This is a genomic window from Gillisella vitis (assembly GCF_021559775.1).
Lineage (GTDB): Bacteria > Pseudomonadota > Alphaproteobacteria > Rhizobiales > Rhizobiaceae > Allorhizobium > Allorhizobium ampelinum.
The window spans coordinates 1-57671 of record NZ_CP056048.1 but is presented as its reverse complement, the minus strand read 5'-3'; the positions used below and the strand labels follow the sequence as shown (position 1 = coordinate 57671).

Sequence of the window (57671 nt, the reverse complement as noted above, 5' to 3'; positions counted from 1 at the left end):
AAACGCACGACGATGTAACGTGCCCCCAGTGAGAAACCAGTGCATCGTGACCAACTGGTAGAAACGATAGGATAGAGGCGTTACGCGGATCGATACACCTTACCGGCGCTTCCCCAATGCTCGGCGAGCTTTCCATTGGAGATGCGAAACGCGTTGAAAACATACCGCAGACACATCTCACCCGGGTGCTCGGGATCGGGCTGAGGCATGACGGCGGAAAGAACCACCATGTCGCCTTCCGCGACGATAAATTCCGGCGGATGTTGGAGTTGTGGGGGCGTCGGTACCGGGCCGTCAGGAAAAATGGTGCGAACAAACGCTTCCAGAGCGGCTAGGCCACTCGGAAGTTGGTCGGTGTGCTGGATATAATCCTCGGTAACGAAATCGCGCGCGGCATCCGGGTTACGCGCCTCGAAGACACAGCGGAAGAAGTCGAGCACCAGGCGTTTGTTGGCAGCGGCGCGATCTTCGCTCATAGCATACCCCAATCGATGTCATTTGAGGGTGGATTGGTAAACAATTTAAATGCGCAGCAGCTCACCAATGCTTGGTGCTGCTGCGCATATGTCACTCGACAGAGAGGCAAACCTTTCAGCCGATGAAACGTCCTTTCATAGCCGACTCCTGGAGCGGACGGCGCCCGTTTGGCTGCTCGCGCTCCTGCAGGGGCGGCGGCAACAAGCTCTTGTCCCCGATCCTCCCGATCGCGATGACGGCTTCAACCCGAAAGCTCTCCGGGACCCCAAGCACTTCGTAGCTGCGTGGAACGTCGAACCCAGCCATGCCATGCGCATACCAGCCGAGGCGCGTTGCTTGCAGTGCAAGATAGGCCCAGGCAGCGCCAGCGTCGAAGGAATGACTATAAGAGGGAACCGGCTCAGTCTGCATCGGCATGATCGCTGTATTTGCCGAAACAATCACCACCAATACCGAAGCACGCGATGCCCACGCCTGGTTCATCGGCGCGAGCAGACCGAAAATATTCTGCCATTCCGGCGTATCGCGCTGCGCGTAAATGAATCTCCAGGGCTGGGCATTGAATGAAGACGGCGCCCAACGAGCCGCCTCCAAAATCGTCATCAGATCTTCCTCTGACATTGCCTGGGGATCAAGCGCCCGAGGAGACCAGCGATCCAGGAAAATCGGATCGATATCGTAATCCGAAGAGCGATTATTTGAAGAAATGGACAACTGAGTATTCTCCTTGGACTGTTGACACAGCACTGCGCCACGATCAGCCGATGCGCAGAGTTCGTCGCTGTTATTTTTGCGGAAGACCGCCCGCGAACATATTAAAGGGTGGCAGGCCCAGCACGTGCCGGCCGGCGATTTCGGCAGCCGGATCCTGGCGGATAGCCCCGTGCGAGATAAGAACCCGTGCGTCACGCGCAAACCGCTGAATAGGATTCTTCAATGTGACCGTCGAGGAACCGAGGCAGATTTGCATCATATCGATAGCATCAGCGCAGAGACGGGCAGCGAATACCAGGTTCATGGTATTCAAAGCCTCTTCACGCGGCTCGAAATCGAGACCGGAAGCTGCACGCCTGTCTACCTCATCGGCCACACCATGGATCAGTGTTTCCGCTGCATTGATCATTGCGTTCACCCGTCCGGCAACAACCTGGGTCGAAGGCGTTTGCGCAACCGTGTCATAAGGAAGATTGAACGGTTTGCGGGCATTAGCCTGTTGGGAAAATTCCTGCAAACACCCTTTTGCCATACCAAGCGTGATCGCCACGTTGGAAATGGTGACTGTCAACATCATTCCAAAGGCACCGGTCTGGTAGCCGACCCCCTCAAACCGGTTGCGGATTTTCGCGAGGCGGATCGGCATTTCGGCCGAAGCCATCGTGCGGCGCGTGGGTACGAAGACTTCATCGAGCGCGGTGATACTATTGCTCGACGTACCCTGAAGACCCATGACGTGCCAATCGTCGACAATTTCATACTGGTCACGGGAAAGCAGGGCGATCCCCCGATGGGGAACGCCCCCCTCTTCCCACTGGATTCCGACAAATGCCCATTTCGCGTGTTTGCACCCGCTGCCGAAGCTCCACTTGCCGCGGACCATAAAACCGCCATCGACCAGTCTTGCATCGCCGACAATCTGCGAGAAGACCGATGCGCCAACCATGAGAGGCCCCACCCAGGAGCCGGCATCCGCCATCAATTCGGAAACAGTTTGCTCATCAAAAACAAATGCGTTTCTGAGGCCAACCGAGACAAAGCCTGACCATGCTGTCGATCCATCACCGGTCGCCGCAGCGCCGACAACCTCGGCAATGTCACGGGCGCCAAATCCATAACCACCATATTCGCGTGGCAAGGTGATTTTGAAAAATCCTACCTCATTCAGCGCATTGACAACCGCAGGCGTCATTGCACCCAATTTCTCACCGGCTTCGGCTTCGCGTCGGATCAAAGGCACCAGCGCCAGCACTTTGTCGCGCATGATCTGTCCTGCCTCGCTTGGGCCAACAGACACAGCTGCGTAGGGTTGCCGGGCGCTTTCCTCATGCCGAGGCGCAGATGCCAAATTCATAGACTCTCTCCCTGCATGACGACATGCGTTCTTCTCAATCCTCACCGAACAACGCTGTCGCCTGTTTTAATGCCTGACTAATGGGCTTTCGCCACCGCCTGCAAAAGTCACGAGAGGTTACAGATGCCATGTAACAATGAGCTGAGGCTTCAAATTTAACGCCTATAGATTGTATATCGTCGCCGCAGACATCAGGGCACTCGGCTCCGGTCAATCAGCGTACAGATCGCGAAATGCAGCAGATTTGAAGCGTTACAGCGCCCTGCGTTTTATAAAACGCAGGGCGCTGTAGAGGCGACGAGGGTATTTTCTCAGGATCGGCAAAAAGGTCAGCGACGACGTCGAGCGCCCAGCCAAGCGTAAAGCACCGTCTGGAGGTTGGCGAAGGACTGAGACGAATGCCGCTTAATCTTCACTTGCGAATATAATCCGGGTATTCCGCGCTGATGAGATCAATGATCGAAAGCGTACCCGACAGGTGTTTTCTGAGCGCCGAGGCCGCTGCCTCGGGATTGCCGGATGCAATGGCTGCGACAATCGCTTCATGGTCCTCGAGTACGGTCTGCATCTTGCCGGGCATTGGCAGGTTGAGACGCCGCAGCCGGTCGAGATGGACGCTTTGTCGCCGCACATTTGCCCATAGCTGTAAAATGCCGCTCTTCTCATAAAGTTTACGGTGAAACTCGCGGTCTATGCCATCAAAAGTGTCATAGGTCTCTTGTGTGGCCACCTCTTTTTGACGGGCCAGAATGGCGCCCAACTCCTTGGCTGTCTCGCCCGGCGCCTCCTCGGTCAGGCGCCGAACCGCTTCGAGTTCGATCGATAGCCGAAGGAACTGCGCCTGTCTGGCGTGATCGATATCGATCTTGGCAACGACCGTTGCATATTGCGGATAGACTTCGACAATGTCCTCCTCCTGCAAGCGCATCAGCGCATCGCGCACCGGTGTCTGGCTCACTCCGAATTCCAGTTGCAAGGAGGCACGCGACAAGATCGTGCCCGGCACCAATTGCACCTTCAGGATCCTGTTGCGCAGGATTTCATGAACCTGCAATGCCACCTGTCGCGAGCGGTCCAACTGTCCGCCCCTGATCGTTCCGTTCATGCATCCATCCATTCATGTCGCCGTTAAAACCATTAGAGCACATATTCGGGGTTGATGCACTGATGTTTTAGTGCTTCAATGCATTTGTCCGCTTTGGGAGAGAGCGGCGACTGTCAAACATCGAATTGAAAAATGGGAACCGGCTTTCGCAATCTGATGCGCAACAAAGGGCGAGTATGATGAAGCGATCCTGTTTCCCGCTGCAAAGCGTTAAATCTGCATCCTTGGGAGGAAAATCATGCGTTTCTTTATCGGCGGAGTGACCGCCATTGCCCTTGCTTTGGGATTGGCCTGTCCAAGTCAGGCAGAGGAGAAGACCACCCTGTCCATCACCCGCCAGCCTGGGATTCTTTACCTCGCAAGCCATGTGATGGAGACGCAGAAACTTATCGAAAAACAAGCGGCAGCCGAGGGTCTTCAAGGCATTACTGTGGAATGGCGCACCTTCAGCGGTGGCGGCGCGCAGACCGATGCGCTGCTGGCTGGCAATGTCGATGTCGTCAATACCGGCACCGGCAATCTTCTGCTTCTATGGGATCGCACCCGCGGCAAGGTGAAGGGGATCATCACCAGTTCGGCCCAGCCGGTGATCATGGTGTCCAACGACCCGCGCATCAAGACGCTGAAGGATATCCAGGATGGCGACAAGATCGCCGTGCCGACTGTCGGCGTCTCGACCCAGGCGATCCTGTTGCAAATGGCGGCAGCCAAGCTCTATGGCGACGATCAGGTCAAGAAATTCGACAAGAACACCGTGCAGCTTGGCCATCCCGATGCGCTGGCGGCGATCGCCAATTCGCAACATGAGGTCAAGAACCACTTTTCCGCGCCGCCCTTCCAATATGTCGAGTTGAAGCAGCCGGGCGTGCATAAAGTCACGGATTCTCGCGAAATCATCGGGGGAGCACTGACCCAGGCGACCTTCTTCACCACCACCAGTTTTGCCGAGGCAAACCCGAAACTGGTCAAGGCATTGCGGGTCGCAACGGAAGAAGCCATCACTTTTATCAAGAAAGATCCGAAGGCTGCACTTGAAGCTTACAAAACCGTGTCCGGTGACAAGACCAGCCTTGATGACCTGATGGTCATGATGAAGGAACCGGGCATGGACGAGTGGCGCACCGATCCGCAAGGCACGATGAAATTTGCCGAACATCTCCATAAAGTCGGTACGCTCAAGACCATGCCGAAGGCCTGGACCGACTATTATCTGCCCGATAGCGCCTATCTCAACGGGAATTGAGCCGCGCCGCGCCATGCAGCGGCATCGCCTGCCGCTGCACTTTCCTTAGGCTTGTGAGGCATTGAGTTTCCCGGGCCTTGGATATGCAGAAAGACGTTGAGTTCAACCTTCCCGAAAGACAACCGACACCACAGAGATCGAGAGCCTGCCCGGTTCAGTAAAGATCTGACAGACTGTAGGGAGTGACTATCATGATGCAGGCAACTGCTGCCGCCGTGCGCCTCGCGCCGGCCCCCGAAAAAGCGCCGCTTCTTTCCGTTGATCGCGTTACGCTGCGTTACAAAACGCCCAATCTGCTGATTACCGCCACCGAGGATGTCAGTTTCGATGTGCGGGAATCCGACCGCTTCGTGCTGCTCGGCCCGTCCGGCTGTGGCAAGTCGACGCTGCTGAAAGCCGTTGGCGGCTATATGACCCCAGTATCCGGCACGATCCATATCAATGGCCGCCAAGTGAAAGCCCCCGGACCGGACAGGATGATGGTGTTCCAGGAGTTCGACCAGCTGATGCCCTGGAAGACCGTGCTGGAAAACGTGATGTTCCCGCTTCTCGTCGCCCGAAAAATGCCCCGGTCCGAAGCGGAGGCGCTGGCCCGCCATTATATCGACAAGGTCAAGCTGACCCGGGCCGTCAATAGCTATCCTCATACGCTGTCCGGCGGCATGAAGCAGCGCGTGGCAATTGCCCGTGGCATGGCCATGCAGCCGGATATCCTGCTGATGGATGAGCCTTTCGCCGCACTGGACGCCCTGACCCGACGGCAGATGCAGGACGAATTGCTTCAGCTTTGGGAAGACACCAAATTCACAGTTATCTTCGTCACCCATTCGATTGCTGAAGCGATCAAGATTTCCAACCGCATCCTGCTGCTGTCACCGCATCCGGGGCGGGTGAAGGCCGAGGTCGTCGATGTCGACAAGGTGAGCCAGGCGGATGGCAGTGCCGCAGCTTTGGAGCGCGATATCCATAACCTGCTGTTCTCCAACGAACCCGGTCACAAGGAATAGAACCATGCTGTCCCCCAACATCATCCTTGCCGCCGATGTCGCAGCGGCCAAGCCCTATGACAATATCAAGCCGGTTGAACAGAAACTGAGCGTCTTTGAAACGCTGTGGGGCATCAGTGCCTTGCGCAAGACGCTGTTGATCGTGGTTCTGGCAATCACCTGGCAGGTCTATGCCTCCTTTCTCGACAATCCGCTGCTGTTTCCCACCTTAAGCGACACATTGGTGACGCTGACCGACCGCTTTGCCGACGGCACCCTGCCCGCTCGCATCTGGACGACGCTGCAAGTCCTGTTCATGGGCTATACTGTCGGCACGGTGCTTGCCGCGCTGCTGACAGTGCTTGCTATTAATACCCGCATCGGCACCGATTTTCTGGAAACCATGACAGCGATGTTCAACCCGCTGCCCGCCATTTCGCTGCTGCCTTTGGCGTTGATCTGGTTCGGGCTCGGTGCCTCCAGCCTGGTCTTCGTGCTGGTTCACTCGGTGCTATGGGCCGTGGCGCTCAACACGCATTCCGGCTTTCTTGGCGTATCGCGCACCTTGCGCATGGTCGGCGCCAATTACGGACTGACGGGTATCTCCTATGTGCTGCGCATCCTGGTTCCGGCAGCCTTTCCTTCGATCCTCACCGGCCTGAAAATCGGTTGGGCCTTTGCCTGGCGCACGTTGATAGCTGCCGAACTGGTGTTCGGCGTTTCCTCGGGACAGGGCGGCCTTGGCTGGTTCATCTTCGAAAACCGCAATCTGCTGGATATTCCCGCAGTGTTTGCAGGCCTGCTGACCGTCATCATTATCGGCCTGATCGTTGAAAACCTAGTCTTCCAGACCATCGAGCGTCACACAATCCAGAAATGGGGCATGAAGGAATAGCACTTGCTGCATTCCGCTTTCGCCCCCGCAGAAGGTCAGTTCCATGACAAGCAAGAAAACCCCTGAAACGCTGCGCAGCGCCCGCTGGTTCGCCCCCGACGATCTGCGCAGTTTCGGTCACCGGTCCCGCATGATGCAGCTTGGCTACGCGGAAGAGGATTTCCGCGACAAGCCGGTGATCGGCATCCTAGATACCTGGTCCGAACTCAACACCTGTCACGCCCATTTCAAGGAGAGGGTGCAGGACGTGAAGCGCGGCGTCACCCAGGCCGGTGGCTTTCCGGTCCAGATGCCCTCGCTGTCCATCGATGAAAGCTTCACCAAGCCGACCTCCATGCTCTACCGCAACATGCTGGCGATGGAGACAGAAGAAATGATCCGCTCCCATCCGCTCGACGGCGTGGTGCTGATGGGCGGTTGCGACAAGACCACGCCCGGTCTGGTGATGGGTGCGATCTCGGCTGGTGTGCCGATGATTTACCTGCCAGCCGGGCCGATGCTGCGCGGCAATTATGCCGGCAAGATCCTGGGGTCCGGTTCGGATGCCTGGAAATATTGGGACGAGCGACGCGCCGGAAATATTTCCGACGCGGAATGGCTCGGCATTCAAGGCGGAATCGCCCGTTCAGCCGGCACCTGCATGACCATGGGTACGGCCTCGACCATGACGGCAATCGCCGACGCCATGGGGCTCACCCTGCCGGGTGCCTCCTCGATCCCCGCGGTCGATGCCAATCACCAGCGCATGTCGGCGTCCTGTGGCCGCCGCATCGTCGAGATGGTCTGGGAAGACCTGACACCGGACCAGATCATCACCGACGCCGCCTGCCGCAACGCCGCTATCGTCGCCATGGCCACCGGCTGTTCCACCAATGCCGTCGTCCACCTGATTGCCATGGCCCGCCGCGCCGGTGTCGATCTCACCCTCGACGACCTCGATGCGCTGGGCCGCGTCACACCGTTGATCGCCAATGTCCGCCCGTCCGGCAAGGATTACCTGATGGAGGATTTCTTCTATGCGGGCGGCCTGCGCGCATTGATGAAACAGCTCGAAGAGCGGCTTGACCTTTCAGCCATGACCGTCACCGGGAAAACCATGGGCGAAAATCTCGAAGGCGCAGAGGTCTATAACGACGACGTCATCCGGCCTCTGTCCAATCCGGTCTATCACCAAGGCTCGCTCGCCGTGTTGCGGGGCAATCTCTGCCCGACCGGCGCGGTCATCAAACCAGCGGCCTGCGACCCGAAATTTCACGTCCACCAAGGGCCAGCACTGGTGTTCGACAGCTATCCCGAGATGAAGAAGGCTATTGACGACGAACATCTCGACGTGACCCCTGATCATGTTCTGGTGTTGCGCAATGCCGGACCTCTGGGCGGACCAGGCTTTCCTGAATGGGGCATGCTGCCGATCCCCAAGGCGCTGATCAAACAGGGCCACCGCGACATGCTGCGGATCTCGGATGCCCGCATGTCCGGCACTTCCTACGGCGCCTGCGTGCTGCATGTTTCGCCCGAAAGCTATATCGGTGGCCCGCTGGCGCTGTTGCGGACCGGCGACATCGTCCGGCTGGATCTTCCCAATCGCAGTCTCGACATGCTGGTCGATGACGCGGAACTGGCCCGCCGCAAGGCCGCTTGGACGGCACCGGAACCGCATTTCCAACGCGGCTATGGCTGGATGTTCTCCCGCCATGTGACGCAGGCCGACAAGGGCTGCGATTTCGATTTCCTTGAAACCGGCTTCGGCAAATCGGCCGGTGAGCCGGATATCTATTAAGCAAAAAAGGAACGACGATGACAGACTATGTGCTGAGCGACGCGACCCGCGCCAAATACAAGAAGATCTCGACCGCATCGATAGCCACCGCGCTGTTCAAACGCGGCTTGCGCAACCAGTTCATTCAAGGCGTCGTGCCGGTAGCGCCAAAGGCCGAGACCATGGTCGGCCAGGCGTTTACGCTTCGCTATATCGTGGCGCGCGAGGACCGCAACCCGATCACCGTGTTCCGAGACCAGAAGCATCCGCAGCGTGTCGCCATGGAAATCTGCCCTCCCGGCCATGTTCTGGTAATGGATGCACGCAAGGACGCTCGTGCAGCGACCGCCGGCTCGATCCTGATCACCCGTCTGGCTCTGCGCGGGGCAGCCGGCGTCGTTTCCGATGGCGGCTTTCGCGATGCGGAAGGGATTGGTGCCCTCGACATGCCCGCCTATTACGCAAAACCATCGGCACCGACCAATCTGACGCTGCATGAAGCCATCGATATCAACGTGCCGATCTCCTGTGGCGATGTCGCGGTATTTCCCGGCGATGTGCTTGTTGGCGACCGTGATGGCGTCATGGTCATTCCCGCCCATCTGGCGGACGAACTGGCCGACGAATGCACCGATATGGAAAGCTACGAGGATTTCGTCCTGGAACAGGTCAAGGCCGGAGCCGTGATTATCGGCCTTTATCCCTGCACGAAGGACGAACATCAGCAGAAATACGAGGCTTGGCGCAAGGAACATGGGCGCTGAAGTTTTTTGAGAGAAAAGTAGAACCCGCTTTCCCGAAAGACAAACGACAACAAGAATATAGAGCATTTCAGCGTTTCCGTTAAACGCTGAAATTCTCTCCAGATGCAGTACAAGCAAGCCGCCCAACAACGCTGAAATCAGGGCCAGTCGTGATAGTCCATATTGGTACCAAGACCGGGATTTACTGATGATTGCCGGACCATGCGCCGGTAGGCTGCCGGGGAAAGACCGGTCTTCCGTTTGAAAAAATGGCTGAAATGCGCCGGATCGCGAAAGCCCAGCGCTTCTGAAATGTCGCGTGCGCTGCCATCGGAGCGCTCCAGCCGGATACGGCCCTCCTGCGCCAACCGCTCATGCAAAAGCTCAATCGGCGCACGGCCGAGATGTTTTCGGCATAGCGCATGCAGACGGTCGGTCGAGATCCCCAGGCGAGCGGCATAATCAGCAACAGGCCGGTGATGACGATAGTCCGCCTCCACCAATTGCCGGAATTGATGCAGGATTGGCGCTGCACCACCGGAAGACAGCGATGCGGCTGGCCCGGCAGGCATGGTGTGGCGCCAGGCCCAATTGATCAGCAGCCGTAAATAGGCTGACACCACCATATGCGAAGGTTGTCCATCCCGGTTCAATTCGTCGATGAGGCCACGCATGTGCGGTTCCAGTCCGCTTACCTGCTGCGGCAACAGTCCCGTCATGATCGTTGTCGTTGTGATGAACAGTCTAATTGGCTGGGATTCAGGATAATCGCCGATGGCATCGCCGATAATATCCATGGCCGCGCCGATAACATGGCCGCATGAGCCAGCAGAAAGGCGCAGCCTTACCAGTTCCGAAGATGGTAGCAGCAGGAGACACGGGCCTTGCAGCACGCCCGCAGTGTCACCCGCACCAAGCCTGACCGTACCCAGCCGAATGAAGACCAGATGGGTAAACCAACGATAGGGATTGTTGCCAATACCGATGATGCGTTGTGAAAGCGTCGGCTCCAGGCTCTGGCCCCAGGCTCGCCGCATCAGCGCGTATTCCTCCACCATAGAGACAGTCTCCAAATTGCGGCAATTGACCAGAAATCGACAATAAGAACCCAGATATCTACATTCTTCTTTCTGTGCAAATCGTTAGAGTTGCCCGCAATACATGTCTGACGGATTTTCTCACCATGAAGAATTCCAGAAAAACAGCCTGAAACAGGCGGTTTCGGATCAATGGTGAAAACGCTGTCGGGGACACGCCTTTGGGAGGAGGCATTGCATATGGCCATGGAACGGTCCGCAACACCTGGAAATTCCAGTCTGGACTGGATGGATATGGCAAGTGGCACTCCCACGCCTTTTGCAGCCTCCCTGCTGATCGGAGGAAAGTCCATCGACGCGCAAGGAGACAGGGTCTTTACAAGAGCCAATCCCCTGACCTCGCACATCGTCACGGTGGCCGCCGCCGCAAGTCTTGCGGATGCAGAAAACGCAGCACTTGCTGCTGCTGCTGCCTTCCCAGGCTGGTCAGCATCGCCTTTCGCCATGCGCCAGACTATTCTGGAACAGGCAGCCATCCTGCTGATCGAAGCGACCGAGGTTTTCACCCGGACAATGATGGCCGAAACGGGAGCCACCCGTGATTGGTGCCGATTCAACATCACCTATGGTGCGAAGATCCTCCAGGACGCCGCTGCCATGGCCGTGCATGTGCCGGGATCGATTTGCCCGGATGATTTGATCGTTGGAACGTCCTTTTCATTGCGCCAACCGGCTGGCGTCTGCCTTGCCATCTCGCCTTGGAATGCGCCAATCCTGCTTGCTGTCCGTTCGATTGCCTTGGCACTGGCCTGCGGCAATTGCGTGATATTGAAAAGCTCGGAATTGGCGCCCGCCACGCAGCGGTTGCTGGGCGATCTGCTTCAGCAAGCCGGTCTGCCCGATGGCGTTTTGAATATCATCTCCAATGCGCCTGCCGATGCAGCGGCGATTGTCGAGACCCTGATTGCCCATCCCGTTGTTCGCCGGGTGAATTTCACCGGCTCGACCCGGGTCGGCCGGATTGTTTCGCAAGTCGCCGCCCGCTATTTAAAACGTTGCCTGTTGGAACTTGGCGGCAAAGCGCCGCTGATCGTGCTTGATGATGCAGACCTCGAACAGGCCGCCCGCGCCGCAGCCTTCGGGGCGTTTTTCAATCAGGGTCAGATCTGCATGTCCACCGAGCGGATCATTCTGATCGATGCCATCGCCGATGATTTTCTGTCGCTGTTCGTCAGCAAAGCGAAAACCGTCAAGGCCGGTGATCCGGCCCTTGGCCTGACACCGCTTGGTTCATTGATCTCGATGGAGTCCGGTCGGAGAATTGCCGGCATGATCGATGATGCCGTTGCCAGGGGCGCGCATGTTCTGACAGGCGGGCGCGTTCACGACACTTTGATGGATGCGACTGTTGTAGATCATGTCCTGCCCGGCATGCGGCTCTATCGTGAAGAAAGTTTCGGACCGGTCGTGTCGATTATTCGCGTCACAGACGCCGACGAGGCCGTGACCGCCGCCAATGATTGCGAGTACGGCTTATCCGGCGCAGTATTCAGCCGCGACCTGCACCGCGCCCTCGACGTCGCACGGCGGGTGGAAACCGGCATTCTCCATATCAACAGCGCCACTGTGGCCGACGATCCGTCCATGCCGTTCGGAGGTGTCAAGGCCTCCGGCTATGGCCGGTTCGGCGGCGTGGCGGCGCTGGACGAATTTACCGAATTGCGGTGGGTGAGCCTTGCCTCAGGCCCGGCGGATTATCCGATCTGAACGCACAACTCCCGCATAATTACCCTGGCATATCAACAAGGACTGCGACAGGGGTCGCACACAAGTGGAGGAAGAAGACATGCACGAAATCCAGCAAATCATTGGTGGCAAGAAAGTTGGAGCCTTGTCGGGCAAGACGTTCGACCGGATCGATCCATTCAATGGCGAGATTGCTTCCCGCGCCCCGGCCTCTAGCCTGGACGATGTCAAGGCAGCAGTTGCCGCAGCCCAGGCGGCCTTTCCCGCCTGGTCACGCACCGGCCCCGGCGAAAGGCGGGCACTGCTGTTGAAAGCAGCCGATATCATGGCCTCAAAAGCAGCAGACTTCACCGCGCTGATGATCACGGAAACGGGTGCGACCGGTCCCTGGGCCGGTTTCAATACCATGCTTGCCGCTGGTGTGCTGCGGGAAGCTGCCAGCATGACCAGCCAGATCCAGGGCGAAGTCATCCCTTCCGACAAGCCCGGTACATTGTCCATGGCGGTGCGCCAGGCAGCAGGCGTCTGCCTTGGCATTGCGCCCTGGAACGCACCAATCATTTTGGGCACACGCGCCATTGCCATGGCAATTGCCTGCGGCAACAGCGTCATCCTGAAGGCATCCGAAGCCTGCCCCGGCGTTCATGTCCTGATCGGCCAGGTGCTTGTGGAAGCAGGCCTGCCGGATGGCGTCATCAATGTCATCACCAATGCACCCGAAGATGCTGCCCAGGTGGTGGAAGCCCTGGTCAGCGCAGCGGAAGTTCGCCGCGTCAATTTCACCGGTTCCACCAAGGTCGGGCGCATTATCGGCGAGTTGTGTGGTCGCCACCTGAAGCCCGCCCTGCTTGAACTGGGTGGAAAAGCACCCTTCCTGGTGCTCGAAGATGCCGATATTGACGCTGCCGTCAATGCGGCGGTGTTTGGCTGCTACATGAACATGGGCCAGATCTGCATGTCCACGGAGCGGTTGATTGTCCATGAAAAGATCGCCGACGAATTCGTAGAAAAGCTGGCCGCCCGGGCAGCCTCGCTTCCCGCCGGCGATCCGCGCGGCCATGTCGTACTGGGCTCGCTGGTCAATCCTCAGGCCGCCATCAAAATGCAGGAATTCATCGATGATGCCGTCGGCAAGGGCGCAACCCTCGCCGCTGGCGGCAAGGTCACGGGCAGCGTGGTGGAAGCAACGCTTCTCGACCACGTCAAGGCTGGAATGCGCAGTTTCGATGAGGAAAGCTTCGGCCCGGTCAAGCCGGTCATCCGGGTCAAGGACGAGGAAGAGGCCATCCGCATCGCCAATGACAGCGAATACGGCCTGTCCTCGGCGATTTTCAGCCGCGATATCCAACGCGCCCTGGCGATTGCGGCCCGTATCGAAGCCGGCATTTGCCATATCAATGGCCCAACTCTCGCAGATGAGGCACAAATGCCGTTTGGTGGGGTGAAAAACTCCGGCTACGGACGGTTTGGCGGCAAGGCGGCGATCAACGAATTCACTGACCTGCGCTGGATCACCATCGAAGATCCGAACCAGCATTATCCGTTCTGATCTGTTGCGTTGAATGACAAGATGGCGTGCATTGTCAAAAATGCATGCCATCAAACCCGCCACTTGGAGTGGACAGATTACGACATCCTTGCATGATCCTGCTCGATGGTGCCAATCATCGCCGCCGCTGCCTCTTCGGTAAGGCCGCGCTCAATGGCGGCGACGAGCACGCGGTGGCTTTGCAACACAGAGCTAAGATCGCAGACTTTCCCGTCGCGCACAGCGGGCAAATAAGCGAGCGCATGCGACAGTTCGATCACGCCCTGCAACGCCCGCAGGAACGGATTGCTGGATGCCTCGGCGATGATCCTGTGCAACTCGAAATCGGCCAGGCTGAAGCTTTGCGGCTCATCCAGGGCAAGCTCCATCTGCCGCAGCCAGTAATGCATCAGGCGGATCTGGTCGCCGGTATGATCGCTGGCAGCATCACTTGCCGCCAGCGGCTCCAGAGAGCGCCGTACCTCGCCAAGCCCGCGCAAAAATTCGCCATCCGGCTGGGTTTCGAGACACCAGGCCAACACCTGTCGATCATAGAGGTTCCAGCGACTTTTCTTGGCAACCTTGGTGCCGACCTTGGGCCGGGCTTCCACCAATCCCTTGGCTTCCAGCGTTTTCAACGCCTCCCGCAAAACGGTACGCGAAACGCTGAATTCATCCATAAGAGCAGCATCGTTGGGCAGGATGGAGCCGACCGCGAAGCGGCCGGAGATGACGCCCGCTCCGATTTCGTTGATCACATGAGAGTGGAAATTGCGCGCCGTGATCCGCCCGGAAAGGGAGCGAAGCAGGCTGCCTGGTTCAATCATGCAGACGCCTTTTTCGTCCTCGTCCGTCCACTTCCGGCATGAAATACCAGCTTCTGCAACAGAATGAACATAAACAGCAAAGCACCGATGGCAATCTTCGTCCACCAACTGGAAAGCGTGCCTTCAAAAACAATATAAGTCTGCACCAGCCCTTGTAGCATGACGCCAATCAAGGTGCCGAAGATGAAACCATATCCTCCAGTCAGCAATGTGCCGCCTATCACTACCGCCGCGATGGCGTCAAGCTCTATGCCAACCGCTGCAAGTGGATAGCCAGCCGAGGTATAAAGCGAATAGACAATGCCTGCCAGACCGGACAGGAAAGCGGAAAGCGCATAGATGCCAATCGTCACCGGCCCGGTGGGCACACCCATCAGCGCTGCCGAAACCGGATTGCCGCCGATAGCATAGACGTAAGAGCCGAACCGGGTGCGGTGGGCGATAAAGCCGCAGACCAGAAACGCCGCCAGCATCAACAAACCGATGGCGCTCAACCGCCCGCCGCCGGGCAGGCGAAAATAGGCCTGCGAAATCGCACGGTAAATCGGATGATCGATAGGAATGCTATCCTGGGTCAAAACCGAGGCGATGCCTCGCGCCAGAAACATCCCCGCCAGGGTGACGATAAAGGGCGGCACCTTCAGGAAATGGATAACCGCCCCCATCACCGCGCCGAAACAGGCCGAAAGCACCAGCACCAGTGGAAAGACCACAATCGGATCGAGCCCCGCATGGCTGATCAGCAGGGCGGTGATAACGCCTGTCAACCCAATGACGGCGCCGACGGACAGATCGATGCCACCCGACAGGATGACGAAGGTCGCCCCAACAGCAGCAATGCCCAGGAAAGCATTGTCCGTCAGGAAATTACCCAGGACACGGGTTGAAAACATGCCGGGATAGCTGATCACACAGAGGGTATAGGCAACGATAAAAATCAGGGTCGTGGCAGCAAGGGGCCGATAGCGCGGGTTCATCCTGTTTTCTCCGGGGCCTGGATTGTCGTCTGAGTGTTTTTGGGCAAGACGGCGGGCCGGTGTTTCCAGAAACTGACCAACTCGCTGACGCGATCCGATTGCAGGACCAGGATGATGATGATCACGCTGGCCTTGACGATGAGGTTGAATTCCGGCGGCAGGCCGGACACCAGAATGCCGGTATTCATCGCCTGAATGATCACTGCGCCCAGAACCGACATCGGAATGGAAAATCGGCCACCCAGAAGCGAGGTGCCCCCGATAACGACGGCAAGAATGGCATCCAGCTCTAGCCACAGCCCGGCATTGTTGGCATCGGCGCCGCGAATATCGGCAGCGGCGATGGTGCCGGCGATGCCCGCGCAGAGACCGCCAAAGGCATAAACCGCAAGAATCAGCGCACGGCTACGAAGACCTGTGTAATTTGCCGCCGAAAGATTGGTGCCGATAGCCTCGATGAACAATCCAATGGCGGTGCGGCGCATGAAAATATGGGCTGACAGCATCAGCACCAGGGCAATCACCACCGGCATCGGGAAACCAAGCAGTGATCCTGTCCCCACGAAAATAAGCGCCGGATCGCTGAAAGTGACAATCGACCCGGATGTAACCAATTGCGCCAGCCCCCTGCCCGCCACCATCAGCACCAGCGTCGCCACAAAAGGCTGAATGCCGAGATAGGCAACCAGCAGGCCATTCCAGATGCCGCAGGCGAGCGCCACGGCAAGCGCTGCGGCCAAGATCACCACCAGCGGCTGGCCTGCGACGGCGCAAGTCGCGGCAACGGCACCCGCCACCGCCATGACCGCGCCGACGGAAAGATCGACACCGCGTGTTGCAATGATGGCTGTCATGCCGATGGCGAGAATGGCAACCGGTGCGCCACGATTGAGCACATCGATCAGGCTGCCGAACAACCGGCCATCGCGCCAGGTGATATCGAAGAAACCGGGAAACACCATCCAGTTCAACAGCAGGACGGCGATAAGCGCTGCAAATTGCGGCTTCAAGAAAGACGACATGGAGCGAATTTTCATGAGAATGCGCCTTCGGACTGGGCAGGCGTGTTGGATTGAGCGGCAATTGTCTGAACGATAACGTCAGGGGCAATATCAGCGCCATGCAGTTCGGCCACCATCGCCCTGTCGCGCATGACGACGATCCGCGATGAATAACTCACGACCTCGTCCAGTTCTGAAGAAATGACGATCAGCGCCAGACCATCCTCGCGCAGGCGGCTGATCATCCGGACGATTTCCGCATGGGCTCCGACATCGATACCGCGGGTCGGCTCATCAAGGATCAGGAAGCGAGGATCGGTTGCCAGCCAGCGCGCCAGAATAGCCTTTTGTTGGTTGCCGCCAGACAGAAGCTTGATCGGCAATTCGGCAGACGCGGTGCGAATGTCCAGCGCCTCGATGAATTGCCCGGCGATTTCCATCTGCTCGTCATAGCTCAATGTGCGCAACCAGCCGAGTTTGGCCTGCATGGCGATGATAATGTTTTCCCGAACCGAGAGATCCCCGAAAATACCGTCAGCCTTGCGATCCTCCGGGCAGAAGCCAAATCCCAGATCGATGGCCTGGCGCGGCGAGCGGATCTTAAAAGACGCTCCATTCAAGGTAAGTTCACCCTTGTCGGCGGAGTCGATGCCAAACATCAGCCGAGCCATTTCGGTGCGCCCAGACCCGAGCAATCCGGCCACGCCGATTACCTCACCCTTGTGAATGGTAAGCGTGAAAGGCTGCACCTTGCCGTCAAGCCCGTAGCCGGTAAATTGCATGAGGCTTTCCCCAACCTCCGCCTCGATCCCGGCAACGGCATCGTGGTGCAGGGACAAGTCCTTGCCCAGCATCATCCGCACCAGGGTCGTCCGGTTGAGGGTGTCGATCAGTTGGCTGCCGACCAGCTTTCCGTTTCGCAATACGGTGGCGTGGTCGCATAGCTCGAAAACCTGATCCAGAAAATGGGTGATGAAGACGATGGCAAGCCCCCTCGCCTTCAGGCCTCGGACAATTTCGAAGAGTTTCAACACTTCGGAACGGTCGAGACTTGCCGTCGGTTCATCCAGGATCAGCACCTTGCCGGAAAGCTCCACTGCGCGGGCAATGGCAATGATCTGCTGTACAGCAACGGAAAATGTTGACAATTCAGCGCGCACGTCAATATCCAATCCGTAGCCGGAAAGGATACGACGCGCTTCACGCTCCATGGTGCGATGATCGACCAGACCGAAACGGCGCGGCTGGCGCCCAATGAACAGGTTGTCGGCCACGGTCATATTCGTCAGGAGATTGACCTCCTGATAGACTGTACCAATGCCTGCGGCTTGGGCCTGCTGCGGAGTGGAAAAACTCATAGGCACGCCATCGACAAGCACTGTCCCGGCATCAGGCGTATAAGCGCCGGTCAGGATCTTGATCAGTGTCGATTTGCCCGCGCCATTTTCGCCCAGCAACGCATGGACTTCACCCGGGCGGAAGGCAATATCGATAGTGTGCAAGGCGACATGGGCGCCGAATGTCTTGGTAATGGCCGTTGCGGCCAGCACCGCCTGTTGGCTGATCGTCATCGTTTCACCCGGCTATGTCTGTCGATAAAATGGCAATCCGCGCCCGGCGCATATCTGCAACCGGACGCGGTCTGGTTTGGATATCAGTAGCCCAAGCCCTTGCGGCGTTCATATTCGCCCTTCGGATCATCCGAGGGAGTGTAGAGCTTGGACTCGGTGATGATGAATTTTTCCGGCTGCTTGCCGTCCTTCAGATAGGCAGCGAGAACATCAAATGCCGGACCGGCCATGTTCGGGGTCAGTTCGACGGAAGCGTTGGCCTCACCAGCCACCATGGCCTGGAAAATATCCGGAACGCCATCGATAGAGACGACCTTGATATCCTTGCCCGGCTTCAATCCGGCATCCTTGATCGCCTGGATACCACCGACTGCCATGTCGTCATTATGCGCATACATGGCGCAAATGTCCTTGCCGCCATTTTCCGCCTTCAGGAAACCTTCCATCACTTCCTTGCCCTTGGCGCGGGTGAAATCGCCAGTCTGGCTGCGGATGATGGAGATATTGGAATGGCCCTTGATCGCGTCTTCAAAGCCCTTCTTGCGGTTGATGGCCGGTGTGGAGCCAACGGTGCCTTGAAGTTCGACGACCTTGCAGGGCTTGTCGCCGACTGACTTCACCAGCCAATCGCCGGCAACCTTGCCCTCCTTGACCTGATCGGAGGCGACGGATGTCAGATAGAGATCCTTCGGTGCATCAATACCGCGGTCCAGCAGGATCACCGGGATCTTGGCTTCCTTGGCTTCGCTCAGCACGTCTTCCCAACCCGTCGCAACAACCGGTGCGATGAGAATGGCATCGACGCCTTGGGCAATGAAGCCACGGATAGCCTTGATCTGGTTTTCCTGCTTCTGCTGGGCATCGGCGAATTTCAAAGTAATCTTGCGCTTTTCGGCTTCCATCTTGGTGACCGATGTTTCCGCCGCCCGCCAACCGGATTCCGAACCGATCTGCGAGAAACCAACCGTCAGATTGGCCGCGACAGCTGACGAGCAGGCAAGCGCCGTCATGCTCACGCCAAGCGCGAGTTTGCAAAGCTTATTCATGGATGTCCTCCCAAAAAAAACGTCACCTCCATGACGTCTGCTTAAATTCATAAGCAGAAATATGAGAGCTGTAAAGCTGATTAGTAGTATTATATATGCTGCATTGCAGCATATACTTTCCACTGCACAATTACAGAATACCCCAGGCACGGTAGCGCCCTCGTCCGGTCAATTCTCGCAGCGGCAATTGCCGGATCAGGCCAAGCGCTCCTTGCGGCGTAATCTCCAGATACTTGGCGACAAGGCCCGCCGATACGAGCGGACGCGACAAGACGAGATCAATCAGGTCGGGTAGCTTTGACGAACCGCGCTTGCCAATAGTCCGCCGCTCCAGATTGCCCCGGGCCAATATCAGCCGGTCATGTTCCTTCAAGCCCAATTGCGCGCCTTTTTCGAATGCCTCAAGAATGGCGAGCAGACGCTGGGTGCGGTTGGGAGATTGGCGCTGTTCACGCGGTACAGCCCGCAATCCGACCGATAGTGCCGGAAGATGAAATTGCGCCACGCCGGCCTTTTGCAGATAGGCTGCCGCCAAAAGACGGCCAAGCCAGGGACTATGCTCACTGACCTCCTGGCTCTGCCAGGCATCAAGCAGGCAGGCTGCGGCAAGCACTGGAGGAAGCGCCTGAACGTCGCCTAGCAGTGTCTGCCATTCTGCAAGCCGCGCCTCTTCATTCCAGTCCGGATCATATACCACAGCTTGCGGATCTTTGGCCCGCGGTCGCAACCGCATCTTGCCGACATCGTCGAGTACGGTTTCACTTCGCTTCAAAACCGCATCGAAGCGATCCAATTCTGCCTGAAAGGCATCGTCGACGCTGCCTTCGGCAGCAGGTTCCTCAGGCTCGGATATGGCCTGCGGCATAGGCAGCGTCATCTCCTGCGAAAGCCAATTGCCACGACCGCGTAGTCGCAGCAAACCCAACGCGCTGAACGCCCAGGAAGGCTCATGCTGAACAAGCTCTCGACGGCTTCGCAAAATTAGATGGGCAATGGTCAGTTCGTGGGTGGGCGTGCGCGTGTCCATTCGGGCATCATGAAAGACCAAATCTTCCATATGAACCAATTCTCCATCCACCCATAAGGAGGCAATGGCATCGGCATAATGCAGCCGTTCACGCAAGCCGCTTCCGACCCCTGAACGAGCAGCGCGCTCATCCAAACGCACAAGTGCTTCACCTGCCGCTGCGAGCGGCAGAACAAGCTTTTGCCAAGGCAATGAATCGATCACGTAACGCATTGAATTTACGTTACACGAATGAGACAACGAAAAGGAAGGGGGCTTTAGCTTTCGTCAGTGATATTGCCAAAATCTACGAAAATTAGCGCCCTGACGTTTTATAAAACTATTATGCCACGGTTGGCACCGGATGGAAAGCCCATTTTCGCTTTTCACCAGGCAATGGCTAAAAACATATGCCTACACCTTTTCATGTAGGTTACGGCAAAGGTAGAAAAACTCCTACCTTTCCGTAATAGATTTAGCCTCATGGGAACGAGTAAAAACGCAGAACCTTGAGTGATGCAGCATGTCGTTTATATCGCTCCGCGAACATGAGCCACTTTAAGGTATCAATTATCCGCGCACTGGAAGCCTATGAATGGCATTGGGCGATTCTAGTCCCTTGGGGTTAAAATGAACCCTCCGTCACGCATGCAGAATGCTGTGATATCACCCTACCCTGATCGGCTCCCGTTGCCGGTACCACAGCAGCAAGATCTTAGAGGCCAGGATAAGGGACAAAGAAAATCGATCGCGCGGGTACAGGTCAGCTATCAGTTATAAGAGTGAATAAGGGCTTCTTCGCAGACCGAATGCGCTTACAGCATGATGCGGTTTTCACACGCACCATCCTGTTGCATCTTGAATCACGTGGAACTGGAAGCGGATTGTAATGATATGGCTTGAGATGGCTGGGCCCAAGCGGATTCTTTCAGCGAATCTGGATTACTCTTTAGTCCCGAGATTTTCATCGTCCTGTGAAAAAAGCGATCCAATCATCACGTTTTGCTCGTCGTCATTCTCCGGTGACGACGGACCCGTGACTTTCCTTTCGGCAGCCTCAAGAAGGTTAGCCTGACTTTGGCGCAAATCGAGATGACGGAGAATATCTGCGGCATAGACCGGATTGCTGCGGGGATCATAAAACGCGGCGACCGACACACCCATCTCTCGCCGCTGGGTTTCCAGACGAATCCTTAAGGCACGCGCTGCATCACGCACTTCGAAAAATTGCCGCATAATATCGGCCAGTTGGTCTTCATGATCGAAACGAGCCATGGACCCACTCCTGTTTTTTTATTGGAGCAGTGCGCTGACACGATTCGCATGGCAAAGTCGAGGCAGACCTTAAAAAACTAGGGATGTTTTATCGTGGAGGGCAGGAGCATCTTGTTGGATGCGTAAAAGCCAATTGCTTCTGCTCAGAAGAAAACCGCGCGTACGCACTACATTTCGCGCTTGGCTGAGTTATGCACTGGCAGGAGTAAAGAAGTGGTGAATTTTGCGCGCGCTCACCATTTTTTAGTTTGCGCACGCACCCAGGCCATACACCCAAAACGATGCGGAACACTTAGAGTGAATGGCGGTTTTTGACGTTGCATGCTTTCGAGTAGAACTCTCCAAGAGTACCCTCTTCTTTACAGCGTCGAAGCCCGCTTACTGACGTTACGGCAGACAGAAAGTCACTGTTGACAGCTGTCAACGCCGCGCGTTTTCTGACGTTGACAGCTGTCAACAGCGCAAGATGCGCCTTCCGCAAAACAAAAACGATTGACCTTCTCTGATTTCCAGACGATCGAAATCTCAGCTCGGGTCAATAAAAACACGCGCCGTACGCGCATCCATAGCAGCACATTCGTTTACGCGAACCATTGAGCCACAGGATCAAGCCTCCGCATAGAAGCCTGCTTAAAAGGAAACGTTCAACTCTACGAATTTAGACACCCGACAAGCAAACGAGCAAGAACCAGACAAATTAAAGGCCGCAAAATCACGAGCACCCAACCATGGCAATCCAACGCATGCCCAACAAGACCACGGGGAAGGGCAGCGCAGCGCAGGGCAGGGCAGGGCAGGGAGGAACCCATCCGTTACGTCGCGTCCGATGAACCAACAACAAGATCGAAACATCTCACGCTTTAAACACAAACGTCATCGTGAGAAGTACGTTAAAGTCGCTATAATAAAAACTAGCGCGCTGAGTTCGGCCCAAACGATTAAGACGACAATAATCAAGAGAGGCACGACCCATGCCTATTTAGATCATCGATGAACACCAAAATTGCTCATCAATGTTCAACACGCGAACACTCCCCCGCCCACAGCGACGACACGCTGGAAACCAACTGACAACATCACCTTCATGTCAAAGCTCACCTACATCAAGGCGCCTTTTTCTCCCCATAGCACCGTTGAAAACGAACCGCGCAAGACCGAAAGCTCTTACAAAGCCCATCGGCTCGACCCCACTTATAGCGGCACCTCCTAGCCCAGTGCACAATCTGTACAAGCAAAGCACGACGGAAAAACAGCCACAAAGGTTCGTGACGAAGAGAGACCGAAGCTTTCATGGCTGTTAAATTAAAGCATCGCCTCCCAAGGGCCACTTGCTTCAACTTGCCCTTCGGAAAACAGGTCTCGACTTCTCCTAGCCCATGACCCCTATATCTAGCGTAAAGGTTGTGAATATATTTTTGCTACTTAAAGTAATTCCCACTCGTAATCTACCTTTACGTGCTTCTTAGAAGGACACTTGACGACATGTTATCGATAACATACGCTAAGTTTCTGTGACTTTGGGAGGAGTAACAATGGTCGACGAAAAACTACTGGAATTTTGTGCGATCACAAAAACCTTCGGCGGAACGCGCGCCCTGTCAAATGTCTCGCTTGACCTGCGACCCGGTGAAATCCTGGCACTGCTAGGCGAAAACGGTGCTGGAAAATCAACCCTGATCAAGACCCTCGCAGGTATTTACAAGCCAGACACCGGTGAAATCAGATTTCGTGGACAAACCTATAATCACCGGCCACCAAAGCCAAACCAGCGCCAGCCCGTTGCCTTCATTCATCAAGATCTCGGCCTGATCGAATGGATGACCGTTGCCGAAAATGTCGGCCTTGCCCAAGGCTACTCACTACGCAACCGCCTTATCAATTGGAAACAAACCGAACAGCGGACCGCCGAAGCCCTTGCTCTCGTCGGCTGCAACTTCGATCCCTCCACACGTATCCAGAGCCTGACACGGACAGAAAAATCACTGGTCGCCATTGCCCGTGCGCTCGCCGTCGAAGCCGACGTGCTGGTATTGGACGAGCCGACTGCGAGCTTACCGGCTGATGAAGTCGAAAAACTCTTTGCGGCGATCCGCCCTTTAAAAGAACGTGGCGTGGCGATGATCTATGTCTCACATCGCCTCGATGAAATCTTCCGCATCGCCGACCGCGTCGCCGTCCTGCGAGATGGACAGCTGGTTGGTGAAAAGCCCGTAACCCAAACAACGCCTGATGAATTGATCAGGATGATCGTCGGGCGCAAGGCCGACCAGCTCTTCACCAAGAGCACAAGTCCAGCAGGACCCGCCATCGTCACCGTCAGAAATCTAGCCTGCCACGGCGCAGGGCCGGTATCTTTCGACATCCGCCAAGGTGAATTGCTCGGACTTGTCGGACTGCGCGGCGCGGGTCATGAATTGGTCGGTCGCGCACTATTCGGCGCAGAGCCCGCCTCCGGCTCCGTTACGATTTCCGACCGCCCAGTCGATCTCACCAACCCCTCAACAGCCATGGCAAGCGGAGTCGGATTGATCGCCCGCGACCGAACAGAAGAATCGGTCGCCATGTCCTTGAGCCTGCGGGAAAACACCTTCATCAATCCTGCCGCTTCGGGACGCCGTCTCCTTTCCTTTCTGACCCCTGCCAAGGAAGCCGCGCAAGCCTATGCGATTGGCGCGCGCGTCGGCTTGCGGCCCAACGACCAGAGCCTTGCCATAGAAGCGCTTTCCGGTGGCAACCAGCAAAAAGTCGTTGTGGGTCGCTGGCTGGCAACAGGACGCCGCCTGCTGGTGGCCGAAGATCCGACCGCCGGTGTCGATGTTGGCGCCAAGGCCGATATCTATCGCCTGATCGCCGAGGCCGTTGAAGGCGGATTGGCTGTCCTGGTGGTTTCAACCGATTTTGAAGAAATCGCCCATATCTGCCAGCGGGCGCTGGTATTTTCTCGCGGCCAGATCCTGCGAGAGTTGAGCGGGCCGGACCTGACAACAGAAGCGGTGATCGCCGCAGCCTCCGCCTCGGACGCGGCCTGAACCTGGGAGAGAACCAATGCAATCCATCGAATCCAACGCGCTGGAGCCGACGCGAGCCGAGCTTTCCGGCATGAGCACAGCGCAGAAAATCCAACGTCTGCTGCCAGTTTACGGTCTCGTCATATTGACCGTGGGGCTGATCCTGTTGTTTTCCATTCTTTTGCCACAGACCTTTCCGACCGTTCTGAACCTGCGCTCAATCATCTCTGACAAGACGATCATTGCCATCCTGTCACTGGCGGCGATGATCCCCATGGCAGCGGGACGGATCGACCTCACCATTGGCTATGGCATCGTGCTCTGGCACGTGCTGGCCATCAGCCTGCAAACCATGTTCGGCCTGCCTTGGCCAGTGGCCGTGCTGATCGTCATTGCACTCGGTGCCTTTACTGGCTTTCTCAATGGCCTTCTGGTCGAAGTCGCCAAGATCGATAGTTTCATTGCCACACTTGGCACCGGCACAGTGCTTTACGCCATCGCGCTGTGGCATACCGGCGGGCGACAGGTGGTCGGCATGTTGCCGCAGGGCTTTTACAGCCTGAACGGCACCATGGTTTTCGGCCTGCCGATTACCGGCTTCTATGTTCTGGTGCTGGCGGTGATCATGTGGCTGGTCCTCGAATACACACCGCTTGGCCGCTATGTCTACGCCATCGGCGCCAATCCGAAGGCCGCCGCTCTGAACGGCATTCCCGTTCGCCGCTTCGTTATCGGTGCCTTTGTCACGTCAGGCACGCTCGCTGCGGTGGCGGGCGTGCTGCTCGCCTCCAAGCTGCGGATCGGCCAGGCCAGCGTCGGTTTGGAATATCTGCTCCCAGCTCTGGTTGGTGCTTTTCTTGGCTCCACCACCATCAAGCCCGGTCGGGTCAATGTCTGGGGTACGATGATCGGCGTGATTATTCTGGCCGTCGGCATTGCGGGCATTCAGCAGATCGGTGGCTCCTTCTATGTCGAGCCATTGTTTAACGGCGTCACTCTGCTGGTCGCCATCGGCATTGCTGGCTACGCACAACGGCGGCGCAGCCTGTCCGGTCGCATGGCTCCCGTCACCAAGCCGCAAACCACACAACAATAACAGCATCCAATTCAGTAATTTCCAGAGGGAGGAATGGACATGAAACGCAGACATATCCTGCAAGCAACCGGTGCCTTGATCCTGCTTACGACGGGCAACGCCTGGGCCGATCCGATGGCTGAAGCCAAGGCCGTGGTCGATAAATATGCCAGCAAGGTCACGACTTGGGACGGACCGAAAAGCGCCCCAAAACCACAGCCGGGAAAAACCATTGTTGTTCTGGCTGGTGACCTGAAAAATGGTGGCATTCTGGGTGTCAGCAATGGTGTCGAGGAAGCCGCCAAGGCCATCGGCTGGCAGGTCAAAGTGCTGGATGGCGCAGGCTCGATCGGTGGGCGTACCGCCGCCTTCGGTCAGGCCATGGCCTTGAAGCCTGATGCCATCATCATCGACGGTTTCGATGCAGTAGAACAGGCCCCGGCGCTGGAACAGGCGAAGGCCGCCAAAATACCGCTGGTCGCCTGGCACGCTGGTCCCACCATAGGCCCCGACGAAAAGAACGGCCTGTTCGCCAATATCAGCACGGACGCTATGGAAGTCTCCAAGTCCGCTGCCAACTGGGCCTATGTCGATGCCAAGGGCAAGCCGGGCGTCATCATCTTTACCGACTCCACCTATGCTATCGCCATCGCCAAGGCTGACAAGATGAAGGCCGAAATCGAGCGGTTGGGCGGCAAGGTTCTGGCCTATGTCGATACGCCGATTGCCGAAACCTCGCAGCGCATGCCGCAGCTGACCACCTCGCTGTTGCAGAAATACGGCGACAGCTGGACCCATACATTGGCCATCAACGACCTCTACTTCGATTTCATGGGACCATCGCTGGCCTCGGCAGGGAAGGGGGGAACCGATGCACCGATCAATGTCGCTGCAGGGGATGGTTCCGAATCCGCCTATCAGCGCATCCGCGCTGGCCAGTACCAGAAGGTGACGGTGGCCGAACCCTTGAACCTGCAAGGCTGGCAATTGGTGGATGAGTTGAACCGCGCCCTCAATGGCGAAAAATGGTCCGGCTATATGTCGCCGCTGCATGTGGTGACAGCCGACAATGTCGAATTCGATGGCGGACCGAAAAACAGCTTCGATCCCGACAATGGCTATCGGGATGCCTATAAGAAAATCTGGGGCAAATGAGCTGATAACCCTGCCATGCGCCTTCACCGGCGCATGGCTTTACCATTATAGACTGCTGTCACGCAGGATCAGTTCAGGCGTGATGGTGATGTTTCCGGCCAATGGCCGCCCGTCCAGCAGATCCAGGATCAGCCGCGCTGCTTTTTCGCCGATGTCGCGGGAAAAGGCATTGATGGTGGTAATCGTCGGCACGGAAATTGCGCCGATTTCATAATTGCCGAACCCGGCAATGGCGATCCCCTCTGGCACGGCGATGCCGCGCCGCTGACATTCCGTCAAAGCGCCGAACGCCGACAGGTCAGATACGCAAATCACCGCTTCGGTATCGGGCAGGGTTTCCAGCAGCCGCGTCATCGCATTCGCGCCTTCGCGCATCGAGATCGGTGGCGGACCGGCGGCGATCAACCGGGATGCATCCAGCCCGTGTCGGGTCATTGCGGCAATAAACCCGTTGCGGCGATCGCTACCGCGTGTGTCTCGACCGACATCCCCGCCAATGAACGCCAGTCGCCGATAACCGACAGCAACGAAATGATCAACCATGGCGCAAACTGCACCGGCATTGGAAAAGCCGACATAGTGGCCAATCGGCTCGGACGGCACATCCCAGGTCTCGATCACCGGAATATGGGCATTGGCCAGCAATTTGCGGGCGCGGGGCGTATGCTTGCCGCCGGTCACGACGATGGCCTGCGGCTTGCGACGCAACAATTGCTCGATCAGCCGTTCTTCCTCTTGCATATCGTAATTGGTGTAACCAAGCAGGATTTGCATCTTCCGGGTGGCAAGCGTTTCCGAGAGACCACCGACCGTATCGGCGAAATTGGCATTATTGATCGATGGAATAGTGACCGCAACAAAATCGGAGCGCTGCGATCTCAGATTGGAGGCAGTGGAATCGAATACATAGCCAAGATCTTCTGCCGCTTGCAGAATGGCATCGCGGGTTTCCTTGCTGATCAGACTATCGGTCTTGAAGGCCCGCGACACCGTCATCGGCGACACACCCGTGACGCGGGCAATATCGGCCATGGTTGGCGGTTTGCGGAAATCAGTCACCCAATGGCCCCCGTTATGGTTATCAGCGCGTTACACTGCGTTTATAAGGTGCGTAAAAGCCAGCTAAAAGCTTTTCCCATCGGCAAACCCACCCCAAACAGGGGAGGGGACCCGACGAGCGCCGCGTCAGAGCGCAAATTCGTTGGCAAGCGTGACGTGATGGTGGATGCGTCCATCGAAAAACTGCGAGAGCACCGCTTCTGTTGCCGCACGAGCTTCGGCGCGAACCGGGCTGGCCAGCGCCGCCTCGACCGCCTCCAGATCCGGGTAGTTGATCGCCAGGATCATCGGAAATTCCGGTGCGCCATCATCACGGGCCTCGGCAAACGACACTCTGACGTCAATCGCCTTCGGAAACTGCTTCCATTTCGGCAAGATGGTTTCGAGAACAGCAGCGCGGAATGCCTCCGTCTGCCCCGGCTTTACCGTACCTTCAAACAAGGCGTAACGTGTGATCATCAGGAGATCTCCCTTTTTGCTCCGGTGAAAAATTCCATCAACATAGCCTGATCTTCTCCACCCAGGCCCGCCGCTGTCAGCATCCGATGCACTTCGGCACAGACTGCCGTCAGCGGCATCGCCGTATTGGTTCGTCGCGCCAAATCCTGCGCGCCGTTCAGGTCCTTGACCATATTGTCGATCCGGCCCGTGCGGCGATAATCCTTAGTGACATAACGCGGCATATATTCCTGGAGGATGGCGCTATCAGCCCGACCGCCCTTCAATGCCTGCGGGATTTTCGCGGCATCAACCCCAGCATCCAGCGCCAACTGCGTTGCCTCGGCCACAGCCAGAAAATTTAAGCCACACAGCACCTGGTTGATCAGCTTGGTGGTTTGGCCGGCACCCACCGGACCCATATGCGTATAGTTGGATGCGATGTGCTGCAAAACCTGATGGGCATCGGCCACGTCCTGCTCTGTCCCGCCAGCCATCAACGTCAATTCACCAATCGCCGCCTTGGGTGCCCCGCCTGAAAGCGGGCTATCGACCCAGCGCAAACCCATTTGCGCCGCATCCCCGGCCAATTGCCGGGTTGCCTCCGGGTCGATGGAGGACATGTCGATAATCAACGTCCCGGGCTTTGCGCCTTCGGCCACTCCGTCCTTGCCGAACACGGCGGCCCGAATGATGTGCGGCGCATTGAGGCTGAGAATAACATAGTCGGAGCGAGATGCAGCTTCCGCCGCTGTCTTTGCAGACGTCGCGCCAAGCGCGGTCAACTCCGCCACCTTTTCAGCATTGAGGTCAAAGACAGTCAGTTGGTTGCCGGTTTCAACCAGCCTTCTGCCGATTGCGCCACCCATGGCGCCCGCGCCGATCAGCGCCACTGTGTTGGTCATGATCACTCCTCCCCTATGGCCGAAACAATCGCCGCGACCAGACTGTCAAGCGGCTGATCGATATCGACGGTCACCGCCTGTTCATCGGCCCCCGGCGGTTCAAGCGCTGCAAATTGGCTGTCGAGCAGCGAAGCGGGCATGAAATGCCCTGGTCGCTCAGCGACACGTCTGGCAATCACGGCATGGCTGCCAGCCAGATGGATGAAACGCACAGAACCACAAGCCTTTTCCCTGATCCTGTCGCGGTACGCCCGCTTCAACGCCGAACACCCGATAATGGTCACGCCTTGTCCCCCGGCAAGGCGTGTTCCGACCGCATCCAGCCATGCCCAGCGATCCTCGTCACCAAGCGGAATGCCCGCCTGCATCCGGGCGATATTTTGCGGCGGATGCAGATCGTCGCCGTCGATATAGACCGCGCCAAGCCTTGTCGCCAATGCGGCGCCAACGGAAGATTTTCCGCAACCGGACACGCCCATGAGGACAAGTTTTGTCATCGCCCCGCTCCTAGAGCGAGGCCGTGATGCCGCCATCGACATACAGAACATGACCGTTGACAAAGGACGAGGCTCCAGACGCCAGGAAGATGCAGGCACCCACCAGTTCCTCAACCTTGCCCCAGCGCCCGGCAGGCGTACGTTTTTCCAGCCAAGTCGAGAAATCAGGATCGGCAACCAGTGCTGCATTTAGCGGCGTATCGAAATAGCCGGGCGCAATAGCATTGCATTGCAGCCCATATTTTGCCCAGTCGGTCGCCATGCCCTTGGTAAGATTGCCGACCGCGCCTTTGGTGGCCGTGTAGGGAGCAATCGAAGGTCGGGCCAGCGCCGTCTGCACACTGGCGATATTGATGATCTTGCCAGCGCCGCGCTTGATCATATGGCGAGCCGCCGCTTGGCCGACATTGAAGACGCTGGAAATATTGGTGCGCAACAGCCGCTCGAAAGCGTCTGCCGGAAACTCCTCCAGAGGGCCGCGAAACTGCATTCCGGCATTGTTGACGAGAATGTCGATCGGCCCTTTGGTGGCCTCAAAACCATCAACAGCATCACGCGATGCCTGATGATCGGTGACGTCGAAAGCCAGAATATCACAGCCGTCGCCGATCCGGGCGGCGGCGGCGGCAAGCTTAGCTTCATCGCGTCCGTTGACGATCACGGTCGCGCCTGCCGCCCGCAAACCTTGCGCCAAGGCAAAGCCAATGCCTTGCGAAGACCCCGTCACCAGCGCGCGGCGTCCCGTCAGATCGAAAAGACCAAGCGACATGGCATCCTCCACTTTTATCTCGACAACATTTGTTGAACCTGTTTATGTTATCGATAACATTTCCTGTCAAGTTTTTTAGAACAGGTTCATCAAGGAGAGGAAAAGAAAGTGGCAAAGCCGGAGATTTTGCAGGTCGGACCCTATCCCGCCTGGGATGAAGGCCCTTTGAACGACCAGTTCACCGTGCACCGCTATTTTGACGCAGCCGACAAGAACGCCTTCGTTGCTCACGTCGGACCAAGCATTCAAGGCATTGCCACAAGGGGCGAACTCGGTGCTGACCGCGCCATGATAGACGCCTGCCCGAAGTTGGAAATCATCTCGGTCTACGGGGTCGGCTATGACGCTGTCGATCTCGCCGCCTGCCGTGACCGCGGCATCCGCGTCACCAATACGCCCGATGTGTTGACCAATGACGTCGCCGACCTCGGCATCGCAATGATGCTGTGCCAATCGCGCGGCATGATCGGCGCCGAGACCTGGGTGAAGGATGGCAGTTGGGCTGCAAAGGGCCTTTATCCACTGAAGCGTCGGGTCTGGGGCAGGCGGGCAGGGGTGCTGGGCCTTGGCCGCATCGGCTTTGAGGTGGCCAAGCGCCTCAAAGGCTTCGATATGCAAATTTCCTACAGCGATGTCGCAGCCAAGCCTTATGCCGAGGGCATGACATTTGTCGCCGATCCGGTGGACCTGGCGAAAAACTCGGACTTCCTGTTCGTTACGTTGGCCGCATCCGCCGATACACGACATATCGTCGGATGCGATGTGATCGAGGCGTTAGGGCCGGAGGGTATGCTGATCAACATATCCCGCGCCTCGAATATCGATGAAGCCGCCTTGCTGGAAGCACTCGAAGCAGGACGGCTGGGCTCCGCCGCGCTGGATGTGTTTGAAGGTGAGCCCAAGCTAAACCCACGTTTCCTGGCGCTGGACAACGTCCTGCTCCAACCCCACCATGCCTCTGGCACGATTGAGACCCGCCAGGCCATGGGCCAGTTGGTCCGCGATAATCTGACCGCACATTTCGCTGGCTCGGCTCTGCCAACTCCGGTTCTATGAGGATAAATCCATGAAAGCCATTGTTGCCCATGCGGCAAAAGACGTTCGCATCGAAGAGGTGGACGAGGTCGAGCCCGGTCACGGCGAGGTAAAACTGCGGCTTGCCACCGGCGGCATTTGCGGCAGTGACCTGCACTATTACAATCACGGCGGTTTTGGTGCGGTCAGGCTAAAGCAACCGATGATCCTTGGTCATGAAGTCTCGGCCTATGTCGAGACATTGGGGGAGGGGGTCACAGGACTAGGCATCGGCCAGCTCGTCGCCGTCTCACCGTCGCGCCCGTGCCACACCTGCGCCTATTGCCAGGAAGGCCTGCACAATCAATGCATCAATATGCGGTTTTACGGCAGCGCCATGCCCTTCCCCCATATCCAGGGTGCGTTCCGGCAAAGCCTTGTCGCCGATGCCAGCCAATGCGTGGTCGCGGATGGACTGAGCGCGGGGGAGGCGGCGATGGCCGAACCGCTGGCCGTGACGTTGCATGCAACGCGGCGGGCAGGCGAAATGCTCGGCAAGCGGGTTCTGGTCACCGGTTGCGGCCCGATTGGCGTTTTGTCGATCATTGCCGCTCGCAGAGCCGGAGCGAAAGAAATCGTTGCCACCGATCTCTCGGACTTCACGCTAGCATTGGCCAAGGCGGCGGGCGCTGACCGGGTGATCAACACCGCAACCCAGCCGGACGGCCTTGCAGAATACGCTGTGGGGAAAGGCACATTCGACGTGCTCTACGAATGCACCGGCGTCGCCTCGGCACTGGCTGGCGGAATTTCCGCCATGCGCCCACGCGGTGTCATCATGCAGCTGGGCCTTGGCGGCGACATGACGCTGCCGATGATGGCCATTACCGCCAAAGAGCTTGACCTGCGCGGCTCCTTCCGTTTCCACAGTGAATTTGCGGTCGGGGTGGAGCTGATGCGCAAAGGGCTGATCGACGTCAAGCCGCTGATTACCCACACCGTGCCTTTGGAAGACGCGCTTTCAGCCTTCACAATCGCATCCGACCGGAGCAAGGCGATGAAAGCTCAGATTGCCTTTTCCTGATTGTGCTTTCAAGGCGAGGATTCACGAGCATCCTCGCCTTGATTAGAAGGGCGTCAGGCCGAAGCAACTACCACTTCGGCTTCCTTCAGCTTGCGCTTTTCCGCATATTTCTGGGCAATCACCGCGCAAGCCATCAGCTGGATCTGATGAAACAGCATCAGCGGCATGACGATGGCGCCAATGCTTTGCCCGGCAAAAATCGCGCTGGCCATCGGCACGCCGGAGGCCAGGCTTTTCTTTGAGCCACAAAAGGTGATGGCAATTTCATCCTCCTTGGAAAAACCGAGCAACCGGCTACCAAAGGTGGTGATGATTAGCGCCAATGCCAGCAAGACGATATCGACCACCACGACCGCGCCGATATCGGCCAGCGAGAAATGCTTCCAGATCCCCTCGATGACCGCCTCGCTGAAGGCGGCATAAACCACCATCAGGATCGAGCCGCGATCAATTGGCGACAGCAAGGATTTGCGCGCCCTGACCCAATTGCCGATAAAGGGTTGCAGCAACTGCCCCACAATGAACGGAAGCAGCAATTGCACGAAGATTTGCAAGACCGCATCGAGCGAAATCCCCCCATGGCCACCGGCCGATAGCAGAAGCCCGCAGAGCAGGGGGGTGAGGATCATCCCGAAAATATTAGAGGCCGAGGCTGAACAGATCGCCGCTGGCACATTGCCGCCTGCCATGGAGGTAAAGGCAATCGACGATTGGACGGTCGATGGCAGGACACAGATATAAAGAATGCCAAGATAAAGCGAGGACGGCAGGAAGCCCTGCACGAAAAACCCCAGCCCGAGGCCGAGCAAAGGAAAGATCACGAATGTCACGGCCAGGATCGACAGATGCAGTCGCCAATGCAGCATCCCGGCAATCACAACATCGCGCGACAGGCGGGCGCCATGCAGAAAAAACAGCGCCGCAATCGCAACTTTCGTTGCCCAGCCGAAATAAACGGCCGGCTGCCCGCTGATCGGCAAGACCGAAGCTAGAGCCACTGTACACACAAGCATCAGGGTGAATTTATCGGGTAAAAACCGCGTCATAATCGCCGCTCGTCCATTCTTCACTGACAATGCGAGGGCAATGGCGCCTCTTGGCATTTGTCATATGTCAACTATTTCACGCCTTAGGGAGTAGGCCATTCATATCCACGATGCAAACCCCACTGGTGCACACCTGCAATCACTTTTCAGCGTTTCAAACAAATCCGGTCATACATCCGGCTCGTTTTCTGAAGGCGTATCAAAGGGATCAAAGGCTTGAACTATTCGCAAACACAATACCTCACCCAGGTTCAACGCAGCGTGACAGCCCCAAGAGGAACAAATGCCGTGAAGTGATGTTGATAGCAGCAACGCATAATTGCCGCATAGAAAGCGCAACAAGCAAAAAGTCCAGAACCATCACCCGGACAGGAGTCTCATGAGGCAAGGGAAAACGTCATGCAATGCGCCGGACCGGAAACTCTAGAAAGCGGGAACACATTGCCGTGACCACACAGGCTTTTGCAGATACGGACTGGCTGACCCAATGGCAACAGCATGGCACAACGGGCGAAGAAGCAATTGCCAGGTTTCTCCAACTGCCTGCCCTTGAAGTCGATGACATGATCGGCATGTGGGTCGGGCAGGAGTTAGCGACAAATCATCCTATAGATGGCCTGATGCCGCCTTTCGGTTGGCACGGCAAGAATTTTGTCTCCGCCGACGAAGGTCATCCGCTTATCATGCGCGACCGTTTCGGTTTCTATCCGTTAAACCCGTTCTTCATTCCACTGCGGCTTTTGCTGGCATCACCTAGACTGTTCAACAACGTCGTGGGAAGGGTGGCAGTCCGTAACCTAGGGCGGTTTTTTGCCTCGGGCCGGCCAAAAGCAAGACTAAGGCCCGTCGCACTGGGCGGCACTGTCAGTGCAGCGATGATCTATGACGAAAAGCCGATCATTGACCATTTTCGCCGTATCGATGACCGCCGCTGTCTCGGACTGATGGAGCATCGTGATTTCGACAGGCCATTCTTCTTTTTGCTGACCCGCGAGTGACGCACATACCTTTGCGCGCACAAGCCCTCAGTCGGCCCCTCAGTCGGCGTTGACAGATGTCAACCTGTCAACTTTTGGCCAACCGCCATCATGCGATGATCAGTTGTCGTTATTTCCCGTCCCACCAATCGTGCTGGACGTTGCCATTGACACTGGATCACTGGCAGGAAAGGTATCTTCCAGCGCATCGTTGAGATCACGGTCGCTTTCATCCAACCGAGCTTGATCGGCGTGGCGTGTGCCCCCTTCAACAACCTCTTTCGTGCTGATTTCCTCCAGCAGCGACCTGGCTGCTTCCGGCGCATTTTCGCGTGTCAGAGACCGTCCTTCGCTTTGTTTCAGTTGTACGGAGACCACATCTCCACTGTCGGAAACAAACTCGACATTGTATCCAGACCGTCCGCCCTTTTCAGGATGCACCAAGGTGCCAATCAATTCCATTGTCTTCTCCTTTGTCCCACTGTCTTCTCTTCGTGTGTGACGCTCGGATCGAAAACAGACGGGCAAGGGTTATTGTTCCTGAAAAAGCGATAATTCCTTGTCTGCCAAGGGCGTTGATGGACCGCATCTCTATGCCCTTCTGCCTATCCGTAAGTCAGCGATGAAAATTTCACTAAATGACCGCCGTTCGCGGAACAGAAACGGCCGATTTCACGTTAGAGGGGTGGTCAATGGGAGATAAACGATGAAGCCGTCCGACAAAGAGTGGATCGAAAAGCGAGCCTATAGCCTTTGGGAAGAAGAGGGCAAGCCACACGGCAAGGACGATGCCCATTGGCAACAGGCCCATCGCGAATTTTACGAACTTTCGCAATCTGCGCAAAAGGCCAAGGAAGGCGCGCTCAAGCGCGCGAGCCAGGCCGCCAAAACGCAAACTGCTAAGGCTCCAACGACCAAGGCTCAGGCCGCCAAGACCAGACAAAGCCCAGAAGCTGAGATGGCCGATGCGCCCCAAGATCCAAAGCCTGCCGCAGCGACGAAACGCAAGCGAAAGATAATCTGATGGCACCTGTTTTTTCAGACCGGCAGGACATGGCGACCGCTGCGGCTGGAATCCGCTGCCTTCCGCAACGCATGCAGAAAGGCAATGTCATCGATCAGAGTCTGCGATCGCTCTCCGTCACCTCGGAAATTTTTCCACTCGTTAAAACTGGCGGTCTCGGCGATGTCACGGGCGCTCTTCCAAAGGCGCTCGCCAATTTTGGTGTAGCCACCCGGACGTTGATTCCAGGCTATAGCAATGTCCGCAGATTGATCCGGGACCAACCGCCGCTATTGGTTTTCGAAGACCTTCTTGGCGAATCCGCCGCGCTCTATGCCGCAAGCATTCATGGTCTCGACCTTTTCATACTCGATGCCCCACAATTGTTCGACCGGCCGGGTGGCCCTTATGTGGACGAGAACGGCCTTGACCATGCCGACAATTGGAAGCGATTTGCGGTCCTGTCTCTGGCCGCCGCCGAAATTGCCGCTGGCAGCCTGCCGGGCTGGGTTCCCGATGTCGTTCACACTCATGACTGGCAAACCGCTCTGACCTCCGTCTATTTGCGGCACATGGATTGCACGACGCCTGTGGTCTTGACCATTCACAATCTGGCCTTCCAGGGCCAGTTCAATGCTGCCCTGCTGCCCTCCATCGGACTGCCGCCAACCGTGATGTCGACGGATTGCATGGAATATTATGGTGATATCAGCTACCTGAAGGGTGGTCTGATGACGTCGAGCATGATCACCGCCGTCAGCCCGACTTATGCCCGTGAAATCCTTTCGCCACGCTTTGGCATGGGGCTTGAAGGCGTTCTCAAGCAGCGCAAGGACAAGCTGCGAGGCATCGTCAACGGGATCGATCCGGAAATCTGGAACCCGGCCACCGATCCGCATCTGTTCTCCCGCTTTGATCAGAAAACCATCGGACTCAAACGGTTGAACAAGGTGGACTTACAAAACCAGTTCGGCCTGGACAATGATGATGGTCCACTGTTTGCCGCCATTACCCGTATTACCTGGCAAAAAGGCATGGATATGCTGGCGGAAGCCGCCAGCGAGATCATCGATGGCGGCGGTAAGCTGATCGTGCTGGGGCAGGGGGATCGCGCGCTGGAACAGGCGCTGATCGAGACTGCACAGCGCTTTCCGGGCCGTATGGCCGTCAAGATCGGCTATGACGAGGAAACCGCCCATCGCATTCACGGTGGTGCCGATTCCATCATTCAGCCATCGCGCTTCGAACCCTGCGGCCTAACCCAGCTTTATGCCCTGCGCTACGGCTGCGTGCCGGTGGTGTCACGCACTGGTGGGCTGGCGGAAACCATTATCGATGCCAATGACGCAGCAATGTCTGCCAAGGCAGCGACCGGTTTCCAGTTCGACCAGATCACCACCGACGGCCTGCGCCACGCGCTTCGCCGGGCGTTGGACGCCTATGCCGTACCCCGCCATTGGCGGCGGTTGCAGCTTCAGGCCATGCGGGCGCATTACAGCTGGGAGCGCAGCGCCGAACAATATGCCGCTCTTTATAATGCGGTCACCCATCGCCGTACTCCGGCGCGGACCAAGCCGGCTCGGAGCCTGCATTCATGACGGACGCAACGCCGGAAACCATGCGGGGGCGTATCAACGCCCACCGCGAATTGCTGATTTCACTCCTGACAGCAAGCCTGCAAGGACCTGAGGCCTTCAAGGATTTGATCCGTAGTCTCGAAAAGGAGAGCCAGCTTAGCGACGGCCAGGAAGATCCTGGCGCTGTTCCAAACCGGGCGCTTTCAGAAGCGGTTGCCAAGGCGCGCGAAACCCGCGACATTCTCCAGGCAGCCAAGGCCCGTGCGGCAGACACACGCACAGAACCGCTATCCTGAAGCAGAAAAACGGCGCTGCAAGTTTCCATCACATAATCACATTTCCTGGGAGAGCAACTGCATAAAAGCTTGCCGCTCTGAGCGCCAAGCTTTTATGGTTGGCGGGTGTTTATTGTCAAAGGTGCCCCATGACCGTTTCCCCCAATACATCCGCCGCGCTTTGGTCGATTGTCGATACCAAGACGCCTGACTTTATCGCCTTGAGCGACCGGATCTGGGGCATGCCGGAAACCTGCTATATGGAAGAATCGTCCGTTGCCGAGCATGTCGCCATGCTGAAGGCGGAGGGATTTCGCGTCAGCGAAAAATTGGCCGGAATCCCAACAGCCGTGATGGGCGAAGCAGGGGAGGGCGGTCCCATCATAGCGTTTCTCGGCGAATATGATGCTCTGTCCGGGCTCAGCCAGGAAGCGGGCGTCGCTGAACATAAGCCGATTGCCGCAGGCGGCAACGGCCATGGCTGCGGCCACAACCTACTCGGCTCCGCGGCTCTCCTGGCCGCCGCTTCCCTGAAAGACTGGCTGAAAGAAAAAGGCTTGCCCGGACGTGTGCGCTATTATGGTTGCCCGGCCGAAGAGGGTGGAGCCGCCAAGGCCTTCATGGTCAGGGCAGGGGCCTTTGAAGGCGTCGATATCGCCATCAGTTGGCATCCAAACTCCTTCGCGGGCGTGCAGCGCACCACCTCGCTTGCCAATTCCCGTGTCGATTTCACTTTCAGGGGGAGGGCGGCCCATGCCGGATCAAACCCCGATCTGGGTCGTAGCGCTCTCGATGCGGTGGAACTGATGAGTGTCGGCGTCAATTATATGCGCGAACATATGCCATCCGATTGCCGCGTACACGCCGCTATTCTCGATGCGGGCGGTATTTCACCCAATGTCGTCCAGGCCTATGCCAAGGTTCGCTATCTGATCCGTGCCCCTGAACTACAAGGCATGAAGACCCTCGTGGAACGGGTGAAGAAAATTGGCGAGGGTGCGGCAATGATGACCGAAACCCGGCTGGAAACACAGGTAATCAGCGCCGTTTCCAACGTGCTGACCAATGGTCCGCTAATGGCGGCCATGCAGGAGGCTTGGGAAGAACTCGGCCCACCGCCTTTCGATGCGGCGGACCGGGCTTTCGCCGAAACAATCCGCGCCGTCTTGACGCCGGAAGAAAAGTCCGCGCCCTGGCGTTTTGAAGGCCTGCCGGAGCGCGATATCCCACTTGCCGATTTCATTTTGCCCGCCCATGACCGCACGCCGCTGCTGACCGGGTCAACCGATGTCGGCGATGTCAGTTGGGTGGTGCCGACCGTGCAGGCCGATGGGCCGACCTGCGCCATCGGCACACCGTTCCACACCTGGCAATTGGTGACGCAGGGGAAAAGTCCGCTGGCTCACAAGGGCATGGTGGCTGCGGCAAAGGTCATGGCCGCCACGGGCCGCGCCGCCTTCGAAAGCGAACAGTTACGCGAAGCGGCCCTTGCCGATCTCGTCGCCCGTCGCAAGGGCCAGCCCTATCAAAGCCCCTTGCCCGCCGACGCCGAACCGCCAATCGTTGAAATGGGTGGCCGTAAGTAAGAAGGCATATCCAAGGTTACTTTCAACGGTCTGCGTCCTTAACACGTAAAGCTTGTCCAGATTTGTTCGGCTTGGCACCAAGCCAACCGAACAAATCCACGCTCTTTAGCTTGACCCATTTTACGTAACGTTATAACAAAACTATATTATCGATATAGTTTGAAAACGGACTTGTGCGGAACCGCAACCCATGTCAGTGATAAATCCAAATGGTGCTGTGGCCTTGCAAAGAAGGCTGCGGCTGAAAAGGGAATACGGTGAGGCTTACCCAAAAGGGACCGAAACCGTGGCTGCCCCCGCAACTGTGAGCGGCGAGTGGGCCTGCACGATGCCACTGGCGACAAGCCGGGAAGGCGCAGGCCAACAGCGACCCGCAAGCCAGGAGACCTGCCATTTAGATGTTCAACCGCAACGGACGGGGTGTTCCGATGGCAGCGATAAGACTTCAGGTCCGCCGAGAGGCGTGGCCATCCGTACCTTGTTCAGACGATCCGGCCCGAGGCGCGGCACGCCTGATGTCCGGTCAACCGATGCAGGCTCATGCATGAGCTGTGACGGTCATGGTGCCTCGCTTGAGGTGAGGGGGCTCAGCTATGGGCCAACTGGCGCGCGATCCCTGATAAAAAACGTGGATTTTACCCTCGCCGCCGGTGAGCGTCTGGCCATTATCGGCCCGAATGGCGCTGGCAAGACATCGCTGCTGCGCTGCCTTTATCGTGCCGTGCGCCCCAGTGAGGGCAGGGTGCTACTGGACGGGCAGGATGTATGGACAATCGATCCGCGGACGGTCGCCCGCCGGATCGCCGTCGTAGTCCAGGAAATGCCGGCAGATTTCCCTTTTACCGTCGAAGATATCGTCATGATGGGCCGAATTCCCTGGCAGAAAAGCGCCTGGAAAAGGTCGCAGAGCACCGGAGACGACAAAGCCAGAGCGCTGCATGCCATGGATCACCTCCATGTCACCGATCTGGCGCGACGTGATTTTGCAACTTTGTCAGGCGGCGAAAAGCAACGCGTTCTCGTCGCCAGGGCGCTGGCGCAAGATCCGCAATTGCTCATTCTGGATGAGCCATCCAACCATCTCGATATTCGTAACCAGTTGGAAATTCTCGATCTGCTGCGCGGTCTCGGCATTACCATCGTCACCACGCTGCATGACATCAATCTTGCCGCAGGCTTTGCCACAAGAGCAATCATTCTGAAGGACGGGCAGATGATTGCCGAGGGCTGTCCGCGCGATGTCCTGACCGCTGAGCATCTGTCCGCGGCCTTCACCGTTCAAACTCATGTCCACAGCCTGGATGGCGGCGCCACCCGCAATTTTTCCTTCGCGCTCAGTGCCTGATCCGCAACCCATTGGACCATACATGAAAAACGCTCTTCTCATTTTCACACTCTCAACCTTTCTTGCCGCAGTCAGCCTCACCGCAGCCACAGCAGAACCCGTTACCGTCAAGAGCTGTAACCGTCAGGTTACCTTTGATACAGCCCCGCAACGCGCCGTCTCCAATGACGTCAACCTGACCGAAATGATGCTGGCGCTGAAATTGCAGGATCATATGGTCGGCTATACCGGGGTTTCCGGCTGGAAGACACTGGACGAAAAGCTGCGCGAGGGTGTCAGCCAACTGCCGGAACTGTCGCCGAAATATCCGAGCAAGGAAGTCCTGCTCAATGCCAATGCGGATTTCTATTTCGCCGGCTGGAACTATGGCATGAAGGTCGGAGGCGAGGTGACACCGGACACCCTCAGCCCATTGGGCATCAAGGTCTATGAACTGACGGAAAGCTGCATTCACATCATGGCCAAGGCCAAGCCAACGATGGACGATATGTTCATCGACCTCATCAACTTGGGCCGGATATTCCGGGTCGAAGACAGGGCAGAGGCATTGGTTGCAGGCTATCGCCAGCAATTGGCAAAAATCCAGGCCAAAATCAGTCCAACAGACAAGGCTGCAACCGTTTTTGTCTATGATTCCGGTGAACAGAAGCCGTTCACATCCGGTCGCTTCGGTATTCCCACCGCAATGATCGAGGCCGCTGGCGGCGTCAATATCATGGATGACGTGCAGAAAAGCTGGACGGAAGTGTCCTGGGAACCGGTGATCGAGCGGAATCCGCAGGTGATCATCATCGTCAACTATGGCGAAGTGACCGCTCAACAGAAGATCGATTACATGAAGCATAACCCGGCCTTCCAGAATATCGACGCCGTGAAAAATGATCGTTTCGTTGTGCTTGACTATGTCGAGGCAACTCCGGGACCGCGTAATATCGATGCCATCGCCCGGCTGGCCCAAGCCTTTCATCCGCAAAGTCTGTAAGTCTTGACTTTCATTAAACGCTTATCTGTGCCGATCCTGCTGGTTCTGACGATCATCGTCGTCGTAAGCGCCGGTATTTCACTGGGTGCGGCTCCCATTCCTGTTGCCACCGTCTGGAAGATCCTCGCCAATCACCTGGTCCCGGGCAGTTTTACGGTGGATTGGCCAGCGGGGCGAGTGAGCATCGTCTGGGATGTTCGATTTCCACGCGTGCTACTCGGTGGACTTGTCGGGGCTGGGTTGGCGCTAACCGGGGCGGTCCTGCAACCAGCGACCCGAAATCCACTCGCCGATCCGCATCTGCTCGGCGTCTCCTCCGGCGCCGCCTTTGGTGCAATCCTCGCTTTGCTGCATACCGGCATGGTCTTCGGACTGCTGACCGTGCCGCTTTTCGCATTTGGCGGGGCACTACTGGCCACCGCCACGGTGGGACTGGTGGCGGGATTGACCCGCAGCCTTCAGGCTGACCGGCTGGTGCTGTCGGGCGTGATTGTTGGATTTTTCTTTACCGGGCTCGGCAACCTCCTGGTCTTTCTCGGAGATCCCCGCGCCACCCAAACCGTAACCTTCTGGATGCTCGGTGGGCTTGGCCTTGCCCAATGGCAGCACCTGATTTACCCCGCCGCTGTGCTTGCCGCCGGACTTTGTTATCTCCTACCCAATGCGCGTTTGCTGAATGCCTTGGCGATGGGCGATGAGACGGCGGCAACCCTGGGCGTGCCTGTCGCCCGGTTTCGCATGATGTTATTTGTGATCTCTGCACTCATCACCGGGACAATGGTCGCATTTTCAGGTGCCATCGGCTTTGTCGGCCTGATGGTTCCCCATATGGTGCGCGCACTGGCGGGATCAGACAATGTCCGTGTCCTGCCGCTCTCGGCGCTGACGGGCGCATTGGTGCTGATCCTCGCCGATCTCGTGGCAAGACTGGCCGTTGCACCGGAGGACATGCCGATTGGCATCGTCACAGGTCTTGCCGGATGCCTTGCCTTTCTCTGGATCATGCGCAAGACGCGTTCTGGTGCTTAGAAGCGCAGACTAAGCGGAAAGTGCCTTGGACAATTGGTGTATATGCGCCGCGCCAATGCCGCAACAACCGCCAATCATCGTTGCACCCGCGTCAGCCCAATCGCAGGCAAAGCGGCAATAGGCATCATCAGTCAGGTCAGCGCGGGTCTCATGCAGTCCCTCATTTGCTGCGGCCTCACCCTGCTCACCTTCAAAAGCATTGGCATAGACACCAATGTCCAGGGAAACACCTTTTTGCCTGAATGTCGCTGCCGCCACATCCACCGCCGCCTTCATCACTTCCGGCTTGCTGCAATTAAACAACAGCGCCGATGCGCCAGAGTCCGCCGCCCAAAGCGCGGCATCCTGGACCAATTCGCCGGAGCGAAGCTTCGGTGAGCCGCCAATATCCTGTCCCGCTTCATCAGCAAGCGTAAAAGAAATCCAGAAGGGCTTGCCTGTTGCGGCAACCGCTTTTTGAACGGCTTCGCCTTCGGCAATCAGACTGAGCGTTTCACCAAGCCACACATCGACGAAGGGCGCAAGGTTGGCAACCAGCACATCCAGATAGGCATCAACCGTCGATGGATCGAAATTCTGCGGCTCATAGGAACCGAAGATCGGTGGCAAAGACCCGGCTACAAGCACCTTTCGACCTGAAGCATCCGCCGCCTGCCGCGCCAACTCACCCGACAGAGCAATCAGCGATGGGCCTTCACTCTGGAAACGCTCTTCGCCGATGTGAAACGGCACCAATGCATAAGAGTTGGTCGTCACAACATCGGCACCCGCCGCAATGAATTCCGCATGCACCTGGCGAACGATTTCAGGAGCATTGATCAGGGCCAGCGCCGACCATTCCGGCTGCTTCAACTCCGCACCGAGCCGAAGAAGTTCACGGCTCATGCCGCCATCGAGAATACGAACCTTTGTCATACATATAGTCCTGTTGGTTATCGCCGGATTGGAACCTGCGTCTCGACCACCCGGAAGCAACGGGCAATAATCGCAGTGAGGGCGAGATAGAAGAGGGTAACGACGATCAGCGGCTCATAGACAAGCAGCGTATCCTGTCGCACCTTGTAGGCGACCGCATAGAGATCCATGACCGTCACGGTGAAGGCGAGGGGAGTGGCCTTCAGCTGCATGACCACTTCCCCGGCGATGGTGGGAAGGGCGATGCGGATGGCACGCGGCAGCCAGACCCGCCGAATGAGTGTGAAGCGACCCATGCCGAAAGCACGGCCCGCCTCAAGTTCGCCCTTAGGCACGGCTAGCAAGGCTCCGCGCAAAACTTCGGCCTCATAGGCCGCGTAATTGAGCGTGAAACTGACCGCCGCAAAGAAAAATCCTTCCCGCAACAGCGGCCAGATCAAACTTTGACGAATGCCGGGGATCATCGGCAGCAATGATCCGACGCCGTAATAAAGCAACCAGAGCTGGATCAATAGCGGCGTGCCACGAAAAAACGTCGAATAGCCGCGCGCAAGGACCCGCGTCACCGGTCCACCGCTGACCTGAGCGAAAGCGAGGCCAATGGCCAATACAAATCCGAGAACGACAGAAATCACCAGCAATGCGAGGGTTTGCCATGCTCCGGTCAGCAGCAACGGCCAGTAATTGCCTATCCAGGAGAAATCCATCACATCTCCTAGGACAGCAGCGGCTGACCGCGCCGCACCCGGCGCTCGATCAGCTTGAAGAACAGGTTGGAAACAAGAGTGATGGCGAGGTAGAGCAGGGCGGCAGCCAGGAAAAACAGGAAATAATGCTTGGTGCTCGCCCCCGCCAGCCGGGTCGCCAGCGCCAGTTCCTGATAGCCGACGACGGCAACCAGCGCGCTATCCTTGGTGACAGCCATCCACAAATTGGCAAGGCCGGGCAGGGCGTTGGGCAGCAGCGCTGGCAAGGTGACCCTGTGAAACCGCAGGAACGGCGACATGCCGAAGGCTTTTGCCGCCTCACTTTGACCAATCGGGATAGCCAGGATAGCCCCCCTGAGCACTTCGGTCATGTAAGCACCCTGGACGACACCGAGAACCGCAATCGCGGCAATCAACCCATTGACCTCGACCACTGGCATGCCGAATGCCTGCAATAGTCGGTTAAGCCCATCGGTGCCTGCATAATAAAGACCGACAATCAGGATCAGTTCCGGCACTGCGCGCACCGCTGTCGTATAGACATCGAGCAATCCGAGCAGCAGGCGGTTGCCAGACAGCTTGCCCAAAGCGCCGCCAATCCCAATCACCAACCCTATTAGAAAAGCACCTGCCGAAATGGCAAGCGTCGCCCCGGCACCCCATAGCAGCGTTCCTCCCCATCCAGGTGGATAGGGCGAAAGCAGATCGAATATGCCGGGAGACACTGCCATTTACGTAAGTTACCGTTTACTTACCATAGATGTTGAAATCGAAATATTTCTTGGTGATCTCATCATATTTACCGCTGGCCCGAACAGCGGCCAGTGCCGCATTCAGCTTTGCCTTCAAAGCGGTATCGTCCTTGCGCAAACCACCACCCACGCCTGAACCAAGCACGGCGGCATCAGCGGCGACATCGCCCATATTGGCGCAGCAATCCTTGCCAGCATCACTCTTGACGAAAGTGTCGAGCACGATGGAATCGCCGAAGACATAATCGATCCGTCCTGCTGCCAAGTCCTGAAACGCTTCATCAAGCGTTTGATAGGTCTTTTCCGAGGCCACCTTGGCAAAATACTTTTTATAATATTCGGACTGAATGGTCGACACCTGGATGCCGATAGTCTTGCCCTTGACATCATCAGCGCTGGCGCCCGGCTTCATGTCCTTCGCGCCGATCAGCCGGCTGGGGGTATTGTAATATTTGTCGGTGAAATCGATCACCTTCTTACGCTCGTCGGTAATCGACATGGAAGACCAGATAACGTCAAACTTCTTGGCGCCCAATGCCGGGATCAACCCATCCCAGGATAGTTCGACGATAGAGCATTTCTCTTTCATCTCAGCGCAAACAGCATCCATCAGGTCGATTTCCCAACCCTGCCACTTGCCGCCCGCATCCTTGGCGAAGAAGGGCGGATAGGATTCGTTCATAACACCAAAGCGCACATCGGCTTGCGCCGAAAAAGCGGAAAAGGCGAAGGCAGCGCCTGCCAACAGCAGCGGGAAGAATTTCATAAAAGGCTTTCTCCTGGTTGAATTTTAATTTTTCAAAGATCCGGTCAAACGCCGATCCCGCCGGTAAATTCTCGACAACGGGCGCTGAACGGATTGCCGAAGACCTGTTCAGGCGGCCCCTGTTCCTCAACCTGTCCTTGGTGCAGAAACATGACATGGCTTGAAACATCGCGGGCAAAGCGCATCTCATGGGTGACGAGCAGCATGGTGCGGCCTTCCTCGGCCAGATCCCGAATGACCTTCAGCACTTCACCAACCAGTTCCGGATCGAGCGCCGATGTTGGCTCATCGAACAACATGACGGCAGGCTCCACGCAGAGCGCCCGGGCAATGGCGGCACGCTGTTGCTGCCCACCGGATAGGAAAGCCGGATAAGCATCGCGTTTATCGTAGAGACCGACTTTATGCAGCAAGGCTTCAGCGCGTTCGATGGCTTCCGCGCGTTTGACGCCCATCACATGCACCGGCGCTTCGATAACATTCTCTAAAACTGTCCGATGCGCCCAGAGATTGAAGTTTTGAAACACCATCCCAAGTCCGGTCCGCAACCGCTCGACCTGACGCCAGCTGGCGGGCTTTGGCTCACCACGCCGCCCCAGCTTGATGGCAACCTCTTCACCATTGACGACGACGCGCCCTCGGTCCGGCATTTCCAGGAAGTTGATGCAGCGCAGGAACGTGCTTTTTCCAGACCCCGACGAACCAATAATTGAGATTACATCGCCCTTAGCAGCACACAGAGATACGCCCTTCAGAACTGGATTCGCTCCGAAACTCTTGTGGATGTCTTCCACCTCCAGGGCGAAAACGCCGCCATCTGTCATACAGGCTCCACTCCCCAAATGCTTGTCACAATAATCGCTTACTCAAGCAGTTTATGCGCGCAATTTCGAACTAGATTGCATATTTACCGCAGAAAATCCTTGCATCAAGCGGATAATCCTTGAAAAAATAACATGAAATGCACGTTTGGAGGATCATCCCATGGACCAATTGGATCGGTTCGATCGCCAGATCATCGATATCATTCAGAGAAATTGTCAGCTGAAGGCTGAGATTATTGCCGAACAGATCGGACTTTCTCTGTCTGCGGTACAAAGACGTCTGAAACGGCTGCGGGAAGAGGGGATCATCAAAAGTGAAGTGGCGGTGGTAGACCGCAAGATAACCGGCCATCCCATGGTGTTTATCGTCGGCATGGAGATTGAGCGCGACAATTACGATGCGCTTGCCCGCTTTCGTACCTGGTCGGAACGTCAGGATCATATTCAGCAGGTTTATTATGTAACCGGGCAGGTCGATTTGATCGCAATTGTCACTGCCCGGGATGTTGAGCATTACGACGATATCGCCGCCCTTATCATGGCTGAAAACCCGCAAATACGCCGAATGCATACCAATGTCGTGCTGCGGGATATCAAAATCGGGCTATTCGTACCGATGGCGAAATAGAGACAATCTCCTTCACCACCAGCAGAAACGCTAAAATGCCCAGGTCAGCAGGTTTCCAGCGGCGGTGACGAGATAATAGGTCACGACACCGGCGCCAGCTGCAACGAAGAGCGAAAAAATCACCACTAGGCCATCGCGCTCGGCAAGAGCGATAGCAATCAGGATGATTGCCAGCGCTGGAGCGGTATTGCCAAAGGGGATTGGCAGGGAGATCAGCACTGCCAGTACGAGAATGGGCAGCGCCAGGATCATTCGCGCCGTCTTGCCCGTGAGAAACGGCAGACGCCCGGCGATCAGCCAGCTTTCGAGTTTCAGCACCCAGGGCCGTCCAAGCAGCACCATTGTTTCCACAACCTTGAGCGACACTGTTCGCCGCGCAATGAAACCCGGAAGCCAGATCCGGTCTGCACCATACAACATTTGTACGGCAACAAATGCCAGGCAGGTGCCGAAAACCATCCCGAAAGGACCGGGCAGGGGGACCAGGGTCGGCAGGCAAAGCACCAGCAAGGTGAAGGCTATCCCGATTCGACCCCGCCGACCGATCAGTTCACCAATGGAAATACCACCACGCAAACGAGCAGTTTCCAGCACCTCCAACAGGAAGCCGGATCCCCGCACAATGTCGTCACCTGCGGCAGGACCGTGCTGTCGAGACATCATCATCATCTTAATCCGTGCAACCGCTATCCCGTAGCGCTTGCTGATGCGACGAGCGCAACGCAAGGTGAATATCGGCTGTGCTGATTGCCACCTCAGCCGACGCGAAATCTGCTTGAATTTTTTCAACAAGATCGAGATCACCAGGCAATCGATGATCCTCCACATGCAAGGCCTGGGCGTAAAGCACCAATTCCTGGCCGCGCAATCCCAGGCGCTCTCCGGCCCAGAACCCCGTCAAAACATTCCGACGGGCGCGGATTGTCAAGGTGGTATCGTCCTTTGGGCACCAATCCAGCCCTGAAACGCTCTGAACCATCGCATGTCCTCTGTCGTGAAGTTTTGTCATAACCTGTCCTTGTTCAAATCGTCTATACATCGCCGCCGGTCTCAGATCCAAGCAGTGAGAAGGCGGTCCGACATTCGGGAGAAATTTCCGAGACAACCGCAACCGGCGTAGTCCAGCCAAAAGAAATCCGTAAGCCAGAGGCAACAGCCCAGCTTGGATCATCAAGCGCTTGTTGTAATAACTTCGGAGCTGAATCTCGCACGCATGTTTGCGCCTGTTCTATTGTACTTGCCGATGAATTCATCGACGCCAGGCGACTGCGAAGATCCGCCTCTATCGGGTCGATCAGAAAAAAGCTGATCAAAGTGGCAAAGATTTCTGTAAACATAACCCTGCTCCTAGCGTAAGATATTCAAAAGCTTAGGGGCGGGGATACGGTATAACGGCAATCACGACCGGCGCGGTGCGAGATGTTTATCGCCATCGATGACAAGCAATTGACCTGGGAAAAAGCGCGCGAACCACCTGACAGAACCAAGACCATGGCTACAATCCTATGCCGGCGCATGTGTCGAAAACGGTCCGACATCGCAGAAGCGCCGGCGGCTACTGCCAGAGGGGCCCGGACCACGGGTTGACCTGAAGATGGAGCCGTAAGTCGTCTGTTTCAAGGCGTTTGCTCGGCAATTTCAAGGATTTTTCAGCCCAGAAAATCCACGACTATCCAAATCCCATATGCTGCAAAGCAGGTTTTCAAAGGAAAAGACTTAGGTTCACGATTCCTGTTGCTCGGTTTATGCGATACAAGACAAAGGAACCCATCCGGAGAAAAACCGAGGCCGCATGACCCAGAACAGCTATTTCACCAATTATGGGGGCCTGCCGCCCCAGACGCAGTTGCTTTCGGGCAAGGCTGTTTTCAAAACCGCCTATGCGGTCATTCCCAAAGGCGTGATGAGCGACATCGTCACCAGTCTTCTGCCGCATTGGGAAAAAACCCGCGCCTGGATCATCGCCAGACCCATGACAGGATTTTCGGAAACTTTTTCGCAATATGTAATGGAAGTCCAACCCGGAGGAGGCAGCATAAGACCGGAACCAGATGCTAAAGCCCAAACAGCGATCTTTGTAGTAGAAGGTGCGTTTAGACTTACTCTTGGAACCACTGAGCATGATCTTCGTGCCGGATCTTTCGCTTTTCTGCCGGCCGGTTCAACATGGACAGTTCTCAACACCAGCGACGCGCCGACAAAATTCCATTGGGTTCGCAAGACATTCCAAGCGGTAGACGGATTGGAGCCACCACCGGCAATCTTCACCCATGAAGACGAGCATGAAATTGCCATGATGCCTGACACCGGCGGGGCCTGGGGGACAACCCGGTTTATCGATCCAAATGATATACGCTATGACTTCCACCTGAATATCGTCAGCTTCCAACCTGGCGGCATCATTCCGTTCATGGAAACCCATGTGATGGAACACGGCCTCTATGTCCTGGAAGGCAAAGCCGTCTACCGACTGAACGACGACTGGGTCGAGGTGGAGGCCGGTGACTTCATGTGGTTGCGCGCCTTCTGCCCACAAGCCTGCTACGCTGGCGGTCCCGGCAGGTTCCGCTATCTGCTTTACAAGGATGTCAACAGACACGCCCGTTTGTGGCCTTGAGCCAGATCACTTCATCGGTGGGAAAATCGAAATGCGAGGGGTGGATATCCCTTCGCATTTCACAGATGAACCCACCCAAGCACATCATTAAAATTGATAATCAACATTATGGAACTAATTGAGTATTATCATGCGAAATGCAATCAAATTTGCATTGTAACAAGAAGCGGCAGATGATCTGAGGCCCGCCGTGCCAAAGGTGTATCGATAACCCGTGCTTCAAGGATATTTAATCCACCTGATATTAGAACATGGTCCAACCGCAGGAATGGAAAGCGAGATGGAAATGTCGGCTTCGACCGACTGAGGCTGTCGGACTTTAGGTTAGCTTTCGTGGCATCGGCCAATCTTGCCGTCAGGAGTTTAAAAGCTTTTGAATTCGGGACAGCATTCAAGTCGGCTGCGACCACAATGGGAGCATCTGCCTCCAGCAAAGGTCCGAGCCATTCCACGCCCAAAAGCGCCCTTGCCTGCTCTGCTCGCTCACCCGCCCGTAGGCCGAAATGTGTCACGCAGACGTTAACAGAAATTTTTCCAATCGATACCTCTACCAACAGAGCGCCCCTTTGCTCACCGCGTGATGGCAACATGCCCTGCTGGACGATCCGGGTCGGAAACCTGGTCAACAGTGCATCGCCATATCGTTCCTCAGCAACATTCAAGGCGGAATGAAAATGTGATTGCATGGTGAGATAGCCTGCGATCACGTCGGCTTGATCAATTCCTGAGGTTCGGTTTCGTCCGACATCCACTTCCTGAAGGCAGACAATATCTGCTTCGGTGGCTGCGACAACTTCGGCAATTCTGGCTGGATCAAGTCTTCTGTCTGTGCCGATACAGCTATGAATATTATAGGTAAGGAGACGAAATATGGAGCTCATTTCCATGGAACACCTTAGGCGGGAAATCGTTCCCTGTACGAAGAGCAACCTCGGAACGGATTTGATGCAAAAGAAGATTTTGTTGAATGGCATTTTCCTTGCTGCGACAGCAATAGCCCTCTGGCTGAGCTACCGGGCGCTGAGCAAATTCTCCCTCAACGATATCGAAATGTCATTGTCTGCCATCCCTTGGACAGGTTTTGCTCTGTCATTATTTTTTTGTGTCGTCTCCTATCTTTGTCTGACTGGCTTCGACTATCTTGGCATTCTTTATGCCGATTCTCGTTTGTCCTGGCGAAAAGCCGCGGTCGCGTCTTTTGTCAGCCTCTCTATCGGGCATAATGTCGGCTTGGCGGCGCTGTCCAGCGGTGCGGTCCGCTATCGGTATTACCGGCGCTGGGGCCTAAAAAACGAGGAAGTCGCCAAAATCATTCTCTTTTGCGGCGCAACCGTCGGAATCGGCTTGATAGGATTGGCCGGCATTTGCCTTGCCCTGTTTCCGCAGAGTGCGGCCAAGCTCGGCGGCATGGGGAGTTTTGCTGCTCGGCTGATTGGATTTGCCTGTCTGGCTGCAATTGGCATCTATCTCGTGGCCTCAGCCTGGCTGCGCGGTGAAATACGAATATACAAATGGTGCTTCTCACTGCCAACCCTGCCTATCGCCCTTGCCCAGGTTGCTGTTGGCATCGCCAATTTCACTGCCGTCGCCGCTTGTCTCTTTTGGTTGGCAAGATCGTCCGCAGGTTTTTTTGAAACGACAACCGCCTATGTCATGGCTAACCTCTCGGCGCTGGTTGCCCATGTTCCTGGTGGACTTGGCGTAATGGAAGCGACGATCTCATTCATCATGGGCAAAGACGCATCGATCGGCGCGCTCATTTCATTTCGCGTTGTGTATTTTTTCATTCCGCTGGCAATCGGCATCCCGGTCTTTGCCATCAGTGAATGGTATTATTCGCGCCTCGAACGCCGGAATAATTCCTCGTCAAATGAGACGGTGAAAGCAGCAACTCTTTGACGATGTCATAGGCTGCATTCATAAGAATACTAAGCCTCGCCATAGAAAAAGCTCTTGTGATTTACCAATCACAAGAGCTCTCGGTGGGGCTCAAAAATATAATTTAACTGTTGTTGGCAGAGATCCGCTGCTGTTGTCCATCGGCTTGGCTCAGTCCTGCCTTCGACATCGCCATGCGTCGGATTTTCTTGAGCATCGAAAATGGAATAGAAACCAACTGCAACGGCCACCAAGGTGCTTTTGGGTCCACAAGGCCCGTAGCAAAATGCAAACCTGTCTTGCCGTTCTCGTCACCGACAGGAAAAGATCGCAGCCCACGCAATCCAACGTTCACTCGATCCAAGGCGCGCACCAATGATCCGGCTTCTTGATGGGCTTTTGCCAAATCAGTGCTCAGCAGACCAAGATGCTCACCAAGCAGACCATTTCGCATGTCGGCCAGGATCTGCCGTTCTTTGTCGCTATGCATTTCGATGGCGACGTCAAGTTCCGTATCAAGGCCCACCGATCTCTGGTTCAGGTTCGACGATCCGACGCGAATGAAAACATCATCAACGATAATCAACTTGGCATGGACCAGGACTTCCTCGCACTTAGTATCGCGGCTCTCATCTGGGACAACTGGATAGAAAGCACGAAACCGACCAAATCGATCAGCTTGTCTAAGCTTGCGGATCATTCGGTCTCGATTTTCCCCCAGTACTTTTCTCTCTAGAAATCCATGCGAATTCAGCGTCGAAATCAATACGACCTCAGGACCATCCGGCTCACTCAATCGAGAAGCCAAAAGATCGGCTACATCTTTCGATGCAAAATATTGACTTTCTATATAGATAAGCTTCTCTGCCCGCGACAGGCAGTCAAGGGTCAGTTGTAACGTCTCACGAACGGATGTGCTTCTGCGAATTGCCGGTTCGGTCCGCGCAAAAGCGATGTCACAATTGCTAAATACATAGCGTGCAGCCGACGGAAAAGAATGAGAATAGCAGCGTGGACGCACGAGATCCTCACCTGTCGCCTGCCACCACCGACGCCTGGCGATTTCAGCCGCTACTTCGGCCGCTTCACCATCAACTGCCATTTGCACATCGTGAACCGGCTCATAGCGTTCGCCTTTTGGCGTGCAGCGTAAAGGTTGATCGGCCCGGTGCTCGGGCGTATCCCAGCGCTTGGCTGTCAGATCGATGCCGCCAATAAACGCCAGCGCATCGTCGATAACCACCATTTTCTGATGATGAGAACCTCGAACGGCATGCCGCGTATCAAGCCGCAAGTCGATCCTTGGATGCGACTTCAGTTCGGTGTTCCCGAGCATGCGCAGGGATTTTCCAGAATAGATTGGACCCATCGCCCAGACAAGAATGTGAATGGAGAGACGGCTATTGTTTTCGACAAGCGAAATAAGGAACTCACCTAAAGTGGGTGAAGCTTGATCTTCCGGTATAAGCTGGATGTCAGGGTTAAAGTCCCAACCGATGATGAATATCTGCTCCTGAGCGCGAGATAGAGAATCCGCAAGTGCGCGAAAATATTGCGCACCATCAATCAAAAATCCCGCCTTCGATGCAACACCCGTCTTCCAGGCATTATAGCCCACTCTGATCACCTGATCCGATCCAATGCGGTGATGGCTGCTGGCCTTCTCGAAACCCTGCATATTTCTGTATCCCAGCCGGATGATTGCGTACCCGAATTACGCTTCACTTGCCTGCTGCATCGTTACGGCCGTTGTCACGGTCGGAGTTGTCTACTTACGCTTCAGGACCATAAGGGTTCGCGTCATAGACAAACGCATTGCAGTGACATTTGTTCCGCCTCAATGCGCCGAAATTCCAAGCTCAGTGGAGCGAGCAGGGGAAACCTAAACTTCAAAAGGCTGCGACGGAAAGAAAGCCTCTGTCGCATCACCCCGTTCAGATTTTCCCAACGTCACCCAGCTTTAAGATTTGCTACGCGGCAGGTTTTTCTCGAGCGCTTGCAGCATAGGATAAACGCTGAACTGCCCTTGCTCTGCCTTATCGGTCAATGTCCGAAGATAACCGCCTGCGGAACGAATTGCTTCGGCGCGTTCAAGCATGACCGAAACGGTAATTGCGGCGGCCTGTTCACCCATTGCTTGTTTTGCCTTCAACCATGCATCAGGGGAGATGCCCAACATCGTCCTAACAGTGTCAGCCGCCCTGATCAAATCGCTCCATTCAGAAATCCCATCTTTGGCGTAATCGTTGATTTGTGGGCAAAGCGTTTTCAACCTTTTCAGGCTTACAGCCAATCTGCGTTGGTCGAGAGGAGGTGAAACCGGCTCCGCTGTTGTATGATCATTGCCGTTTTTATCAAATTTAAGATCTGATTTTGAATTCTGTTGATGACGCTCATTTTGACGATCATTGCCGCTCATTTCTTCTTCAGAAAGGCTTGAAAGGTAATCATTTTCCACCTTTGACAACATTGCGCGCAGCTCCTGCGCGAAAATTTGCATGTCGCTGCTGAATTTCATTCTTGTGCGCGTTTTGCAAAAAGACTGATAGCAAAGCAAATAGCTTTCCCAATCCCCTGCTCGTCCTTCTTCAAGGGCGAGTGTGATTATTTTGGAAATATCCCGGGATAGAACAGTGACCTCCCCTCGCAAGGCGCGGAACTGCTTGGCTTCCGCACGGGCGCTTTCGGCTGCGCTGTAAATTTCTTCTGCTTTCAGCACAAACGGCGCTAGATCGAAGCCGAATGCATCCTCAACTTCGCCAGTTTCATCTCTCCGGCAATAGCGCTTGCCATTGGCACTATCACGCCGAAAGATCATGCCTGCATCGACAAGGCAAGCTAGGTGCCTACGTATGGTCGCTGGCGCCATTCCTCTTGCACGAAAAGCCAATTCCCGGTTGGATGGAAAGACGATAACAGGCTCCCGGCCATCCAGCTCGCGCTCGGTGGTGAAGCTCACAAGCGCTTCAAGCAAGCAAATTGTCCGGTCACCCAGACCATAAACAGCACGCGCTTCGGTTAACGCGCGAAGCAATTGCCATTTGTCAGCGCGACCAGAAGAATTTGCGCCTTCGCTTTGCCGCAGAGCAGCTTGGCGTTCGCCAATGCGTGCTTGTCGCGCTAGGACACGACCAGACATCCGTCCGCCGCCAAAGGGCGTTGTTGCAGCTCGTTCCATAATGTCGCGTCCCCTCTACAAGGAGACAAGCAGGCCCAAATGACAAACACTGAAACTCAATCAACCCAACAGGACGGGTTAACGATCACCGAAATAGGATGGACTGAAGACCCTTCACTCTTTCGGCAATCCATCAATCGACTGCGCAATTTCTGACTTAAGACACAAGACCAAGAGAATATTTCGCAGCAGATTGAAGTGATACGGCATCCTATTGATAAAACGCAGGGATCCCGTCCGCACACGAATTCGTTGCTTGGTATCTCAAGGATCCAAGACAATTGAACTCACCACAGTATCGACAACCAACTGGTCGCATAAGCGAAATTGACCGTTTCCTGCGCTATAAAGCGAGATTTAAGACCAATCTTATCTCTTATAGAAACCACAGGTTTCCCACCTGAAATCCGAGGAGTTCAGCATATTATGCAACGGTCGATCTAACGGATAACTCCATAAATCGAACCAGACTTACGGAGAAATTGCGCAGCAGATCTAAAGATTACAGCATCTTATACGCATTTGATAAAACGCACGACGCCGTAAGCACCGCCACATTGTGGTCGATACTGTTCCATCATTTTGTCTAAGCACCATTATGGCCTGACGCTGCTACCAGCGCCGTAAAATCAAGACGCAAAAAGATACATCATGACCCACGAATATGAGGTCATGTCTTGACTTTTGGGGCCAGAAGTGATTCTCTTGAATTGCTACATAGAAGAGGGCTTCCGAAATGGTGACGTTTTGGGGCCTTTTTTCTTGTCTCGTATTGCTTCCTTCTCGTTGCACTTTACGGCGTCTTGCGTTCGATAAAACACAACGCGCCATAACCCGTTGTAACCTCTGCATAGTGTCCTCTTAAAATCCCTTGGGATTTAAGGGGCATGCAGCATTGCTGCAAAAATGCAGGTCTAAAGCATCCAGCAAAAGCCGGATGCAAACCCATTCTAGTCGTGTTCGCCGTCCAAATAGGCGGCATAAGCCGCCGCCAGACGCGTTTCGAACTGATCGACAAACCCCGGATTGGCCTCCGCCAGAAATTCAATCTTCAGCCGCCGCCCTTGCCGTCCAATACGGGCGAAGACACGGCCATCAGGCCCCCTGATGTCCTCAGGTTCTGGGCGCTCCACAGGAGCCTTACCGGACAGCGTATCGAATAGTTTCTGAAACCGCTCATCTGTGGCTGCGATCCGAAATCCGTCTGTAGACACCAATCCAGCCGCTTTCAGCTGCCCCTGCTCGCTCGAAAGCAATTGGCCAAGTGCCATCCATCTCTCGCGACCCGCCTTCGGAGCTGGTCCAACGGCACGAGCAAAGCGCTCTGGTACGCTTTCCGCCACCTGAATAAGCCGCGACAACTCGCTTTTTTGCACCGAAAGCGCTTCACCGATGACTTTTCTATCAAAACCACGATCGGCCAACGCCTTGGCAAACAAGGCACGCTCAATGAAGGTGAGATTGCGTCGCTCGGCATTTTCCTTGCCTTGCGCCAGCACAAGCTCGTCGTCGCTCAAGGGCCGGATAAGCGCCTTGACCGCGATACCGAGGCGCTTGGCAGCACTTAAGCGACGGTGACCATAGGCAACCTGATAGCGGTCGTCATTAAGAGGATGACGCCGCACGAGGATCGGAACCTGCTGGCCACTCTCGCGCATACTGGAAACCAGCGCGATGAAATCAGGATCGTCTCGTTCCTCGTCACTCAGACGATCTGAAACGAAGGACGCATCGATCTTATCCGTAGCAAGGGAAATGACCCTTTCGCCCTCATCAATCGCCTGCCGCAACGCACGCGCTTCCTCCGCCTCTCTGGTGATGGAGGACAACGTCAATCCCATTGCCTTTATCGCCCCGGAGGCTGCGCGCGCCACGGGCGCTGCGGGGGGCTGTTCTTCAACGGTGTCTGCGCTACGCGGTTCACCGGACGCCGTAGGTTGCGAAACAGAGGGTTCCGCAGTCTCTGAACTTGCCCCCGATCCTGGATCGGAAAACAGCGCGCGCAACTCGCTTTTTCGGTTTTTTCCAATCATTCTTTGCGTCCCCACGCCGTGTGGATCAACTGTTCGATTTCGGCATTTACCGATTCCAGCGCTTCAATCGCCCGGTCGTAAGTACCGCGACTGAAATTCTCGCGCCCGACTTCGTAAAGCGTCTGTTTGGTCAATCCGGCATCGGAAATCGCCGTGGATTTGACCATCGGAGAGGTCAACACTCGTTCCCCGAACAGCGACCGCAGAAAACCGACAATTTGCGCCTGAGGGCCGTCATTCGGCTCAAACCGGGTCACAAGATAGCGCAGAAAGTCGAAATTCAGCGTGCCGCCCGCTTCACGCACCACGCCGAGAAGATCCGATGTCATGAACAGGAACTGGCTCATGGACGCCACATCCAGCATTTGCGGATGCACGGTGACAATCACCGATGTCGATGCACAAAGCGCCGACAATGTCAGATATCCAAGCTGCGGCGGGCAGTCGATGACCACGACATCATAATCATCCGCTACGCTGTGCAAGGCATTCTGGACACGGGCAAAAAACAGGCTCTTGGCATCGCCCGTCTTTCGCTCCGCCAAGGCACGCGGCGTCACATGCTCAAATTCCTGCAACTCCAGATTGCCGGGCAGCAGGTCGAGATTGTGAAAATAGGTCTTGCGGATGATCTCCCGCAACGGCCTGACTTCATCGTCGTAGCGAATGGCGCCATAAATCGTGTCATTGCCGACCAGATCGAGTTCCGGCTGATAGCCGAACAAAGCCGACAGCGATGCCTGCGGATCGAGATCGACCGCTAGAACCCGGTGCCCGGTCATGGCCAGATATTGCGCCAGATGGACGGCCGAGGTGGTTTTACCGGAGCCACCCTTGAAATTTGTCACGGAAATGATCTGCAAATGCTCGCCACGTTCGGCATCACGCCATTTCACATAGGAACGGGCCTTGGAAACATTGCCTTTTATCATCGCCTGTTCCGCCAGGTAGTGGCGCAGAGCGTCAATATCAGAGAGCGAATAGTAACGGCGCCCCCCTGCCCCAACGACTGGCGCAGGGCCTTCACCGGCAAGCGACAATTGCCGCAAATAGCCGTCCGAGACTCCTACGAGACGCGCCGCCTCTCCAGATGTGAAAGTCCGCAGGGTTTTGCGCGACGATGGCGCAAACAACCGCTCCCGCATAGCCTTCAGCTGGGCTGAAAGGGCGCGCGCGTCTTCGGCAATGGTCTCATCGGCGGGGCGCAAATTCGTCTCCTGTTGTTCAGTCGCCGTGCTGGACGCAACCGCCATGATCAT

At 56.3% G+C, this 57671-nt stretch carries 55 protein-coding genes and 1 riboswitch; of the genes, 23 read left to right on the top strand and 32 right to left on the bottom strand.

Annotated elements, in window-relative coordinates:
* Positions 1–80: 80 nt before the first annotated feature.
* The 4 genes from AVCG78_RS17565 to AVCG78_RS17550 all read right to left on the bottom strand — a co-directional run bounded on the left by AVCG78_RS17565 (position 81) and on the right by AVCG78_RS17550 (position 3662).
* Positions 81–476 carry a nuclear transport factor 2 family protein gene (locus AVCG78_RS17565; RefSeq protein ID WP_012653498.1) on the bottom strand — a complete coding sequence of 132 codons (396 nt, stop codon included), beginning with the start codon at positions 474–476 and terminating at the stop codon, positions 81–83.
* 115 nt (positions 477–591) lie between these two features.
* Positions 592–1191 (bottom strand): nitroreductase family protein, encoded by a 600-nt coding sequence (locus AVCG78_RS17560; protein ID WP_081355283.1) that lies wholly within the window; start codon positions 1189–1191, stop codon positions 592–594.
* A 70-nt stretch (positions 1192–1261) separates the two neighbouring features.
* Positions 1262–2545, bottom strand: a complete 1284-nt coding sequence (locus AVCG78_RS17555; protein WP_071207008.1) for an acyl-CoA dehydrogenase family protein — start codon at positions 2543–2545, stop codon at positions 1262–1264.
* Positions 2546–2957: 412 nt separating this feature from the next.
* Positions 2958–3662, bottom strand: a complete 705-nt coding sequence (locus AVCG78_RS17550) for a GntR family transcriptional regulator (RefSeq protein WP_139191578.1) — start codon at positions 3660–3662, stop codon at positions 2958–2960.
* A 226-nt stretch (positions 3663–3888) separates the two neighbouring features.
* Between AVCG78_RS17550 and AVCG78_RS17545 the strand changes: the two genes are divergently transcribed.
* The 5 genes from AVCG78_RS17545 (at position 3889) to AVCG78_RS17525 (ending at position 9297) form a co-directional block, all read left to right on the top strand.
* Positions 3889–4893, top strand: coding sequence for an ABC transporter substrate-binding protein (locus AVCG78_RS17545; protein ID WP_071584512.1), 1005 nt, complete (start codon positions 3889–3891; stop codon positions 4891–4893).
* A 191-nt stretch (positions 4894–5084) separates the two neighbouring features.
* The gene (locus AVCG78_RS17540) at positions 5085–5900 is read left to right on the top strand and encodes an ABC transporter ATP-binding protein (protein ID WP_071207011.1); all 816 of its coding nucleotides are present in this window, start codon (positions 5085–5087) and stop codon (positions 5898–5900) included.
* A gap of 4 nt (positions 5901–5904) precedes the next feature.
* Entirely contained in the window at positions 5905–6774 is an 870-nt protein-coding gene (locus AVCG78_RS17535) for an ABC transporter permease (RefSeq protein ID WP_071207012.1), read from the top strand.
* Between the two features lie 43 nt (positions 6775–6817).
* Positions 6818–8554 carry an L-arabinonate dehydratase gene (gene araD, locus AVCG78_RS17530; RefSeq protein WP_071584513.1) on the top strand — a complete coding sequence of 579 codons (1737 nt, stop codon included), beginning with the start codon at positions 6818–6820 and terminating at the stop codon, positions 8552–8554.
* A 17-nt stretch (positions 8555–8571) separates the two neighbouring features.
* A complete protein-coding gene (locus AVCG78_RS17525) occupies positions 8572–9297 on the top strand; it encodes a ribonuclease activity regulator RraA (protein ID WP_060716253.1) in 726 nt (241 codons plus the stop codon).
* Between the two features lie 137 nt (positions 9298–9434).
* Here AVCG78_RS17525 and AVCG78_RS17520 read toward each other — a convergent pair whose 3' ends face one another.
* A complete protein-coding gene (locus AVCG78_RS17520) occupies positions 9435–10334 on the bottom strand; it encodes a helix-turn-helix transcriptional regulator (RefSeq protein WP_071207014.1) in 900 nt (299 codons plus the stop codon).
* 273 nt (positions 10335–10607) lie between these two features.
* Between AVCG78_RS17520 and AVCG78_RS17515 the strand changes: the two genes are divergently transcribed.
* Both AVCG78_RS17515 and AVCG78_RS17510 read left to right on the top strand, forming a co-directional pair.
* Positions 10608–12080 (top strand): aldehyde dehydrogenase family protein, encoded by a 1473-nt coding sequence (locus AVCG78_RS17515; protein WP_071207301.1) that lies wholly within the window; start codon positions 10608–10610, stop codon positions 12078–12080.
* 79 nt (positions 12081–12159) lie between these two features.
* Positions 12160–13608: an aldehyde dehydrogenase gene (locus tag AVCG78_RS17510; RefSeq protein ID WP_071207015.1), complete on the top strand. Its 1449-nt coding sequence runs from the start codon at positions 12160–12162 to the stop codon at positions 13606–13608.
* A 77-nt stretch (positions 13609–13685) separates the two neighbouring features.
* On the opposite strand, the gene AVCG78_RS17505 is transcribed toward AVCG78_RS17510, so the two are convergent.
* From AVCG78_RS17505 to AVCG78_RS17475, 7 genes are all read right to left on the bottom strand, one after another.
* Positions 13686–14414 carry a FadR/GntR family transcriptional regulator gene (locus tag AVCG78_RS17505; protein WP_071207016.1) on the bottom strand — a complete coding sequence of 243 codons (729 nt, stop codon included), beginning with the start codon at positions 14412–14414 and terminating at the stop codon, positions 13686–13688.
* A complete protein-coding gene (gene yjfF / locus AVCG78_RS17500; RefSeq protein WP_071207017.1) occupies positions 14411–15391 on the bottom strand; it encodes a galactofuranose ABC transporter, permease protein YjfF in 981 nt (326 codons plus the stop codon). The genes AVCG78_RS17505 and yjfF overlap by 4 nt, the downstream gene beginning before the upstream one ends.
* Positions 15388–16428, bottom strand: coding sequence for an ABC transporter permease (locus AVCG78_RS17495; protein WP_071207018.1), 1041 nt, complete (start codon positions 16426–16428; stop codon positions 15388–15390). The genes yjfF and AVCG78_RS17495 overlap by 4 nt, the downstream gene beginning before the upstream one ends.
* Positions 16425–17963 (bottom strand): sugar ABC transporter ATP-binding protein, encoded by a 1539-nt coding sequence (locus AVCG78_RS17490; protein ID WP_071207019.1) that lies wholly within the window; start codon positions 17961–17963, stop codon positions 16425–16427. Before AVCG78_RS17490 ends, AVCG78_RS17495 begins: the two co-directional genes overlap by 4 nt.
* Positions 17964–18046: 83 nt before the next feature.
* The gene (gene ytfQ / locus AVCG78_RS17485; protein ID WP_071207020.1) at positions 18047–19009 is read right to left on the bottom strand and encodes a galactofuranose ABC transporter, galactofuranose-binding protein YtfQ; all 963 of its coding nucleotides are present in this window, start codon (positions 19007–19009) and stop codon (positions 18047–18049) included.
* Positions 19010–19139: 130 nt separating this feature from the next.
* A complete protein-coding gene (locus AVCG78_RS17480) occupies positions 19140–20249 on the bottom strand; it encodes an RHE_PE00001 family protein (RefSeq protein ID WP_071207021.1) in 1110 nt (369 codons plus the stop codon).
* 708 nt (positions 20250–20957) lie between these two features.
* Positions 20958–21290, bottom strand: coding sequence for a hypothetical protein (locus AVCG78_RS17475; protein WP_071207022.1), 333 nt, complete (start codon positions 21288–21290; stop codon positions 20958–20960).
* A 1532-nt stretch (positions 21291–22822) separates the two neighbouring features.
* On the opposite strand from AVCG78_RS17475, the gene AVCG78_RS17470 reads away from it, so the two are divergent.
* The 3 genes from AVCG78_RS17470 to AVCG78_RS17460 are packed head-to-tail and all read left to right on the top strand — an operon-like array spanning position 22823 to position 26528.
* Positions 22823–24319: a sugar ABC transporter ATP-binding protein gene (locus tag AVCG78_RS17470; RefSeq protein ID WP_156582592.1), complete on the top strand. Its 1497-nt coding sequence runs from the start codon at positions 22823–22825 to the stop codon at positions 24317–24319.
* A gap of 16 nt (positions 24320–24335) precedes the next feature.
* Positions 24336–25394: an ABC transporter permease gene (locus tag AVCG78_RS17465; RefSeq protein ID WP_071207024.1), complete on the top strand. Its 1059-nt coding sequence runs from the start codon at positions 24336–24338 to the stop codon at positions 25392–25394.
* 39 nt (positions 25395–25433) lie between these two features.
* Complete coding sequence (locus tag AVCG78_RS17460) at positions 25434–26528, top strand: ABC transporter substrate-binding protein (RefSeq protein ID WP_071207025.1); 1095 nt, start codon at positions 25434–25436, stop codon at positions 26526–26528.
* A 45-nt stretch (positions 26529–26573) separates the two neighbouring features.
* On the opposite strand, the gene AVCG78_RS17455 is transcribed toward AVCG78_RS17460, so the two are convergent.
* From AVCG78_RS17455 to AVCG78_RS17435, 5 genes are all read right to left on the bottom strand, one after another.
* Complete coding sequence (locus AVCG78_RS17455) at positions 26574–27560, bottom strand: LacI family DNA-binding transcriptional regulator (RefSeq protein ID WP_041698406.1); 987 nt, start codon at positions 27558–27560, stop codon at positions 26574–26576.
* 153 nt (positions 27561–27713) lie between these two features.
* Positions 27714–28046, bottom strand: coding sequence for a hypothetical protein (locus AVCG78_RS17450; RefSeq protein WP_012653475.1), 333 nt, complete (start codon positions 28044–28046; stop codon positions 27714–27716).
* Positions 28046–28930: an NAD(P)-dependent oxidoreductase gene (locus AVCG78_RS17445; RefSeq protein ID WP_012653474.1), complete on the bottom strand. Its 885-nt coding sequence runs from the start codon at positions 28928–28930 to the stop codon at positions 28046–28048. The genes AVCG78_RS17450 and AVCG78_RS17445 overlap by 1 nt, the downstream gene beginning before the upstream one ends.
* Before the next feature lie 2 nt (positions 28931–28932).
* Positions 28933–29427: a gluconokinase gene (locus tag AVCG78_RS17440; RefSeq protein WP_174089733.1), complete on the bottom strand. Its 495-nt coding sequence runs from the start codon at positions 29425–29427 to the stop codon at positions 28933–28935.
* Between the two features lie 10 nt (positions 29428–29437).
* A complete protein-coding gene (locus tag AVCG78_RS17435) occupies positions 29438–30196 on the bottom strand; it encodes an SDR family oxidoreductase (protein ID WP_071207028.1) in 759 nt (252 codons plus the stop codon).
* A gap of 108 nt (positions 30197–30304) precedes the next feature.
* On the opposite strand from AVCG78_RS17435, the gene AVCG78_RS17430 reads away from it, so the two are divergent.
* Positions 30305–31252, top strand: a complete 948-nt coding sequence (locus AVCG78_RS17430) for a 2-hydroxyacid dehydrogenase (protein WP_174089732.1) — start codon at positions 30305–30307, stop codon at positions 31250–31252.
* A gap of 10 nt (positions 31253–31262) precedes the next feature.
* Positions 31263–32294: an L-idonate 5-dehydrogenase gene (locus AVCG78_RS17425; protein ID WP_071207030.1), complete on the top strand. Its 1032-nt coding sequence runs from the start codon at positions 31263–31265 to the stop codon at positions 32292–32294.
* Between the two features lie 53 nt (positions 32295–32347).
* Here the strand turns inward: AVCG78_RS17425 and AVCG78_RS17420 are convergent, their stop codons facing one another.
* Positions 32348–33340: a bile acid:sodium symporter family protein gene (locus AVCG78_RS17420; protein WP_012653469.1), complete on the bottom strand. Its 993-nt coding sequence runs from the start codon at positions 33338–33340 to the stop codon at positions 32348–32350.
* A gap of 446 nt (positions 33341–33786) precedes the next feature.
* On the opposite strand from AVCG78_RS17420, the gene AVCG78_RS17415 reads away from it, so the two are divergent.
* Positions 33787–34338, top strand: coding sequence for a DUF4334 domain-containing protein (locus AVCG78_RS17415; protein WP_158212731.1), 552 nt, complete (start codon positions 33787–33789; stop codon positions 34336–34338).
* A 99-nt stretch (positions 34339–34437) separates the two neighbouring features.
* Here AVCG78_RS17415 and AVCG78_RS17410 read toward each other — a convergent pair whose 3' ends face one another.
* A complete protein-coding gene (locus AVCG78_RS17410) occupies positions 34438–34779 on the bottom strand; it encodes a hypothetical protein (RefSeq protein WP_071207031.1) in 342 nt (113 codons plus the stop codon).
* Between the two features lie 244 nt (positions 34780–35023).
* Here AVCG78_RS17410 and AVCG78_RS17405 point away from each other — a divergent pair, with 244 nt between their 5' ends.
* From AVCG78_RS17405 to AVCG78_RS17375, 7 genes are all read left to right on the top strand, one after another.
* Positions 35024–35341 (top strand): DUF2934 domain-containing protein, encoded by a 318-nt coding sequence (locus AVCG78_RS17405; protein ID WP_071207032.1) that lies wholly within the window; start codon positions 35024–35026, stop codon positions 35339–35341.
* Between the two features lie 101 nt (positions 35342–35442).
* Entirely contained in the window at positions 35443–36918 is a 1476-nt protein-coding gene (glgA, locus tag AVCG78_RS17400) for a glycogen synthase GlgA (protein ID WP_071207302.1), read from the top strand.
* Positions 36915–37193 (top strand): hypothetical protein, encoded by a 279-nt coding sequence (locus AVCG78_RS17395; RefSeq protein WP_071207033.1) that lies wholly within the window; start codon positions 36915–36917, stop codon positions 37191–37193. Before glgA ends, AVCG78_RS17395 begins: the two co-directional genes overlap by 4 nt.
* A gap of 128 nt (positions 37194–37321) precedes the next feature.
* Positions 37322–38758: an amidohydrolase gene (locus tag AVCG78_RS17390; protein WP_071207034.1), complete on the top strand. Its 1437-nt coding sequence runs from the start codon at positions 37322–37324 to the stop codon at positions 38756–38758.
* Positions 38759–38951: 193 nt separating this feature from the next.
* A riboswitch (cobalamin riboswitch) is annotated at positions 38952–39167 on the top strand.
* A gap of 219 nt (positions 39168–39386) precedes the next feature.
* Positions 39387–40103 (top strand): ABC transporter ATP-binding protein, encoded by a 717-nt coding sequence (locus AVCG78_RS17385; protein WP_234665010.1) that lies wholly within the window; start codon positions 39387–39389, stop codon positions 40101–40103.
* Positions 40104–40125: 22 nt separating this feature from the next.
* Positions 40126–41085 carry an ABC transporter substrate-binding protein gene (locus AVCG78_RS17380; RefSeq protein ID WP_071207036.1) on the top strand — a complete coding sequence of 320 codons (960 nt, stop codon included), beginning with the start codon at positions 40126–40128 and terminating at the stop codon, positions 41083–41085.
* Positions 41086–41088: 3 nt separating this feature from the next.
* Positions 41089–42114: a FecCD family ABC transporter permease gene (locus tag AVCG78_RS17375; protein ID WP_071584518.1), complete on the top strand. Its 1026-nt coding sequence runs from the start codon at positions 41089–41091 to the stop codon at positions 42112–42114.
* A 9-nt stretch (positions 42115–42123) separates the two neighbouring features.
* On the opposite strand, the gene AVCG78_RS17370 is transcribed toward AVCG78_RS17375, so the two are convergent.
* The 5 genes from AVCG78_RS17370 to AVCG78_RS17350 are packed head-to-tail and all read right to left on the bottom strand — an operon-like array spanning position 42124 to position 46078.
* Positions 42124–43029 (bottom strand): homocysteine S-methyltransferase family protein, encoded by a 906-nt coding sequence (locus AVCG78_RS17370; RefSeq protein ID WP_071207038.1) that lies wholly within the window; start codon positions 43027–43029, stop codon positions 42124–42126.
* A gap of 17 nt (positions 43030–43046) precedes the next feature.
* Entirely contained in the window at positions 43047–43736 is a 690-nt protein-coding gene (locus tag AVCG78_RS17365; RefSeq protein WP_071207039.1) for an ABC transporter permease, read from the bottom strand.
* 8 nt (positions 43737–43744) lie between these two features.
* The gene (locus tag AVCG78_RS17360; protein ID WP_071207040.1) at positions 43745–44467 is read right to left on the bottom strand and encodes an ABC transporter permease; all 723 of its coding nucleotides are present in this window, start codon (positions 44465–44467) and stop codon (positions 43745–43747) included.
* A 16-nt stretch (positions 44468–44483) separates the two neighbouring features.
* Positions 44484–45254 carry a transporter substrate-binding domain-containing protein gene (locus tag AVCG78_RS17355; protein ID WP_071207041.1) on the bottom strand — a complete coding sequence of 257 codons (771 nt, stop codon included), beginning with the start codon at positions 45252–45254 and terminating at the stop codon, positions 44484–44486.
* Between the two features lie 44 nt (positions 45255–45298).
* Positions 45299–46078, bottom strand: coding sequence for an ABC transporter ATP-binding protein (locus tag AVCG78_RS17350; RefSeq protein WP_071207042.1), 780 nt, complete (start codon positions 46076–46078; stop codon positions 45299–45301).
* A 160-nt stretch (positions 46079–46238) separates the two neighbouring features.
* Here AVCG78_RS17350 and AVCG78_RS17345 point away from each other — a divergent pair, with 160 nt between their 5' ends.
* Positions 46239–46706, top strand: a complete 468-nt coding sequence (locus AVCG78_RS17345; RefSeq protein ID WP_071207043.1) for an Lrp/AsnC family transcriptional regulator — start codon at positions 46239–46241, stop codon at positions 46704–46706.
* A gap of 30 nt (positions 46707–46736) precedes the next feature.
* On the opposite strand, the gene AVCG78_RS17340 is transcribed toward AVCG78_RS17345, so the two are convergent.
* Genes AVCG78_RS17340 through AVCG78_RS17330 form a run of 3 tightly spaced genes read right to left on the bottom strand, consistent with a single transcriptional unit; the run spans position 46737 to position 48043 of the window.
* Positions 46737–47375 (bottom strand): exopolysaccharide biosynthesis protein, encoded by a 639-nt coding sequence (locus AVCG78_RS17340; protein WP_081355284.1) that lies wholly within the window; start codon positions 47373–47375, stop codon positions 46737–46739.
* Position 47376: 1 nt separating this feature from the next.
* Positions 47377–47685, bottom strand: coding sequence for an ATPase inhibitor subunit zeta (locus tag AVCG78_RS17335; protein ID WP_071207044.1), 309 nt, complete (start codon positions 47683–47685; stop codon positions 47377–47379).
* A 52-nt stretch (positions 47686–47737) separates the two neighbouring features.
* Positions 47738–48043 carry a hypothetical protein gene (locus tag AVCG78_RS17330; RefSeq protein WP_174089731.1) on the bottom strand — a complete coding sequence of 102 codons (306 nt, stop codon included), beginning with the start codon at positions 48041–48043 and terminating at the stop codon, positions 47738–47740.
* A gap of 455 nt (positions 48044–48498) precedes the next feature.
* Between AVCG78_RS17330 and AVCG78_RS17325 the strand changes: the two genes are divergently transcribed.
* On the top strand, positions 48499–49323 hold the full coding sequence (locus AVCG78_RS17325) for a bifunctional allantoicase/(S)-ureidoglycine aminohydrolase (RefSeq protein WP_071207045.1): 825 nt from the start codon (positions 48499–48501) through the stop codon (positions 49321–49323).
* A gap of 143 nt (positions 49324–49466) precedes the next feature.
* On the opposite strand, the gene AVCG78_RS17320 is transcribed toward AVCG78_RS17325, so the two are convergent.
* Entirely contained in the window at positions 49467–50204 is a 738-nt protein-coding gene (locus tag AVCG78_RS17320; RefSeq protein ID WP_071207046.1) for an endonuclease/exonuclease/phosphatase family protein, read from the bottom strand.
* Here AVCG78_RS17320 and AVCG78_RS17315 point away from each other — a divergent pair.
* A complete protein-coding gene (locus AVCG78_RS17315; protein ID WP_234665009.1) occupies positions 50194–51222 on the top strand; it encodes a putative bifunctional lysylphosphatidylglycerol flippase/synthetase in 1029 nt (342 codons plus the stop codon). The two genes, AVCG78_RS17320 and AVCG78_RS17315, sit on opposite strands and share 11 nt — an antisense overlap.
* 103 nt (positions 51223–51325) lie before the next feature.
* Here the strand turns inward: AVCG78_RS17315 and AVCG78_RS17310 are convergent, their stop codons facing one another.
* The 4 genes from AVCG78_RS17310 to repA all read right to left on the bottom strand — a co-directional run bounded on the left by AVCG78_RS17310 (position 51326) and on the right by repA (position 57671).
* A complete protein-coding gene (locus tag AVCG78_RS17310) occupies positions 51326–52879 on the bottom strand; it encodes a phospholipase D-like domain-containing protein (protein WP_071207047.1) in 1554 nt (517 codons plus the stop codon).
* 282 nt (positions 52880–53161) lie between these two features.
* Complete coding sequence (gene repC / locus AVCG78_RS17305) at positions 53162–54379, bottom strand: plasmid replication protein RepC (protein ID WP_081355286.1); 1218 nt, start codon at positions 54377–54379, stop codon at positions 53162–53164.
* A gap of 950 nt (positions 54380–55329) precedes the next feature.
* The gene (gene repB, locus AVCG78_RS17300; protein ID WP_071207049.1) at positions 55330–56412 is read right to left on the bottom strand and encodes a plasmid partitioning protein RepB; all 1083 of its coding nucleotides are present in this window, start codon (positions 56410–56412) and stop codon (positions 55330–55332) included.
* Complete coding sequence (repA, locus tag AVCG78_RS17295; protein ID WP_012653445.1) at positions 56409–57671, bottom strand: plasmid partitioning protein RepA; 1263 nt, start codon at positions 57669–57671, stop codon at positions 56409–56411. Before repA ends, repB begins: the two co-directional genes overlap by 4 nt.

Bases quoted from the DNA above. Each gene is read 5' to 3' on its own strand.
- AVCG78_RS17335 (WP_071207044.1), bottom strand. From the start codon at position 47,685: ATGGTTCAGAGCGTTTCAGGGCTGGATTGGTGCCCAAAGGACGATACC.
- AVCG78_RS17565 (WP_012653498.1), bottom strand. From the start codon at position 476: ATGAGCGAAGATCGCGCCGCTGCCAACAAACGCCTGGTGCTCGACTTC.
- AVCG78_RS17540 (WP_071207011.1), top strand. From the start codon at position 5,085: ATGATGCAGGCAACTGCTGCCGCCGTGCGCCTCGCGCCGGCCCCCGAA.
- AVCG78_RS17515 (WP_071207301.1), top strand. From the start codon at position 10,608: ATGGCAAGTGGCACTCCCACGCCTTTTGCAGCCTCCCTGCTGATCGGA.
- AVCG78_RS17340 (WP_081355284.1), bottom strand. From the start codon at position 47,375: ATGATGATGATGTCTCGACAGCACGGTCCTGCCGCAGGTGACGACATT.
- AVCG78_RS17410 (WP_071207031.1), bottom strand. From the start codon at position 34,779: ATGGAATTGATTGGCACCTTGGTGCATCCTGAAAAGGGCGGACGGTCT.
- AVCG78_RS17365 (WP_071207039.1), bottom strand. From the start codon at position 43,736: ATGGATTTCTCCTGGATAGGCAATTACTGGCCGTTGCTGCTGACCGGA.
- AVCG78_RS17350 (WP_071207042.1), bottom strand. From the start codon at position 46,078: ATGACAGATGGCGGCGTTTTCGCCCTGGAGGTGGAAGACATCCACAAG.
- AVCG78_RS17520 (WP_071207014.1), bottom strand. From the start codon at position 10,334: ATGGTGGAGGAATACGCGCTGATGCGGCGAGCCTGGGGCCAGAGCCTG.
- AVCG78_RS17380 (WP_071207036.1), top strand. From the start codon at position 40,126: ATGAAAAACGCTCTTCTCATTTTCACACTCTCAACCTTTCTTGCCGCA.
- AVCG78_RS17555 (WP_071207008.1), bottom strand. From the start codon at position 2,545: ATGAATTTGGCATCTGCGCCTCGGCATGAGGAAAGCGCCCGGCAACCC.
- AVCG78_RS17455 (WP_041698406.1), bottom strand. From the start codon at position 27,560: ATGGCCGATATTGCCCGCGTCACGGGTGTGTCGCCGATGACGGTGTCG.
- AVCG78_RS17370 (WP_071207038.1), bottom strand. From the start codon at position 43,029: ATGACAAAGGTTCGTATTCTCGATGGCGGCATGAGCCGTGAACTTCTT.
- AVCG78_RS17320 (WP_071207046.1), bottom strand. From the start codon at position 50,204: ATGAGCTCCATATTTCGTCTCCTTACCTATAATATTCATAGCTGTATC.
- AVCG78_RS17550 (WP_139191578.1), bottom strand. From the start codon at position 3,662: ATGGATGGATGCATGAACGGAACGATCAGGGGCGGACAGTTGGACCGC.
- AVCG78_RS17390 (WP_071207034.1), top strand. From the start codon at position 37,322: ATGACCGTTTCCCCCAATACATCCGCCGCGCTTTGGTCGATTGTCGAT.
- AVCG78_RS17450 (WP_012653475.1), bottom strand. From the start codon at position 28,046: ATGATCACACGTTACGCCTTGTTTGAAGGTACGGTAAAGCCGGGGCAG.
- repA (WP_012653445.1), bottom strand. From the start codon at position 57,671: ATGATCATGGCGGTTGCGTCCAGCACGGCGACTGAACAACAGGAGACG.
- AVCG78_RS17460 (WP_071207025.1), top strand. From the start codon at position 25,434: ATGAAACGCAGACATATCCTGCAAGCAACCGGTGCCTTGATCCTGCTT.
- AVCG78_RS17535 (WP_071207012.1), top strand. From the start codon at position 5,905: ATGCTGTCCCCCAACATCATCCTTGCCGCCGATGTCGCAGCGGCCAAG.
- AVCG78_RS17425 (WP_071207030.1), top strand. From the start codon at position 31,263: ATGAAAGCCATTGTTGCCCATGCGGCAAAAGACGTTCGCATCGAAGAG.
- AVCG78_RS17480 (WP_071207021.1), bottom strand. From the start codon at position 20,249: ATGCGTTACGTGATCGATTCATTGCCTTGGCAAAAGCTTGTTCTGCCG.
- AVCG78_RS17465 (WP_071207024.1), top strand. From the start codon at position 24,336: ATGCAATCCATCGAATCCAACGCGCTGGAGCCGACGCGAGCCGAGCTT.
- AVCG78_RS17405 (WP_071207032.1), top strand. From the start codon at position 35,024: ATGAAGCCGTCCGACAAAGAGTGGATCGAAAAGCGAGCCTATAGCCTT.
- repC (WP_081355286.1), bottom strand. From the start codon at position 54,379: ATGGAACGAGCTGCAACAACGCCCTTTGGCGGCGGACGGATGTCTGGT.
- repB (WP_071207049.1), bottom strand. From the start codon at position 56,412: ATGATTGGAAAAAACCGAAAAAGCGAGTTGCGCGCGCTGTTTTCCGAT.
- AVCG78_RS17360 (WP_071207040.1), bottom strand. From the start codon at position 44,467: ATGGCAGTGTCTCCCGGCATATTCGATCTGCTTTCGCCCTATCCACCT.
- ytfQ (WP_071207020.1), bottom strand. From the start codon at position 19,009: ATGAATAAGCTTTGCAAACTCGCGCTTGGCGTGAGCATGACGGCGCTT.
- AVCG78_RS17435 (WP_071207028.1), bottom strand. From the start codon at position 30,196: ATGTCGCTTGGTCTTTTCGATCTGACGGGACGCCGCGCGCTGGTGACG.
- araD (WP_071584513.1), top strand. From the start codon at position 6,818: ATGACAAGCAAGAAAACCCCTGAAACGCTGCGCAGCGCCCGCTGGTTC.
- AVCG78_RS17470 (WP_156582592.1), top strand. From the start codon at position 22,823: ATGGTCGACGAAAAACTACTGGAATTTTGTGCGATCACAAAAACCTTC.
- AVCG78_RS17310 (WP_071207047.1), bottom strand. From the start codon at position 52,879: ATGCAGGGTTTCGAGAAGGCCAGCAGCCATCACCGCATTGGATCGGAT.
- AVCG78_RS17355 (WP_071207041.1), bottom strand. From the start codon at position 45,254: ATGAAATTCTTCCCGCTGCTGTTGGCAGGCGCTGCCTTCGCCTTTTCC.
- AVCG78_RS17420 (WP_012653469.1), bottom strand. From the start codon at position 33,340: ATGACGCGGTTTTTACCCGATAAATTCACCCTGATGCTTGTGTGTACA.
- AVCG78_RS17395 (WP_071207033.1), top strand. From the start codon at position 36,915: ATGACGGACGCAACGCCGGAAACCATGCGGGGGCGTATCAACGCCCAC.
- AVCG78_RS17475 (WP_071207022.1), bottom strand. From the start codon at position 21,290: ATGGCTCGTTTCGATCATGAAGACCAACTGGCCGATATTATGCGGCAA.
- AVCG78_RS17505 (WP_071207016.1), bottom strand. From the start codon at position 14,414: ATGATTGAACCAGGCAGCCTGCTTCGCTCCCTTTCCGGGCGGATCACG.
- AVCG78_RS17495 (WP_071207018.1), bottom strand. From the start codon at position 16,428: ATGAAAATTCGCTCCATGTCGTCTTTCTTGAAGCCGCAATTTGCAGCG.
- AVCG78_RS17440 (WP_174089733.1), bottom strand. From the start codon at position 29,427: ATGACAAAACTTGTCCTCATGGGCGTGTCCGGTTGCGGAAAATCTTCC.
- AVCG78_RS17510 (WP_071207015.1), top strand. From the start codon at position 12,160: ATGCACGAAATCCAGCAAATCATTGGTGGCAAGAAAGTTGGAGCCTTG.
- AVCG78_RS17445 (WP_012653474.1), bottom strand. From the start codon at position 28,930: ATGACCAACACAGTGGCGCTGATCGGCGCGGGCGCCATGGGTGGCGCA.
- AVCG78_RS17330 (WP_174089731.1), bottom strand. From the start codon at position 48,043: ATGTTTACAGAAATCTTTGCCACTTTGATCAGCTTTTTTCTGATCGAC.
- yjfF (WP_071207017.1), bottom strand. From the start codon at position 15,391: ATGAACCCGCGCTATCGGCCCCTTGCTGCCACGACCCTGATTTTTATC.
- AVCG78_RS17315 (WP_234665009.1), top strand. From the start codon at position 50,194: ATGGAGCTCATTTCCATGGAACACCTTAGGCGGGAAATCGTTCCCTGT.
- AVCG78_RS17325 (WP_071207045.1), top strand. From the start codon at position 48,499: ATGACCCAGAACAGCTATTTCACCAATTATGGGGGCCTGCCGCCCCAG.
- AVCG78_RS17525 (WP_060716253.1), top strand. From the start codon at position 8,572: ATGACAGACTATGTGCTGAGCGACGCGACCCGCGCCAAATACAAGAAG.
- AVCG78_RS17345 (WP_071207043.1), top strand. From the start codon at position 46,239: ATGGACCAATTGGATCGGTTCGATCGCCAGATCATCGATATCATTCAG.
- AVCG78_RS17490 (WP_071207019.1), bottom strand. From the start codon at position 17,963: ATGACGATCAGCCAACAGGCGGTGCTGGCCGCAACGGCCATTACCAAG.
- AVCG78_RS17545 (WP_071584512.1), top strand. From the start codon at position 3,889: ATGCGTTTCTTTATCGGCGGAGTGACCGCCATTGCCCTTGCTTTGGGA.